Annotated in this window: 59 protein-coding genes and 3 pseudogenes (2 of these 62 cut by a window edge); 15 read left to right on the forward strand and 47 right to left on the reverse strand. The window is 47.2% G+C overall.

What is annotated here, in order from left to right; genetic code table 11:
- On the forward strand, positions 1-173 hold the 3' end of the coding sequence (locus H595_RS0100525; protein WP_027669426.1) for a hypothetical protein. It extends 313 nt beyond the left edge of the window; 173 of the gene's 486 nt are visible here — the last part of the coding sequence; the start codon falls outside the window, past its left edge; its stop codon occupies positions 171-173.
- Positions 174-340: 167 nt separating this feature from the next.
- Here H595_RS0100525 and H595_RS21390 read toward each other — a convergent pair whose 3' ends face one another.
- Positions 341-550 (reverse strand): phosphoketolase family protein, encoded by a 210-nt coding sequence (locus H595_RS21390; RefSeq protein ID WP_051219680.1) that lies wholly within the window; start codon positions 548-550, stop codon positions 341-343.
- Positions 551-761: 211 nt separating this feature from the next.
- Between H595_RS21390 and H595_RS0100535 the strand changes: the two genes are divergently transcribed.
- Positions 762-1229: a DUF2059 domain-containing protein gene (locus tag H595_RS0100535; RefSeq protein ID WP_027669427.1), complete on the forward strand. Its 468-nt coding sequence runs from the start codon at positions 762-764 to the stop codon at positions 1227-1229.
- Between the two features lie 126 nt (positions 1230-1355).
- On the opposite strand, the gene H595_RS0100540 is transcribed toward H595_RS0100535, so the two are convergent.
- Entirely contained in the window at positions 1356-1886 is a 531-nt protein-coding gene (locus H595_RS0100540) for a hypothetical protein (protein ID WP_027669428.1), read from the reverse strand.
- Positions 1887-2254: 368 nt separating this feature from the next.
- Between H595_RS0100540 and H595_RS0100545 the strand changes: the two genes are divergently transcribed.
- Together H595_RS0100545 and H595_RS0100550 are read left to right on the forward strand one after the other, a co-directional pair.
- Positions 2255-3121, forward strand: coding sequence for an ADP-polyphosphate phosphotransferase (locus tag H595_RS0100545; RefSeq protein WP_027669429.1), 867 nt, complete (start codon positions 2255-2257; stop codon positions 3119-3121).
- 181 nt (positions 3122-3302) lie between these two features.
- Positions 3303-5696, forward strand: coding sequence for a heavy metal translocating P-type ATPase (locus H595_RS0100550; RefSeq protein ID WP_027669430.1), 2394 nt, complete (start codon positions 3303-3305; stop codon positions 5694-5696).
- A 79-nt stretch (positions 5697-5775) separates the two neighbouring features.
- Here H595_RS0100550 and H595_RS0100555 read toward each other — a convergent pair whose 3' ends face one another.
- From H595_RS0100555 to H595_RS0100685, 26 genes are all read right to left on the reverse strand, one after another.
- Positions 5776-5979 (reverse strand): YgaP family membrane protein, encoded by a 204-nt coding sequence (locus H595_RS0100555; protein WP_027669431.1) that lies wholly within the window; start codon positions 5977-5979, stop codon positions 5776-5778.
- A gap of 177 nt (positions 5980-6156) precedes the next feature.
- Positions 6157-6420, reverse strand: a complete 264-nt coding sequence (locus tag H595_RS0100560) for a hypothetical protein (protein ID WP_027669432.1) — start codon at positions 6418-6420, stop codon at positions 6157-6159.
- A 605-nt stretch (positions 6421-7025) separates the two neighbouring features.
- Positions 7026-7760, reverse strand: a complete 735-nt coding sequence (locus H595_RS0100570; RefSeq protein WP_027669434.1) for a hypothetical protein — start codon at positions 7758-7760, stop codon at positions 7026-7028.
- 35 nt (positions 7761-7795) lie between these two features.
- Complete coding sequence (locus tag H595_RS0100575; RefSeq protein WP_027669435.1) at positions 7796-8722, reverse strand: ketoacyl-ACP synthase III family protein; 927 nt, start codon at positions 8720-8722, stop codon at positions 7796-7798.
- Positions 8723-8778: 56 nt separating this feature from the next.
- Positions 8779-10266, reverse strand: coding sequence for a class I adenylate-forming enzyme family protein (locus H595_RS0100580; protein WP_027669436.1), 1488 nt, complete (start codon positions 10264-10266; stop codon positions 8779-8781).
- Positions 10267-10275: 9 nt separating this feature from the next.
- Positions 10276-11022 (reverse strand): ABC transporter permease, encoded by a 747-nt coding sequence (locus H595_RS0100585; protein WP_027669437.1) that lies wholly within the window; start codon positions 11020-11022, stop codon positions 10276-10278.
- On the reverse strand, positions 11019-11921 hold the full coding sequence (locus H595_RS0100590; protein WP_027669438.1) for an ABC transporter ATP-binding protein: 903 nt from the start codon (positions 11919-11921) through the stop codon (positions 11019-11021). Before H595_RS0100590 ends, H595_RS0100585 begins: the two co-directional genes overlap by 4 nt.
- 33 nt (positions 11922-11954) lie before the next feature.
- Positions 11955-12227 (reverse strand): acyl carrier protein, encoded by a 273-nt coding sequence (locus H595_RS0100595; RefSeq protein ID WP_084153414.1) that lies wholly within the window; start codon positions 12225-12227, stop codon positions 11955-11957.
- Positions 12228-12250: 23 nt separating this feature from the next.
- Positions 12251-13513, reverse strand: coding sequence for a hypothetical protein (locus H595_RS0100600; protein WP_027669440.1), 1263 nt, complete (start codon positions 13511-13513; stop codon positions 12251-12253).
- 12 nt (positions 13514-13525) lie between these two features.
- Entirely contained in the window at positions 13526-15400 is a 1875-nt protein-coding gene (locus tag H595_RS21395) for an acyl-CoA dehydrogenase family protein (protein ID WP_051219681.1), read from the reverse strand.
- A 22-nt stretch (positions 15401-15422) separates the two neighbouring features.
- Positions 15423-16238: a hypothetical protein gene (locus tag H595_RS0100610; protein WP_027669441.1), complete on the reverse strand. Its 816-nt coding sequence runs from the start codon at positions 16236-16238 to the stop codon at positions 15423-15425.
- A gap of 22 nt (positions 16239-16260) precedes the next feature.
- Positions 16261-16662, reverse strand: coding sequence for an acyl-CoA thioesterase (locus tag H595_RS0100615; protein ID WP_027669442.1), 402 nt, complete (start codon positions 16660-16662; stop codon positions 16261-16263).
- A 3-nt stretch (positions 16663-16665) separates the two neighbouring features.
- On the reverse strand, positions 16666-19053 hold the full coding sequence (locus tag H595_RS0100620) for a beta-ketoacyl-[acyl-carrier-protein] synthase family protein (RefSeq protein WP_027669443.1): 2388 nt from the start codon (positions 19051-19053) through the stop codon (positions 16666-16668).
- A 12-nt stretch (positions 19054-19065) separates the two neighbouring features.
- Positions 19066-19818: an SDR family NAD(P)-dependent oxidoreductase gene (locus tag H595_RS0100625; RefSeq protein ID WP_027669444.1), complete on the reverse strand. Its 753-nt coding sequence runs from the start codon at positions 19816-19818 to the stop codon at positions 19066-19068.
- An 8-nt stretch (positions 19819-19826) separates the two neighbouring features.
- Positions 19827-20498 (reverse strand): Rossmann-fold NAD(P)-binding domain-containing protein, encoded by a 672-nt coding sequence (locus tag H595_RS0100630; RefSeq protein WP_027669445.1) that lies wholly within the window; start codon positions 20496-20498, stop codon positions 19827-19829.
- 20 nt (positions 20499-20518) lie between these two features.
- Positions 20519-20812, reverse strand: coding sequence for an acyl carrier protein (locus H595_RS21400; RefSeq protein WP_037053276.1), 294 nt, complete (start codon positions 20810-20812; stop codon positions 20519-20521).
- A gap of 27 nt (positions 20813-20839) precedes the next feature.
- A complete protein-coding gene (locus H595_RS21405; protein WP_051219682.1) occupies positions 20840-21280 on the reverse strand; it encodes a 3-hydroxyacyl-ACP dehydratase FabZ family protein in 441 nt (146 codons plus the stop codon).
- Between the two features lies 1 nt (position 21281).
- Positions 21282-21698, reverse strand: a complete 417-nt coding sequence (locus H595_RS0100645; RefSeq protein WP_027669446.1) for a hypothetical protein — start codon at positions 21696-21698, stop codon at positions 21282-21284.
- Positions 21699-21713: 15 nt separating this feature from the next.
- Positions 21714-22496, reverse strand: coding sequence for an outer membrane lipoprotein-sorting protein (locus H595_RS0100650; RefSeq protein WP_027669447.1), 783 nt, complete (start codon positions 22494-22496; stop codon positions 21714-21716).
- Between the two features lie 10 nt (positions 22497-22506).
- Positions 22507-23730, reverse strand: coding sequence for an ABC transporter permease (locus H595_RS0100655; protein ID WP_027669448.1), 1224 nt, complete (start codon positions 23728-23730; stop codon positions 22507-22509).
- A 109-nt stretch (positions 23731-23839) separates the two neighbouring features.
- Entirely contained in the window at positions 23840-24442 is a 603-nt protein-coding gene (locus H595_RS0100660; RefSeq protein ID WP_027669449.1) for a hypothetical protein, read from the reverse strand.
- Positions 24435-25118, reverse strand: coding sequence for an ABC transporter ATP-binding protein (locus H595_RS0100665; RefSeq protein WP_037053288.1), 684 nt, complete (start codon positions 25116-25118; stop codon positions 24435-24437). Before H595_RS0100665 ends, H595_RS0100660 begins: the two co-directional genes overlap by 8 nt.
- Before the next feature lie 7 nt (positions 25119-25125).
- Complete coding sequence (locus tag H595_RS0100670; RefSeq protein WP_027669451.1) at positions 25126-25656, reverse strand: hypothetical protein; 531 nt, start codon at positions 25654-25656, stop codon at positions 25126-25128.
- Positions 25653-26492, reverse strand: coding sequence for a hypothetical protein (locus H595_RS0100675; RefSeq protein ID WP_027669452.1), 840 nt, complete (start codon positions 26490-26492; stop codon positions 25653-25655). Before H595_RS0100675 ends, H595_RS0100670 begins: the two co-directional genes overlap by 4 nt.
- A gap of 1 nt (position 26493) precedes the next feature.
- Positions 26494-27420, reverse strand: a complete 927-nt coding sequence (locus H595_RS23345; protein WP_156885891.1) for a hypothetical protein — start codon at positions 27418-27420, stop codon at positions 26494-26496.
- Between the two features lie 151 nt (positions 27421-27571).
- Positions 27572-28711, reverse strand: a complete 1140-nt coding sequence (locus H595_RS0100685; RefSeq protein ID WP_037053291.1) for a type III PLP-dependent enzyme domain-containing protein — start codon at positions 28709-28711, stop codon at positions 27572-27574.
- 392 nt (positions 28712-29103) lie between these two features.
- Here H595_RS0100685 and asnB point away from each other — a divergent pair, with 392 nt between their 5' ends.
- Both asnB and H595_RS0100695 read left to right on the forward strand, forming a co-directional pair.
- Positions 29104-31131: an asparagine synthase (glutamine-hydrolyzing) gene (asnB, locus tag H595_RS0100690; RefSeq protein ID WP_027669454.1), complete on the forward strand. Its 2028-nt coding sequence runs from the start codon at positions 29104-29106 to the stop codon at positions 31129-31131.
- Between the two features lie 109 nt (positions 31132-31240).
- Positions 31241-32044 carry a 4'-phosphopantetheinyl transferase family protein gene (locus H595_RS0100695; RefSeq protein WP_027669455.1) on the forward strand — a complete coding sequence of 268 codons (804 nt, stop codon included), beginning with the start codon at positions 31241-31243 and terminating at the stop codon, positions 32042-32044.
- 55 nt (positions 32045-32099) lie between these two features.
- Here the strand turns inward: H595_RS0100695 and H595_RS0100700 are convergent, their stop codons facing one another.
- Positions 32100-32687, reverse strand: a complete 588-nt coding sequence (locus H595_RS0100700; RefSeq protein ID WP_027669456.1) for an acyl-homoserine-lactone synthase — start codon at positions 32685-32687, stop codon at positions 32100-32102.
- Positions 32688-33487: 800 nt separating this feature from the next.
- Between H595_RS0100700 and H595_RS0100715 the strand changes: the two genes are divergently transcribed.
- Positions 33488-34444, forward strand: a complete 957-nt coding sequence (locus H595_RS0100715) for a hypothetical protein (protein ID WP_027669457.1) — start codon at positions 33488-33490, stop codon at positions 34442-34444.
- Positions 34445-34478: 34 nt separating this feature from the next.
- Here the strand turns inward: H595_RS0100715 and H595_RS0100720 are convergent, their stop codons facing one another.
- Entirely contained in the window at positions 34479-35216 is a 738-nt protein-coding gene (locus H595_RS0100720) for a helix-turn-helix transcriptional regulator (RefSeq protein ID WP_027669458.1), read from the reverse strand.
- A gap of 188 nt (positions 35217-35404) precedes the next feature.
- Between H595_RS0100720 and H595_RS23745 the strand changes: the two are divergent.
- Positions 35405-35780: pseudogene (locus tag H595_RS23745) on the forward strand (transposase); the annotation flags it as partial.
- A 284-nt stretch (positions 35781-36064) separates the two neighbouring features.
- On the opposite strand, the gene ssb reads toward H595_RS23745, so the two are convergent.
- Positions 36065-36685 (reverse strand): single-stranded DNA-binding protein, encoded by a 621-nt coding sequence (gene ssb, locus H595_RS0100730; RefSeq protein ID WP_027669459.1) that lies wholly within the window; start codon positions 36683-36685, stop codon positions 36065-36067.
- A 20-nt stretch (positions 36686-36705) separates the two neighbouring features.
- Positions 36706-38067 (reverse strand): MFS transporter, encoded by a 1362-nt coding sequence (locus tag H595_RS0100735; RefSeq protein ID WP_156885892.1) that lies wholly within the window; start codon positions 38065-38067, stop codon positions 36706-36708.
- A 396-nt stretch (positions 38068-38463) separates the two neighbouring features.
- Between H595_RS0100735 and H595_RS0100740 the strand changes: the two genes are divergently transcribed.
- Together H595_RS0100740 and uvrA are read left to right on the forward strand one after the other, a co-directional pair.
- Positions 38464-39180 (forward strand): PEP-CTERM sorting domain-containing protein, encoded by a 717-nt coding sequence (locus H595_RS0100740; protein WP_027669461.1) that lies wholly within the window; start codon positions 38464-38466, stop codon positions 39178-39180.
- A 127-nt stretch (positions 39181-39307) separates the two neighbouring features.
- Entirely contained in the window at positions 39308-42130 is a 2823-nt protein-coding gene (gene uvrA, locus H595_RS0100745) for an excinuclease ABC subunit UvrA (RefSeq protein WP_027669462.1), read from the forward strand.
- A 22-nt stretch (positions 42131-42152) separates the two neighbouring features.
- Here uvrA and H595_RS0100750 read toward each other — a convergent pair whose 3' ends face one another.
- The 6 genes and pseudogenes from H595_RS0100750 to H595_RS0100770 form a co-directional block, all read right to left on the reverse strand.
- Positions 42153-42614 (reverse strand): methyltransferase family protein, encoded by a 462-nt coding sequence (locus H595_RS0100750; RefSeq protein ID WP_027669463.1) that lies wholly within the window; start codon positions 42612-42614, stop codon positions 42153-42155.
- Positions 42615-42757: 143 nt separating this feature from the next.
- Positions 42758-43510, reverse strand: a complete 753-nt coding sequence (locus H595_RS0100755; RefSeq protein WP_027669464.1) for an HNH endonuclease — start codon at positions 43508-43510, stop codon at positions 42758-42760.
- A gap of 75 nt (positions 43511-43585) precedes the next feature.
- Entirely contained in the window at positions 43586-44332 is a 747-nt protein-coding gene (locus tag H595_RS0100760) for an RES family NAD+ phosphorylase (RefSeq protein ID WP_027669465.1), read from the reverse strand.
- Positions 44329-44472: pseudogene (locus tag H595_RS24745) on the reverse strand (MbcA/ParS/Xre antitoxin family protein); the annotation flags it as partial. The gene H595_RS0100760 and the pseudogene H595_RS24745, both read right to left, overlap by 4 nt.
- Positions 44473-44556: 84 nt before the next feature.
- Positions 44557-44700 (reverse strand): annotated as a pseudogene (locus tag H595_RS24750) (antitoxin Xre-like helix-turn-helix domain-containing protein); the annotation flags it as partial.
- Positions 44701-44857: 157 nt separating this feature from the next.
- On the reverse strand, positions 44858-45649 hold the full coding sequence (locus H595_RS0100770; protein ID WP_027669467.1) for a putative porin: 792 nt from the start codon (positions 45647-45649) through the stop codon (positions 44858-44860).
- Between the two features lie 291 nt (positions 45650-45940).
- Between H595_RS0100770 and H595_RS0100785 the strand changes: the two genes are divergently transcribed.
- Positions 45941-46327 (forward strand): DUF4920 domain-containing protein, encoded by a 387-nt coding sequence (locus H595_RS0100785; protein WP_205623141.1) that lies wholly within the window; start codon positions 45941-45943, stop codon positions 46325-46327.
- Here the strand turns inward: H595_RS0100785 and H595_RS24515 are convergent.
- Positions 46324-46626, reverse strand: a complete 303-nt coding sequence (locus H595_RS24515; protein WP_240474801.1) for a hypothetical protein — start codon at positions 46624-46626, stop codon at positions 46324-46326. The two genes, H595_RS0100785 and H595_RS24515, sit on opposite strands and share 4 nt — an antisense overlap.
- A gap of 160 nt (positions 46627-46786) precedes the next feature.
- Positions 46787-47326 carry a DUF6942 family protein gene (locus tag H595_RS0100795; protein WP_027669469.1) on the reverse strand — a complete coding sequence of 180 codons (540 nt, stop codon included), beginning with the start codon at positions 47324-47326 and terminating at the stop codon, positions 46787-46789.
- Between the two features lie 98 nt (positions 47327-47424).
- On the opposite strand from H595_RS0100795, the gene H595_RS0100800 reads away from it, so the two are divergent.
- Positions 47425-48288 (forward strand): DUF817 domain-containing protein, encoded by an 864-nt coding sequence (locus H595_RS0100800; RefSeq protein ID WP_027669470.1) that lies wholly within the window; start codon positions 47425-47427, stop codon positions 48286-48288.
- Positions 48289-48353: 65 nt separating this feature from the next.
- On the opposite strand, the gene H595_RS0100805 is transcribed toward H595_RS0100800, so the two are convergent.
- The 3 genes from H595_RS0100805 to ccoG form a co-directional block, all read right to left on the reverse strand.
- Entirely contained in the window at positions 48354-49004 is a 651-nt protein-coding gene (locus tag H595_RS0100805) for a thiol:disulfide interchange protein DsbA/DsbL (RefSeq protein ID WP_027669471.1), read from the reverse strand.
- A 152-nt stretch (positions 49005-49156) separates the two neighbouring features.
- Positions 49157-50152, reverse strand: coding sequence for a serine/threonine protein kinase (locus H595_RS0100810; protein ID WP_027669472.1), 996 nt, complete (start codon positions 50150-50152; stop codon positions 49157-49159).
- Complete coding sequence (ccoG, locus tag H595_RS0100815) at positions 50152-51579, reverse strand: cytochrome c oxidase accessory protein CcoG (RefSeq protein ID WP_027669473.1); 1428 nt, start codon at positions 51577-51579, stop codon at positions 50152-50154. The genes H595_RS0100810 and ccoG overlap by 1 nt, the downstream gene beginning before the upstream one ends.
- 269 nt (positions 51580-51848) lie before the next feature.
- On the opposite strand from ccoG, the gene H595_RS0100825 reads away from it, so the two are divergent.
- Together H595_RS0100825 and H595_RS0100830 are read left to right on the forward strand one after the other, a co-directional pair.
- The gene (locus H595_RS0100825) at positions 51849-52211 is read left to right on the forward strand and encodes a hypothetical protein (protein WP_027669474.1); all 363 of its coding nucleotides are present in this window, start codon (positions 51849-51851) and stop codon (positions 52209-52211) included.
- 14 nt (positions 52212-52225) lie between these two features.
- A complete protein-coding gene (locus tag H595_RS0100830) occupies positions 52226-52648 on the forward strand; it encodes a DUF3010 family protein (RefSeq protein ID WP_027669475.1) in 423 nt (140 codons plus the stop codon).
- Positions 52649-52662: 14 nt separating this feature from the next.
- On the opposite strand, the gene H595_RS0100835 is transcribed toward H595_RS0100830, so the two are convergent.
- The 4 genes from H595_RS0100835 to H595_RS0100850 form a co-directional block, all read right to left on the reverse strand.
- Positions 52663-52983, reverse strand: coding sequence for a hypothetical protein (locus H595_RS0100835; protein WP_027669476.1), 321 nt, complete (start codon positions 52981-52983; stop codon positions 52663-52665).
- Positions 52940-53638 carry a nucleotide-binding protein gene (locus H595_RS0100840; protein WP_027669477.1) on the reverse strand — a complete coding sequence of 233 codons (699 nt, stop codon included), beginning with the start codon at positions 53636-53638 and terminating at the stop codon, positions 52940-52942. The genes H595_RS0100835 and H595_RS0100840 overlap by 44 nt, the downstream gene beginning before the upstream one ends.
- A 192-nt stretch (positions 53639-53830) precedes the next feature.
- Positions 53831-54589: a peptidylprolyl isomerase gene (locus tag H595_RS0100845; RefSeq protein WP_027669478.1), complete on the reverse strand. Its 759-nt coding sequence runs from the start codon at positions 54587-54589 to the stop codon at positions 53831-53833.
- Between the two features lie 69 nt (positions 54590-54658).
- Entirely contained in the window at positions 54659-56644 is a 1986-nt protein-coding gene (locus H595_RS0100850; RefSeq protein ID WP_027669479.1) for a DNA topoisomerase III, read from the reverse strand.
- A gap of 166 nt (positions 56645-56810) precedes the next feature.
- On the opposite strand from H595_RS0100850, the gene H595_RS0100855 reads away from it, so the two are divergent.
- Positions 56811-57272 carry the beginning of a coiled-coil domain-containing protein gene (locus tag H595_RS0100855; RefSeq protein WP_027669480.1) on the forward strand. 1323 nt of this gene lie beyond the right edge of the window, so the window shows 462 of its 1785 coding nt (coding positions 1-462); it begins with the start codon at positions 56811-56813; its stop codon lies off the right edge, out of view.

A 57272-nucleotide genomic window follows, 5' to 3' on the forward strand; every position in this document is an offset into this window, starting at 1 on the left:
GGAAGGCAAAGAAAATCACCGAGAAACGCAGTGCAGGCGCTGAACTTAGTCAGCGCGAACAGGCGATGATTAGTTTCTACCACAAAGGCTTTACCAACCTGGCACTGATAACCTTGCCTGTTACCGTGTTAGTAATTATGTGGCTGGCCGTATCCAAGCAAACCTTATGGTAAAACCCAACACATACTCAGCAGGTTATACTGCTACTTAGCCCCAGCTAAAGCCTGCAACAGTGCTTTATTTATTATCAACACGACAAACTGGGTCCGTTAGGTCAAAAACGATGGTAACAATATCTTCCCTTGCTCCAGGCCAAGGGCAATCGCTACTGAAGTTACCGTCAGTGCGGTTGCCAGCGCCAGTTACGAATTTCCGGCATATCCTGGCTGTGTTGGTTAATGTAACTTTTGTGCTCAAGCAATTTATCGCTGAGTTGGTGCTTTAGCGCCTGGCCTGTTTCGCCGGTCTGCGGCAGGCGATCAATGATGTCCATCACCAGATGGAAGCGGTCAAGATCTCGAATAAAGTTGCAGCGTTTTTTACTCTGCATTTAATGGTATTGTCGAGGTTTTGTGTAAGCATCTAAGATAGACGCGCAACGCTGGAGCTATATTCTCTACATTAAATTTACAACGCTACGTATTGCTAGTGTAAAATAACGCACGTTGCCGCTGCTAGCTGCCTCAAGGTAGGGGCGATGTAATAAATTACACGCAAACGACTACAGTGCAACGGACCTTTAACTCACTCCCGGAAAAGAAATGAAATTAATCAAAATTAGCCTCATATTACTTTGTTTTAGCGTTTCGACTATGTCTATAGCGGACCCAGCAGCTGAAAAAGAGGCCGAAAAATTATTAAACATCATGGGTATGGAAAATGCTTTGCAGCAATCCATGTCGCAAATGATCGATATTCAGTTGCAACAAAATCAGGCATTAGCACCGTATAAAGATGTGATGATGGCCTTTTTTGCTAAGCATATGAGCTATGAAAGCTTAAAGCCGGATATGTTGAGAATTTATGCCGACGCTTTTACCGCTGCGGAACTACGTGAACTCAATAACTTTTATGCTACAGACGTAGGCAAAAAAACCATTCAACAAATGCCTACACTAATGGCTCAAGGGGCGCAAATTGGCGCTGCACGTGTACAGCAAAATATTGGTGAGCTGCAGGCGATGATAAAAGCCGAAGCCGAACGTATTAAGGCACTACAGCAACAATAAACCAAAGCGGAAAGGGCTGCCGTATCTAAAAGCACGGCAGCCAAGTTACGCAGTGGGAAAACGTCTATTAGACACAGCGCAATAATATGACTTGTGCGCCTAGCCAGTACAAATTGATGCTGATTCTCAGAAAACCAGCGACAACTGGGCGCCCACTGTAGTGCGACTAAAACGCTGGTTATCACCATTGTCTTGATAGTCAAATGGGTTTGATTGCTGCTGATAGCTGCGGTATTGCAAATTGTACCAATTGCCGTATATGTCTAACCGAATGTTGTCATGCACTTTAAGCTCAAGCCCGGTTCTAACCATGGCATGACAACAAATGTCATTACTACTGTCTACCCACTCTATCAAACTACCATTTAAATCAAATCCAGCTTGAAAATATGGGCTCAGCCGCCAGTCCATGCCCAGCCGACCGTATAAAAACAGCGGTCTTATGCGGCCATCATTATAGTCAGCCGGTTGCTGCTTTAACGTTATTCGCTGATAACTTAAGCCTAACTGCATGTAAAAGTCTGTGCGATCAACATTACGCAGACCAAGCGAAAAACCGCTGGTTTTTGCTTTATCACCAACTTCACTAAATACTGAAATAACTTTCTGGCTATCGCCAAACTCTGCCTGCGCTGCAGGTACAAACAGGGCACCCATCAAAGCCAACCCTGCTACAACTAATCTGCACATGTACATACTCTTAGTTAACAAAAAATACAAAATGGCGCGGATTCTAACCGAAAGGTATGTTTGATGAAAGAGAAAAACCAGCCTACGTTTGATAGCGCACAGAGCCTGATTTTAACCTGTACTAACATCATCAGGAAAGCCATTGCTCAAAGCCATAGTTCAAAACCATAGTTCAAAACCATAGTTCAAAAACCAGAGTTACCCCCATCAAAGTACATCCGCATGTGCTTAAGGTATGCAAAAGAGCAGGGTGAAAAACACATCTGCTCTATACTCTTTACAGTGTTACCCCCGTTACCTGAGGCTGGAGTTCACCAGCACACCAAGGAGAAATAATGAAAATAACTCCAGATGACTACCGCGTACCACCCAACGAACCCGTTGACCTTTCGCAACGCCCCACCCTTGTTGAGCCAGCTTATGACTCGAAAAAAGCCTACAAAAAAATGCTACAGGCGCAAGTTGACGAACTAAGTGAGTTGCAACGGCTGCACTATGCGTCTAACAAGCACGCTTTACTATTAATTTTTCAGGGCATGGACACGGCAGGGAAAGACGGGGCAATTCGCCATGTGATGTCAGGTGTAAATCCACAGGGCTGCCAGGTATTTAGCTTTAAACAACCCAGCACCGAAGAGCTGGAACACGATTTTCTCTGGCGCACCACCAAGCGCCTGCCAGAGCGCGGACGCATCGGCATATTTAATCGCTCTTACTATGAGGAAGTATTGGTAGTTCGGGTTCACCCACCGTTGTTGAAGGCGCAGGGGTTTTCCGCCGATGCCATCGCCGGGCATCCTATCTGGGAAGAACGCTTCAAGTCGATCACAGATCTGGAAGCGCATCTGCACACTAATGGCACGCGGGTGATTAAGTTTTTCCTGCACCTGTCTAAGGAAGAACAGCGCCAACGGTTTCTTGCACGCATCGATGAGCCGGAGAAAAATTGGAAGTTCAGCACGGCTGATATCAAAGAACGCGCGCACTGGGACGACTATATGCGTGCATATCAGGCCTGCCTTAGTGCCACCAGCACTGAACAGTCACCCTGGTTTGTTATTCCGGCCGATGATAAAAAAAATGCCCGGTTGATTATCTCGCAGATTATCGTCGACTCGCTAAACAATCTGAACATGAGCTACCCCAAAGTTAGCGCGGCTCGGCGTAAGGAATTGCTAAAACTGCGCGAGCAACTCGAATAAACCGGAGCAGCATTAGACCACTTATTTTCTATCGCACAACTCAGTCTGGCTTTCAAAGCAGTACTGTGTGCGTCGCTAAGCAAAGTGCTTTGTAATAAAGCTGCACCGCAGTAGTTGACCTTACCATCGTGGTAAGCTTTAACCTTGTGCTACGTTACTGAAGAGAAATGAGGGTTGAACAATGAGTGATTCCGTACAACTGCACATTAAAGGCATGAGCTGCGCGTCCTGCGTTGGCCGTATTGAAAAAGCACTAAAGCAGGTTGACGGTGTCAGCAGCGCCAGCGTTAATTTAGCCAATGAAACCGCCACTGTTATCGGTACCGCCACTGTTTCCGCACTGGCCAATGCCATCACCAACGCCGGATATCAGTTAAAGCAGCGCCAGCAGCAGTATGGCGTTACCGGCATGACCTGCGCTTCTTGCGCCGGCAGGGTGGAAAAAGCGCTGCTCAAGGTGCAGGGCGTAGTAAACGCACAGGTGAACCTGGCAACAGAGCAAGTAAGCTTAACACTGCTTGATGCCGTGAACATGGAGCAATTACAACAAGCACTGGCAGGGTCTGGCTATACGTTGGTTGAAAAAGATCAGACAGATAATTCAGCAAAAGCAGACACTCTGCCATTTTATCGCCAACCATGGTTTCCGGTATTGGGCCCTGCCGTGCTGACACTTCCGCTGATCCTGCCAATGCTGGGTATGCTATTTGGCGTGGACTGGATGTTACCCGCTCTGTGGCAATGGATGCTGGCTACGCCGGTGCAGTTTTACTTTGGTGCACGTTTTTACAAAGGCGGCTGGAGCGCGCTAAAAGCCGGCACCGGCAACATGGACTTGCTGGTTGCGCTGGGCACCAGCGCAGCCTACGGCTTATCACTTTATTTGTGGTTAACGTTCGATGGCCAGCATGGCGCGGCGCATCTGTATTTTGAAAGCAGTGCTGCAGTACTGACACTGGTTATACTGGGTAAATGGCTTGAACACCGCGCCAAGCGGCGCACCACCGATGCACTGCGGGCGCTGGAAAACCTTAAACCGACTGAAGCCAGAGTAAAGCGTGACGACACATGGCAAATGGTTGCCGCAGCATCGATACAAAGTGGCGAAATCGTGCAGGTGAAACCGGGCGAGCGCATTGCTGTCGATGGCGAAGTGCTTAGCGGCGATAGCAGTGTTGACGAAGCGCAGATCAGTGGCGAGAGCTTACCACTGCACAAAAGCAGCGGCGACAAAGTGGTTGGCGGTGCCATAAACCTCGATGGCGTGTTGGAACTGCGCGCCACCAGCGTGGGTGCGGAATCAACACTGGCGAAAATTATTAACCTGGTAGAGCAGGCGCAAGGTGCCAAAGCACCGGTGCAGGCACTGGTTGATAAAATTAGCGCCATTTTTGTGCCGGTGGTACTGCTGGTCGCGCTGGTAACGTTATTAGGCTGGGGCTTTAGCACCGGTAACTGGGCACAGGGCATTTTAAACGCCGTTGCGGTGTTGGTTATTGCCTGCCCATGCGCTTTAGGCCTGGCAACACCGGCAGCAATTATGGCTGGCACTGGCACCGCCGCCCGCCACGGCATACTGGTAAAAGATGCTATCGCACTGGAGCAAGCCACCCAAATAGACTATGTGGTATTTGACAAAACCGGCACCTTAACCGAAGGCAAGCCTGAACTGGTGCAGTTTACTGCAATAACTGGCAGCGAAACCGAACTACTCACTCTGGCCGTATCGTTACAACAACATAGCGAGCATCCACTGGCCAAAGCCGTGCTGGTCAAGGCTGAGCAGGATAATGTTTCTGCTGTCGATACCCGCGACTTTTCAGTGGTCGCCGGTAAAGGCGTTAAAGCAAAAGTGGATGGTACCCAGTTTATGCTAGGTAGTAGCCATTGGATGCGCGAGCTGGGGCTTGAGCTGCCGGTTGACCTTATCAACGCCAAAGGGGCCTCTGTGTCGTGGCTGGCAAAAACACCGGCCGATAATCCCGAACTAAAACCAGAGCAAAAACCAGAGCTGCTCGGCTTGCTGTGCTTTAACGACACCTTAAAACCGCATGCCAAAAAAGCGGTGGCGCAACTGCAGAAGCAAGGCATTAAAGTAGCGATGCTGACCGGCGATAACAAAGCCAATGCCGAAGGGGTTGCCGCTGAACTGAAGCTGGATAATTATCAGGCTGAAGTATTACCGGCCGACAAAGCCAGCTTTATTAAGCAGTGCCAAAAAGACGGCCATCAGGTTGCCATGGTGGGCGATGGCATTAACGATGCTCCGGCACTGGCACAGGCCGATTTAGGCATAGCGATGGCAACAGGTACTGAAGTGGCGGTTAGTGCGGCGGCCATCACCTTAATGCGCGGTGAACCCGCACTGGTGGGCGCCGCGCTGACGATTGCCGGTAAAACCTACCGCAAAATTCAGCAAAACTTGTTTTGGGCGTTTATTTTTAACACCGTGGGCATTCCACTGGCCGCGCTGGGTTATTTAAACCCGATTATTGCCGGCGCAGCGATGGCCAGCAGCAGTTTAATTGTGGTCAGTAACGCCTTGTTATTACAACGCTGGAAAATGCAGGAGTAACGGTATGGCCAACTTATTAACCATCGGCGATGCTGCGGCAAATGCGGCTGACAAATGACATCAGGTGCTAAGGACTGATTTACTCAAATGCCGGTTTAGCTTGCCCGCCCATTTTTTTCAACAGCATGGCCATGGGGCAAAAGCCGGTAAATGACGACTGCAGCAAGTTAAGCCCAACAAACGCCGTTACCCACAACCAATACACACTGTGCAGTTGAGACAGCAATAAACTGGCTACGACTACTGCACCCGCAAAACGAATAACCCAACGATCAATATTCATAATAAGCACCTGTTTAATAAAAAACAGACTGACAATGTCATGCCCCTGCTACTAACGATGGCTTGCTAATAACCCGCGCATGGATCCCTTCAGCATGCAGTTGTTCATAGGCCGCAACACACAGCGTCACCTCAAGGCTGCCGCATTATCGCAAAACAAGATAGTTCGTAAGGTAGGTTACTTTGCTATGCGCCCGGCGCGTGTTAACGTGCGTGTTAGTGCCTTACTTACCTTACGTAAAATACCACCAGCAGGCGGCGTGGCATGGGTAACAATGGGGTCCGCGTCAATCTGGTTTTTAATCAGTAGGTTATTTTTTATCACCGGCACCACCAGGGCGCTAGGCCAATAAGGATTAATGGCTAAATCAGTGGCTGTGTTAGCCGTGCCATGACCATCGCTGTTGTTATCATCACGACGGTTATCATCACTGCTATTCATATTGGTTACTCAGAATGGATGCAAGACACGTAAATGTGCTGGCATGAACAACCAAGCTAACAGATCCCCTCTGGCGAATATGTGCGATAACGCACTTACCCCGGATATTACCCCTGTATCGCAAGCAAGTGAATGCTTCAAACACAGCAAAAGCTGTGACTTTGTAAGGCATCGATATTTCCACAGCAGCGATTAAAACGGCCGCCAAAAAAAGCACCTGAAACAGCAACTTGCAGTGGCTAGTAACTATCATTTGCCGTTTGCTGCTCAAAGTTTTACAGCGTTATGATGAACTTGTGAACTTACGCACATTCACAAAGCAGCGAGCTGGTAAGAGTCTGCCAGGCAAATACCTGGTTGCGCACCGTCATTCTTGCTCCACAGCATTTAATTGAATTAAAAAACAAAAATTTACCAAGACGCACGTTTGCACAGTGCATAAATAGCAAAAGAAGCGGGCTTTAGCCTCCAGCAACGACAGCAGTTAAGCTGGCGCTGGCAGCCGGAGACAATTACACAGCTGGAGCAATTGTTGCAAATGATCACGCTCGGATATCACCTGACCTCAGAGGTACGGCAACAACTCATGGCAGGACTACCTACAATCACCCTGGATTTTTATCAAAAACAGCACTGATATCCAGCACCAACTGGTTATATTCGTGTTGGTGCCTATAGTTCCAGTTTTCACCTGGCGGCAACTGCTGTAACTGGGTCAGCGACTGACAAATATCCAGCCAGCTTTGACTGCGATCAACCGGTTGTGCCTGATGGGTAGCAGCAGGTGCGCGGCACACCGATATTTTCGGCGACAAACCATCCCCGGCCGACGCCAGGAGCCGAAACCATAAACCCCGTCCCGGTTCTGACCAGAAGATCCGCTCTTCCCTGTCCGAACCGCCCTGGAATTGATTTAACGAAAATACCCAGACTTCCTGGTATTGGCAGGCGCGCATGGCTTTTTCAGCATACTCCAGGGCACTGAACACCACGCCGGGACCATTTTCACTGACCGCCATGGTCTCAGTGGCAGCAGCATCAAACATGGCACAAATGGTGGTTACCAGCGCATTGCCAACCCTGGTGTCTAAATCCGGCATCCAGTAAGACAAGATAATCAAATCCGGTCGCCCATGCGGAGCTAATGCCGCCACCATCTCAGTATGAGAGGGTACGTAGCTGGCATTGATAATTGCCTGCTCCTGCTCAGTGGCGTGTGTTAATTCAACCGTACCAAGCGCCGATAATTGCTCCAGATAATGGCGGGTGCCTTCATAGTTCATCCGGACACTGCCTTGGCCAACCGGAAATAACTGACTGCGCAGCTCTTTTAAATACATCGGAAAATCCTTCTGATCAATGGTGCAAAATCCGCTTAGTGACGGATTAACGCTGAGGTATAAAAGAAGCCGGTACCGGTGGACAATAACAGGCACAAATCGCCTTTTTTGATTTTCCCTTCGTCACGGGCCGTACAATAATTGATAAAATTATCAGCGGTAAAACAATGGCCAATTTTCGGCACGTTATCGACATAGATCATCGACTTGTTGATCCCTAAATGATTTGCCACCGTTTTCCAGGATGATTTGTTGGTGATCGGCGGCAAAATCAGCGTCAGATCAGCCAGTTCATAACCGGACTTACCAATACTATCAACGACAAACTGCTTCAGTAAATCCAGGCTGTCTTTTCTGAATTCTTCCAACACCTTCGGGTCGCCAAACCCCATATGAAAACGACTGTCGATTTTCATATGTGTGTTCAGCACTTTCGATTTCGTGCCATTGCGGGTAATTAAAGCGGCAGAAGCAGCATCACCGGTAATGGCTGTACCCGGCTGTTTGCGCCAGTTACCAAAACTTCGATCGCCCGAAAGAATAATGATCGCTTCATCATCGTTGGCCTCATGCAACAGGTTTTCAGCGTACTTTAATGCCATAATTCCGGCCGCACAGCTGCCCTGCGTAATGGCCATCGCATTACATTCAGACAGACCATACTGTTGCACCAGCTCGTTTAATAACGGTTGCAACGGCGCCTGATTACAGCCAACTGTGTGCGTGTATAGCAGATGGGTAATTTTGTAACCGGTATATGCCGGGCTTACCACAAGCTGATCCAAAGCCCCTTGTAATAACTTGATCAATGGCAATTGTGGATCGTATGCCACTTTGCTCTGGCCCAGAAAAGTGGTGTGTACAAAAATATCTTCATCACTGAGCTGCAATTCACTTTTGAGATCCGCAATAGCAACACGGCGTTCGGGCACAAAACAGACTAGTTCTTCAATACCTATCATGATGTTACTCTCTGATTAACCACAATGACCGCACCGGACATACCGATGAGGTTGCTCTATGCTGCTTTGGTCAGTTGTGAAACATCGACCTTGCCATTATTCGACAGCGGCATCTGCTGCAAGAACTGAATTTCGGCAAACATATAATCAGCATCGACATGCTGCTGCAGCCAGGTTTTAAATTCATCCTGCGCTTGTTTCGTCTGCTCGACCAACACCACAAACAGCTTGGCAATTTCGTTGTCGTAACTGTCTTTCACACCAGCCACCAGACAAATTTCCACAGCCGGATTCTTATAGACAATCGTTTCCATATCGCGGGGATATATACAGAAACCTCGCTGTTTAATCAGATCTTTGACCCGGCCCTTGAAGTACAGAAAACCATCTGCGTCCTGCATAAACAAATCACCAGTGGCCAACCAGTTATCATCGCGATAACGACCGGCTACAACTTTGGCCCCGGCATCATTTTGCAGGTTAAAATATCGCTGGAACACCGAGGTACCCCGAACAAACAATTGTCCAACCTCACCGCTTGGCAACTCCTCCAGCACCACCCTGTTATGTTCGGTTGCCACTTCACGGAAAATTTTGGCATCAAGACCAGGCATTGGGATCCCAACCGAATCGCTCTTTTCACCGAGATATCCCGCAGGTAAATACGACACCCGTTTTGATTCGGTCAAACCATACATTTTCACCACCTCAGCACCGATGAACTGTTGTTTTAAACCAAGTGCGGTGTGCGACGGAAACACCCCGCCGGTGCTCGTAATTAAACGCACACCGTTGATTTTCTTATTAAAGCGTTCCAGATATTTGTGCAAGCTGCTGGCCAGTGCCGGAATTAACGGTAATACCGTAATGCCGCGTTTTTCGACAATATTCAGCAGGCTGATTGGATTAATGGTTTTGCGACACATCACCAGCTGACAGCCGGTCGCAAGACAGAAGAACAACTGATACAGGCCATAATCAAACGACAGCGGCGAAATCAGCATAATGCGATCACTTTGCCGAATTTGTAGGTAGCCTAGAATTGAACGCAGCGCCGAAATCACATTGGCATGTGTCAACATGATGCCTTTAGGCTTACCGGTACTGCCGGACGTATAAATAATCAAAGCCAGGTCAACCCCCGTCAGCCGGGGCTGGGTCAAATAATGAAAGGCAGGTGGCACCACGGCATGCAATTGTTGCGTGGTGACAGGTTTTAAGCTGCGCGCTTCCGGGTCAAGTACAAAATCTGCACCACAGTCATCTATAATATTTTGCAGGGCCGCTTCAGACATCTCCCTTTTGGCTGGCACAACCACACCACCAAGCTGCCACACCGACAACAAAGCCGCGACCGTTTCCAGCGTGTTGGAAACCATCACTACAACTTTCTGCTGATGCTGGAGCGGATGGCAATACTTTGCGGCCAGTTCCAGCTCTGCTGTAAAAGAACAGCCATCATCGGCTTCAGTGCTGATACAACCGCTGAAGTTGCCATTAAGAACCGGAGTAATTAAGTCTTTTAAAGTAAAAATGTTGTCCATGATCAAGTCCTATTCCCACTTAAATGTTTTAACTGAAATGCCGAATGCAATCAGGCACATCGCCGACAAAACTAAAAAATCCTGTGAGTTTTCGAGCAGGCTTTCACCATAAAAAAGCTGTGACTCGATTAAATCAAACAGATAACTCGCCGGTAAGGTCTGAGAAATAACCGCTAGCCAATCCGGGAAAAATGTTTTTGGAAAAGTTGAACCGCTCAGAAAAATCATGATTAGAAATATCGCATTGGCGATGGCTATCGCCGTTTGAGGACGACTGCACAAATTAGCAATAATAATTCCCACTGAACTAAACAAGACGCTGCCGATAAAAATCAATAACAATACCGAAAAGAAATTGCCATTTGGGTAGACCGAAAAAAGCACAGCTGCGCCGGCAGTAACCAACATAATCCCAAGCACAATAATAATAAGCTGTCGCAACATTAAACCGATGGTTACATGAAACCGGTTTAAATCAGTCACTTTAAGTCTTTTATATACACCCGATTGAAAATCTGCAGCAAGGACTGTGGTCAGTGCAAAAATGCCGCCTGACATAATGGTAATGACAAACACTCCGGTCACTGTCATCAGTCTTGGATCATCACCGGTCACACCAGCACCTTTCGCATCACCGAAGACTGATAACATTAAAACCAGCATCGCCAACGGATATAAAAATGACCAAAAAAGAGCAGTTTTACTTCTGTATGCAATAATACATTGCATAATAAAAAAATTAGCTAATTGTCTCATGATGCTGCCTTTTCGCCTGTGAGTCGGACAAATACATCTTCCAGCGATGATTTCCCGATGGTTATCTTCGAAATAGAAAGTTTTTCAGACATGTCTTTGACAATTTGCATCAAACGGCCATTAATTGAATCGACACTAAATGAATACACACCGTCAAAGAAGCTCATACCGACAACACCAAATTGTTCAAACGATTCCACATCAACCGGTTGTTCAAGCGTAAACTCTACTTTGAAACTGTCGTTATAAAGTTTAATGATGTTTTCTGGATTATCTGTCACCAGAATCTCACCTTTACTGAGAATAGAAACGCGATCAGCCAGCGCTTCTGCCTCTTCAATATAATGGGTGGTAAATATGATTGTCTTACCTTCACTTTTTAAAGTTCGGATAATATCCCATATCTTTAATCTTATTTGCGGATCCAGTGCATTAGATGGTTCATCAAAAAATAGAATATCCGGGTCATTGACGAGTGACAGCAAAATCGATAACTGCTGTTTCTGACCACCAGACAAATCTTTGTATTGGCAGTCCAGTTTGTCCAGCAAATTCACCAGGTCAAAATATTTATCTACATGGTTTGATGGCGTATCGTAAAACTGCGAGTAGTACTTAATTAACTCGCGTACCGTCAGATTGTCGTAATACACCGGGGTCTGAAAAACCGGTCCAATTTTCAGACCAACCTTCTGTTGACCAGCCGCATCGAAGTATCTAATTTCCCCTTCATTAAATGAGCGCAACCCCATAAGTATTTCCAGCGTCGTCGTTTTACCGGAACCATTTGGCCCCAGCAATGCGAATATTTCGCCATGCCGGACATCGAAGGAAATTCCCTTTAATGCCGGTATTTTGCCGTAACGTTTTACCAGACCACTGATGCTAATAATGCTCATTGTCGTTGTTCCTTTAAAAAAGGGGGCCGCCCGTTAAGCGGCCATCTCGAATGAAATCATCTGGTTATGCATATCAGCCAACGATGTCATGTCATCAAACTCCAGTTCGGAAGGATCAATCTGAAAGTCGCTATAAATTTCTTCACAGGCGATAATCACTTCGACAATGTTCAGTGAATCGATACCGATTTCCGCCAATGGCACATGTGGATCCACGGTATCTGTTTTTAACGCTTCGGCTGTCACTGTGATCAGCTTTTGCAGTAATTCTGGATGTACAACGCTTTTATTCTCAAAACTAGACATAACTGTCTCCTTATAATGATTAACTAAAAAATATGCAGTAAATATGAAACACCAAAACTTATGCCTGGAGAAATAGAACCAAAGTCTGATTCTTTTCCACCATGGTAATAATTCGCTTTTATAAGAAGCTCTGAATTACCACCAAACTCTTTCTTAACTGACAATGATCCGATATAGCTACCATCATCCATGTTTACTAAAACACTTGGCTTCACCTGAGCTTCATATCCAGAGTGAAAACCGGTATAGGCGGCATAAAGATAATTACGCCCCAAGTACTGCTCTTCAAATATTTTTGAATCAATAAATAAACTACCACCACCACTTTTCATATAATGACTAACCGACTGGTCTATCATTTGTTCTTGCATGCCGTGACGAAAGCCGCGGCCATTATGAAAATATTCGACACTGAACCGCTGCTTATCATCGATATATCGGGTTAACCCGAGAAAAATATCCTGATAGCTGCCAATTCCACTTAAACTTTCTAGCGTTCTTCCAAAGTAAAATGGATCCGTCAGATTACTTTTATCAATCTCGACTTGCACTGCTTCCAGTACAAACGTCGTTGCCCAGGGTAAATTTCCATCCAGTGCCAGACCAAATTTTTCTGAGTAATCGCCAACTTTTGCATAAAACAACGAACCGTCGATAAAACGTTTAAAACTTATTTTTGACGCAATTTGTTTTCCACGATAAAAACTTTCATCATGCGTTGACAATAATAATGAATAATCTACAACACTACCTGTCATTTCATATTGAATTTGATCTATCCCTGAATAACGGGCTGGATCCATAGAATCGAAATTTTTCGTAGTAAATCCATTATCGATTAAATCTGCTGGTCGCCATTGAAACCCAGCACTCCAGCCTAAATTCTTCCGGCCGACAGACACATAATGACCAGCTTTAGAAAGACGATGTTCGTAATAATACTCAAGCGCTTTAATATCACTTTCATCACTACTATTTCCGCCTAGCTGTTTATAGTTATAACTAACCATGCCTCTTGTTTTAATTTTTGCATCATCGCTAATAGTCCATTTTATCTGACTATCAACAATGGCATTATTCTCAAACAATTCGTTACTTTGAATGTGTCTTAGCTCTGGAATGTATGTTCCTTGATAAATGAAATCTAAACTAGCTGTAAGATTTGACATGTTGCCAGCTACCAAGTCATCATTTTCTGACGTTGCAAATGGGTCCACACCTTCGGCATAAACCGAAGAACTGGTCGCTATCAACACACTAATACGGATTGCTTTAGAGATATTCATTGGCTGCCACTACTAAAATTGAGGAAAATGATCGGCGTTTAACTCTTTGAAAGTTTCATCGATGTCGGCAATTGCCCGCAGTTTTGAACCAAGATGCGCCAGCGTATTGCGATAGAAATATTTAACTGCGTAAATTTTCCCCTGATAAAACGACAGGTCAAAAGCTCGCTTACTGTCAGCAATGGCCTTTTGCGCGGCAACTGCGTTTTCCAACAACAACCAGCCAACGGTCAAATCACCAAAAGCGTTCATAAAACGGGTCGACATCAGATAGATTTGTTCCATTTCTCCGCCAGATAACCAGTCACCGAAGGTTGCAAGAGCAGTGCTAAGCGCTGTGGTTGCAGCCTCCAACTGTTCAAATTGATCGGCCAGCTGCGGAAACTGCTGTTTTTGCTCACAAAAATTGATGATTTCTTCTTTAAAGTAACCAAAAGCTCTGGACGGCTTGCCGAGGGATAATTTCGATCGGACTAAATCTGCCGCCTGCATATAGTTGGTGCCTTCCCAGATACTCATGATTTTCACGTCGCGGCACTGTTGCTCGACCGGGAAGTCGCTGATGTAACCATAACCACCATGCACCTGGATTGCGGTTTCACACACGGTCCACGCCTGATCTGAACAATAGGCTTTCACCACCGGGGTCAGTAGATCGGCTAAGGTTTCATATTTTTTTTTCAGGGCTTTGGCATCACCTTCGGCATCATGAAGGGTGATGGCTAACGATGAATAGTTGGCGGCTTTGAGCACCAAAGCACGCATGCCATCTACTTTTGCTCTCATATCCAGCAACATACGTTTGACGTCAAGGTGAGCAATAATCGGCAACCGCTCTGCTTTTGGCGATGACATCGCCCGGATGCTGGTGCCTTGGATACGTTGCTGAGCGTAGTCAGCCGCGCTGTAATAGGCTGACGTGGCCAGCCCCAGTGCATAAGTGCCCGTGGCAACCCGCGCCAGATTCATCAACAACAACAGTTGCGATAAACCCATGTTTTCTTTTTCGCCCAGCAAGGTGCCGTAACAAGACCCTGTCTGACCAAATGACAATTGCACAGTGGCATTGCCTTTGAGGCCCATTTTCTTTTCCACCCCATCACAGCTAACGTGGTTGTATTCGCCCGGGCTACCATCGGCATTAAGCGCATATTTGGTCACAATAAAGCAGCTCAGGCCCTGGGTGCCAAGCGGTGCATCGTCCAATCGTGCCAACACAAAATAAACAATGTTATTGGTCAGATTGTGCATACCAGATGAGATAAAAATCTTCGAGCCTTCAAGGCGGTAACGGCCATCAGGCTCACGCAGCGCTTTGGTCCGGATCAAGCCTACATCTGAGCCCGCATCTGACTCCGTCATCACCATGGCGGCGGTCATGGTGGGTGTCGTCAGGGCCTGGCTGTACAGTTGGCGTTGCTGCTCGGTACCAAATTTTTGCAGTAAATAAACGGCGCCAATATTAAAACCCGGATAAATGCAGAAGGCCGGATCCGCTCCATACAACACACTGTAAATCGCCTGATTGATAACATAAGGCGTACCACAACCACCGTATTCCATCGGGGCGGAAATGCCACAAAGTCCCAGCTCCTGAAATTTGGCAAATACATGCTGATAAACCTCAGGTACTGTAACTTCGGTTGGCGACAGCATGTTGCAGCCGGCTTTGTCGGCGAGCTGGTAGCTGCGTCCTAAATATTCACGTGCAAATTTAATTGCTAAATCAATAACCTGAATGCATGTCTCTTTATTAAGATGACTGAACGCCGGGGTATTGATAATCTGCTGTTCGACGTTCAGCACGTTGAACAACTGGAAATGCAGGTCCCGTTGATCCAAGCGGAACGACGAGTTTTGATTTAAAAATTGTTTGATATCATTCATCACTATTGCTCATCTTAAGTTGTTAAAAGTGCCGGGTGTGGACGTTCACAGCCACGCTGACATCGGCGAAGCAGTAATAGCCCCGCAGCGCCAGCGACCCAAACACAATGTTCTGATCAGCAAAATCCTGTTGCTGGTGATCGTTAATAAATGCAATCCAGGGATCACTACCAAAGGCATGGCCATAGTGAGCGTGACCATCGGACAACAAAGCGACGTCTTTGAGCGAACGCCGCACCGGAAAAGACATGCTCTCGGGGAAAAATGGCAACGACAATGTGCTGGCCTGGCACTTGCGGGCGACCTGCTTGGCGAAACTGGCAAAACTGATAATATTGTTGCCGCCACTGGCGACGCCGGTGTGCAGTAAGTCAGCGGCGTCACCCTCTTGTTGAATTTCAAAGAACAAAGTGGTGATACCAAAACCTGATTTGCCCCACTGCTCATTTTCCGACCAGTACTTCATTTCCATTGAGTTAATGTCGAGAATTGAAATAGCCAGTAACGGCTGATGGGGTTTATGCTCGAAGTGGTACCGCAGGCAATATCCCCAGCAGGCACATTCGTAAGCATGGGTAAAACTCTGACTAACCAGCGCATCGCTTTCCAGCAAATTGCCAGATGCAATAGCCCCGGCTGAAAACACCGAATCCATCATGGTGCTGCACAAATAATGATGGCCGGCATCGCTGTACGAATAATCACGATCAGCGCCAATACTTTGAGTGTGCTGCCTGATGACAGCACGGATCTGTTCGGCACTCTGCTCAATGCTTTTGTCAGCAAACTCTTCGCTGAACGGTGAATAAAAAGCATCCTTTAAAATAATCTTTGGCATAGGTCACTCCTGATGTTGCCAGTTAGTCGCTTTCTACTTCAGCGGTTAGTTTTGCTATCAGATAGTCCGGTATCGCCATAATGGTTTTTTCAGCGGCTTGCACACAGACCATTCTGGTAGTCACAGCACAACACAGCGTGTTACGGCTAGTGATCCGGGTTTGCCATACCACGCCGCTACGATCGATGCTGCGTAGCACTGTTTTCACTTCAAGCTCATCCTCCAGGAAGATGGCCGCCTGATATTTGGCAGCGATGGCATGCACCACCAGGGATACCCCGTGCTCCTTATTCAACCTTGAAAACGACAGTTCCCTGCGTTTTAGCCACCAATGCCGCCCCGTTTCAGCAAGTTCGAGATATTTGGCGTGATGGAGCACTCCACCCGCATCAGTGTCGGCATAAGAGACTAAATAGGTATTCATGCTTTACTCCACTTTTCCAAGCACTAAAGCACAATGTTCAAAGGTGACCGAGGTGAACAGAACCAAGATATGTCGTGGCTGCTGATCACGCTGCAGCAGTGCCGGCTGCCAGATCGCACCTTGTTGATCGGCGCTCCAGTAAGGTGCACCATTTAAAATGGCCGCGCCCAGGTTAACCATTTGTGGCAATACTGCCGTGGGTGAATAGCCTAAATGCATTGCTGCAGATGTCAGCTGGGGTGGCGTATCGCCAAACAGGCTCTGTAAAGCGAGGTGTTCATTATTCATAAATGCAGCACTGCCCTGACCGACGCCAATCACCAAATCAATATCGGCGATCGTCAGACCTGATGCGGTTAAGGCTTGCTTTGCCACATGCGCCAGTTGGCTGCCGTTACCTTCTAAATCATGACCAATACCATCCTGATTTACGTTAAACGCCAGCACTTCAGCCAGTTTTTGTCCACCTCGCTGCTCGATAGCGGCACCCGACTCCAGCACCGTTACACTGGCGCCTTCGGTCAGATAAAAGCCTTCACCAGGCACGTCGCCGTCAAACTTGCCAAGCACCTGAAAGTGCTCACATAAGCTAGCAATCAGCGGTGTCATTTCATCGGTTGATAAGTCAAAGATCCGCTCCTGATGGCCAATTTTGATTGCATCAAAACCAAATTTCATTGATCCAACCGGGCCGCATAAAGTGGTATTAAACCCTTTGATCCCGAATTTAATTGACACCTCACCTGCTGCCGCATTAAGGGTTGTCAGCGGAAACTGGGTGGAACTTGCGTAAGCCAGGCCATCGTCAAACACCGACAACATGTACTTCTCCAGCGACTTCTGAGCACCATGTAATAACCCCGAAACCAGACCGGTTTCATATCGTTTTTCGGCCATGACTTCGGTCAGGCCAAAGTTCGCTATAGCATGCTCAGTAGCTTTCACCGCAAACTGGATACTGGGAGAACTGCGGCGGGCACTGTTTTTCGCACCGGTTGGTAACGCTACTTTGCCGATAAAAGTCTGGTATTGATCGTCGTTCTGGCTAAAGCTACGTCCCTGTTCTAGCTGGGTCAGCCAGTCCTGACCTTCTGCTGCATCCGCAACACAATGGCCATAACCACTGATATAAACCTTGCGTTGTTGCGGTGCTTTTTTACCAAACACGCCTGCAGCTCGCGACACCACCAATGACGAGTTATTCCCGCCAAAACCGTAGTTGTTACAAAGGATGGTATTGATACTGGCAGGTTCCTGCGGGCCATGGACATAATCCAGCGCCGCACAGCCATTCCGAGGTTCAGTGAAATGATTATTTGGTGCGAAATAGCCTTTTTCGGCACAGATCAAACTGATAATCAGCTCTACCACACCGCTGGCGCCTAGGGTATGACCAACACTGGATTTAACACTGGAAATCTTCACATTACTGCCAAAGACCCGCGCCACTGCTTGCGATTCAGGGACATCGTTACTATCGGTGCCAGTTCCATGTGCCGAAATGTAGTCAATATCCCCAAGGCCAACACCGGCGTTATCAAGGGCACAACGGATAGCGGTTTCGATGCCTTCACCGTTGTCATCAACTGAAGTCTGATGAAAGGCATCGGAAGAAAGCGCATAGCCAAGCACTTCGCCCCGGTGCTGATTGCCGCGTTGTTTTGAACTGGCCAGATTTTCCAGAATCAACACACCGGCACCTTCCCCAAGGCTGATACCAGACGGGCTCGAAAAGGGGGCCGCTGGCGATTTACTCAGAACTTTAAGGCTGTTAAAGCCAGCAGCGATACTCTCAGACAAGGTATCAGTGCCAATCACTATCACCCGATCGGTTTGGCCCGACAGCAACAAATCCCGGCCATAACCTATAGCGGTGTTACTGGAAGAACAAGCCGATGAAATGGTTACTTTGATACTCTTCAGCGCCAGATATTCACAAACCGTTGTGGACACGTGATCGGTCAATGCCGCGTAAAAATCGTGCGGATTTAGGGTGGCATTGTCGCCAAACAACGCCGCTTTCATAATTTTTTCCACGTGTTGAATGCCGCTGTGTGAAGTACCCACCACCACTGCAGTACGCTCACTGTCAAAATCGGCTTTGCGAAGGCCAGCTGAAGTCATGGCTTCTTCCAGTGCTTTAAGCGTGAACCAGACCCCACGGTCGGTTTTTTCAGTGAGTGCCCGGTCTAAGCCAAAGGTGTCATGGTTCGAAAACTCTGACGTCAGATTGCTGAGCAACTGATCAGCAGCAATATTCTCTGAAGGGACAATCGAACACTGCCCCGCCAGAATGGCGTCGGCCAGTGTAGTGGCATCCCGCCCAAGCGGGGTGAACACGCCTAAACCGGCAATCACAACAATGTCTTGATCCTGGATTAAATGTTTCATCAGTAACTGTCCTTAACGAAGGTGGCCGCCATCAACTTTGATGGTGGTGGCCTGAATGTAGCCGGGGGTCAATAAGCTGTGGACAACGTTCGCCACATCCGCAGGGGTGCCCATACTGCCAATCGAAGCATTGTTGAGCGTGTGTTCAAACATGGCTGGATCCAGCGCTGTCACCATATCAGTGGCAATAAAACCCGGCGCAACAGCGTTGATATACATCCGCTGCCGGCCATATCGCCGCGCGAGCAACTGTGAATACCCAATAATGCCGCCTTTGGTGGTGGCATAAGGCACCTGGCCTTCTTTGCCGTAAACTCCAGCCGCCGATGCCATAAAAATCACCGACGAACAACCGGCTTGCTGCAGCAACGGCACCATTTGTTCAGTCAGCGCAATAGTGCCGTTAAGATTGGTGTGAATAAGGCTGGCAACGTCGGCGTCTGCCATCGCCAGAAAAGAGCCATCATTGGTCATGCCGGCATTGTTAATCAGGGCATCAGCTTTGCCGTAAGTCTGCGTAACATGCTGGACAAAAGCCGTCACAGACGACAAATCCGCCAGATCCATTTGCTGAATATCAGCGTCGATCCCAAGATCTTTTAACTCGGCAGCCAGGGCGTCGGCTTGCGCCACACCACTGCGGTAAGTCACCACCAGCCGGGTTTGCGCCACAGCCGGAACGTTTTGTTTAAATTTGGCAACCAGCATGTCGACAATGGCTCTGCCGATGCCACGCGTGCCGCCTGTAACAATGATTGTTTTCATCGGTTTTCCTAGATATTACCTGCGGCGATGCCACTGCCCACCGGGATGATGCCGCCGGTGGTGGTTAGATTTTTTAGACCGGCATACATCTGCAGCAGCTCAGCAATGTGTTGTACCGGTTGCGGCTTGTACTTCATGCCATAGACTTTCAGGCTCTGTTTCGCCTGCTTCCAGCTGTCGTTGGTGACACTTTCTTTGGGCGGATGGATCAGGAAGACATTCACTGACACGTCAAAACGTGCGACTTCCTTGGCGATACTTTGTACCGCCGCAATCACCGCATTGTTGGTGATGGGGTTTGACGGCGAAGCGACGCTGTAATTGACGCTGTGGTCATAACACAGCACCCAGATGCGTCCGCCGTCAGCTCTGGCCAGATGTTGCGACCCGTACTTCAACGCTTTGAGGACCTCGGTTAACCGCAGTTCCAATCGCTGCATAGCGGTCACTGCATCCGCTGTAAATTCAGCTAACTCATTGAAACCACCAGTTAAATCAAGATAGATATTGTGGTAATACCGACCTTCATTGCTCAGTTGTTCAAAATGCTGCCGCACTATGGCGGCACCATCAGTGTGTTCTGGCAATTCAAGGACATGACACTCACGGCCAGCAGCCTGCAGTCGCTCGAGCAGAGACTGTGGGATGATGCCGTTGCTGTTGATGAAAAGGTCTGACATGGTTGCTCCCCGTTGCAGCGTTACGCCGCGATCTTCATGCGTGATTGCACCATATCGATGACACTGCCAATCGATGCACAAACTTCATCAATAAAGGTGCTGTCGATTTCGATTGGCTTAAACTGATACTTTTTCTCAATGCCAACCAATAAATCCAGAACGTCTACGGAATCCAGACCCAGACCCTGTTCGCTGAGGATCAACGTCTCTTCGGAGAAGTCTTCAGCGCTGTAACCGTCATCCGCCAGCTCCAGACGGTCGAGGAAAATTGAATTTACGACAAAATCTAAAATTTCATTTCTTGAAAAGTTCATAGGTATTACTCCGTTAGTTAAGGTTAGTTACTTGTTTTGATAGAGCGTAAAGCTCGCTTTGGCGACGTTTTCGTCACCGCATTTCGACACACAGGAAAAACGACAAAATCTTGAAGTCGCAGTCCCGAGGTCGGATAAATCATTCAGTGGTTTAGACTCAATGATCACGACATCCCCTGGCCTGACCGGCTTGATAAACTTGGCCCGGTCAATCGAGGCGATAAATCCTTCGGCTTTTTCACCGAGTTTGTTATTCAGCCAGGCCCGGCATGACTGGGCCATGCTCTCCACCAGGATGACGCCCGGCACTACCGGATCCCCCGGGAAATGGCCAACGAAAAAATCTTCATCGCCCATATAAAGCCGCACTGATTTGATGAGGTTTTCCTCTTCACAAAAGCTGACCTCGTCAACGAATCTGAAAGGCGCCGTTTGTCGCAAAAATGAGTCAAGATCTATACCCTGCATATCAGCCTCGAATAAAAATACTAATCGTTCCCTGAACCATCAGTTCTTTGCCGGCAAACACCCCAAACTCGAAGCTGTATACCGGCCTTCTTTCTTCTACCAGCCGTGATTCCAGCCTGATTGGAAAGTGCACCTGGCAAAGAGATTTCCGTTCCACCTGCTGAAACGATGCAATAACGCCACGCTGCCCCCGTTTTTTGTCCCTTAAAATTAACCCCGACGACTGCGCGGCATACTCGAGCATCACATAAGTATCCACTTGCGCCGCATCGGCGAATTTGTACGGATTGTCACTGCCGTATAATTCGGTCACGACTTGGGTTTCATCGAGATACAGCACCTTATCGACAAACCGGAATGGCGCGGTCTGGGCCAGACCTTCGATATACCTTGCTGATAATTCATTACTCAGTTTCACAGGGAGCTCACTTCGTTAATTTTTCCGTAATCCCGACTTGCTGAACGTCGTCTCCGGGTAACTGGAGGTCTGGTAATCACTCATCCTGATCCACACCGCAGAGTTCTTCCGCAAGCTGTCGTAGATAGCAATTTTCTCTAATTTTGCTTTGCCCTGATGGTCGATAAAACTCTTGTACTGGATGGTTTTTAGTAACCGTCCCGACACGGTGAAATGCCTGGTTTCAATGGGCCGGTCGTGCTCTAGATCGTATTTGAGCTCAATTTTGGCAAACGTCGCCTTGGCATTGTTGCTGACCAGACTGACATCCAGCTGCTTACCGTCGGACGTTTGTTCGCTGGTAACAACCGTATAACCATTCAGATAAGAGGTGTTCAGCACATCTGCGATGGACGCGGAACCAAATACCCGTTGCAGCGGTGCGATACGCACCACATTGGAACTGCCAGGTAAATACAGCCATAAATCTTTGTCGCGAATTAAGGTGCGGCGACCTTGTTCAGTTTTTGGCGATAACACTTCTATCAGTGCATATCCCTGCTCACTAATCTTCACGTCAAGCTTATGTTTTCCAACAACTTTTTCGTTCTCCAACGTAATCACTTCGGAATCGAAGGAAAAATCAGTGCCTTTAAAGCCGCGCAGGTATTCCATATTTTCCAGCACGGCCAGCACGGTACTGCCAGGCGCGGCAACAGTGGCAAGGTCGGTCGGCACTGAAGCAGCGGCTGCCTGCAGGTGTGTACTGAGTGCCAGTAAACTAATTACGGTTGCGATCTGTTTGATGGGTAGTTTCATTCTTTAGCTCCTAGCGTTGCATAGCTTCATTGATGGGCAATCTGCCTGCCCGCCAGGCCGGGAAAAATCCTCCGACCAGGGTGGCGATCAGCGTCAGGAATGCCGGTACCATCAGCACCTGCAAATCCAGCAAAATACGCAGTGGATAGGCAAAGGTAGACCCTGGCGGTGTTGGCATGTTGATGTTGGCGTAGTTGATCACCTGGGCCAGTAATGCACCGCTGCCAATACCGACCAGCACCGCAAACACACCGACAATCAGTCCTTCAATCAGCACCATCAACAACACTTCAGTACGTGAGGATCCAAGCGCTCGTATCGTCGACAATTCCGACACCCGCTCCATCACGCCCATTGTCATGGTGTTGAAGATGGCGGCGAAGATGATGATGATGACCAGCGCAGTGACGAAGCCGAAAATGTTGTTAAACATCGCGACAATCTGATGATATTGATCCGACATTTCCGACCATGATTTGATGCTCAGGCCAGGTCCGTCATTGGCAATCACCGCCCGGATCAGACGATCACTTTCGTCCGTTAGCTTTGATTCGTCGAGCAGCACGACCAGATTCGTGACTGCGTCAGAATGCTGTACTTCCTGCATTAGCGACAGATTCATTTTGATGAACCGCTTATTGAGTTCCTTGGCGCCGGTATCCATCACCCCGATCACTTCCATGTCAACGGCATTGATAGCTCCTCCATCAGTCGTGGTTAAGAAGGTCAGAATGTCGCCGACTTTTGCCCCCAGTTCTGCCAGCAATTCGCGGCCAACTAATGCGCCTGCTGGCTTGTGGGAAAAGAGTCCGGACCCTTCGACAATTGATACCGCTTCGCTGATTTGTGCATCGGCATCAGCGTCGACACCGTAGGCCAGAATGCCAACCGATTTATCCCCAAATGAAATCAAACCCTGGGCTTCCACACGATGGCTGACCAGCTTGACTTCATCCAGTGCCGCCAGCTTGTCCGCGACCAGCACCGCCCGCTCTTTGGCGATCAGGCTTTTGGTATAGGCTTCCTCGCCGACGACTGTCGCATGAACCTGATAATGTCCTAACTGCGAATAGATGCTTCCCAGTCGGATCCCTTCATACATTTGTGCAACATAACCACCAAACAGCACCAGGCTGATGGTGCCGATCAGGATGGCCATACAGGCAATCAAATTTTTGCGCCAGTCGCGCAAGACATTCAGCACGATAAGTTTGCCAAGAAATAACAGATACATAACTAACCTTCACTTTGAAGTTGATGACGCTTATAGCAATAACGCTTTGGTTAAAGACGCTGGGTTCGAAGCCTTACTGTTCGCGGGAATGGCAACGGCAAGCACGCTGCTACACATCCGTTGCCAATCGCGAGGTGACCTCTGCCAACATCTCTTTAACGCTCTGCTGCAGGCCTGGATTGAACTTGGTGAATTCGCTGCTTTGCAGCACAAACTCCAGGTCAGAACGGGCAGTCGCCGCTTTATTCATAAATTCCGGCACTCTGACTGACACGATGCCGCGGTTTAGCCGGGCGGTGACATTATCCGGGTACTTGCTGACGGCTTTGTCGAGGTAACGAAAGCCCCTGGCACTGAACGATCCGGCTTGCTGCGCGTTGTTTACATAAAACAACGCTTTACGGGCGTACAAGGAGCCGAGGCTCGACATCAGCTCCGCTTCCTGCAACAACGCTTTGTCCAGCGTCAGCTGATCCGCTAACGTCAGTAATTGTTCCAGCTGGGAAATCTGCGTATTCAGTTGTGTTTCCGTCAGGGCCGAATCAGCCATCAGCTGGTTAGTCGCAGCGATCTGGGCCACAGCGGCTTTAAGGTAAGACTTCTGATCCAGCTCGCCTTCAATTAAAGATTCGGCATGGCTGGAGGTGCTAACCGGTTGTTCACAGCCGGCCAGACTGAGGACGACTAACGCGATTCCGAATTTCTTAAACATGGTTATTTCCTTTGAGTTGTTGAATTAATTGGCCATCGTGCATATCGAGAGTCCTAACTGCACTACTGGAAAAATTTTTATCGTGAGTTGCAATCACTACAGTGACGCCTTTGTCCTGATTCAGTTTTTGCAGCAGCTGGTACACAACAGCGGTATTTTCGCTGTCGAGGTTTGCGGTGGGTTCGTCGGCAATAATCAGCTCCGGCTTTTTAGCAAAAGCTCTGGCTATCGACACGCGTTGCATTTGTCCACCGGACATCTGTTTCGGTTTTCGGTCAGAAAATTCCTCCATACCCACGTCAGCCAGTGCGGCAAGTGCTTTTGCTTTGGCCTGCCGATCTTTCAGTAAATAAAGTGGGTACATCACATTTTCGAGCGCGGTTAACGCCGGATGTAAGTTAAACTGCTGGAAAATGATCCCGATGTGCTGCCGGCGAATGTTTGCCAGTTCGCTATCACTGAGCTTTGAAATCTGCTGATCATTTAACAAAATTTCGCCGGAACTTGGGGTGTTAATCAACCCCAGCATCCCGAGCAAAGTGCTTTTGCCACTGCCGCTTTTACCGGTCAGGCAAACCAGTTCGCCACGGCCAATCTCCAGACTGACGTTGTTTACTGCAACGGACTGCACCTGGCCGTTCCGATATTCTTTGCTGACTTGATTAAGTTTTAACATGTGGATATCACTCTTCAGGTTGCTGCGAACTGACGCAGTTAAAGTTGGCCGGCAAAGTGGCAATCACATCCTGCATCTGCTGCAGCGCAGCACTATCGAGACGATGCCCGCGAGGACTGACAAAACGAATGGCAAAACTGTTATCACCAGCCGACCAGGAATACAGTTTGAAGTTGGCGTCAATGCAGAGGTGGTCGAGGCCACGTGCGGTTAACTCGGCACTTTCAACGTCAAGATCGTGAAAGATAGCGACCCTGGCATCGAGCAAGATGCACGGTAACGGGATGGTGGACGGCATTTTGATCCGCACCAGAATGCGAGGCGCTAGTTCATGCGTCAGTACAGTGCTGACAAAACGGTCCAAAAACCGGTAGTACTCATAAAACGACACCACAATGGGTAACCGTTCATCAAACTGCAGTTGCATGGCAATGTGCAGCTCGTCTTCTGCCAGTAAGGCATTGCCCAGTAACGCTGGCAGGACTTCAGGCTTACGCCGCTGAATGTCTAAACTTCCAATAAATCCTTGAGTATTCATAGCACTTGGCACTCTTCAATATGGATGTGGGATTGCGCATTGAGGCTGGCATTCAAAAAGCAGAAATAACCTTCCGATGCGATTGACGACAATAGGTAGTGTTTGGACTCACCTTGCTGACGCTGCGGGTCTCTGGCGATGGAGATCCATGGATCTGAACCGCATACATGGCCATATTCATCATATAAATCAGGCAAGTAGGGAAATTCGGCTAAAGTTCTTTTCAGCCCTTTACGCATCTTTCCTTCAAAAAAGCACAACGCAATGGTGCGTTCGGGGTGACGTAAAGCGGCCTTCTGAATTTCTCCGGCATATTCGTACAGCATCACGGTCGGATTGCATTTACCAATACGAATCGCTTCAACATCGGTTAACAGAGCGGCAGGTTGATCCGGTAACTCCAGATGCACCTGGGTGATGCGGTGACTGGTTTTACCCCAAGACACATTGTCTTCCCAGAAGCGCATTTGCAGTGGATTGGCATCCACAATGGTGAGCAGGATATGTTTGACATCTGGTTTGTGCAGCAGGTGCTGACGAACCAGAAAGCCCCAGGTTGCACACTGCATCGCATTGGAATAGGTGCAGCTGATACCGGTGCCAGTGGCGACAACCTGACTTAATTCGGCGGGCTCAAACCAGGCGCCTGAACAGACAATGTCGAGCGTCGAACTGCAGATATAGTGCGAAAACGCAGTCTGCGGGCGGGTTGATGTAACAGCCTCTGTTAACGCGATAAGCTTGCTGCTAAGTGCCGCAACAAAGTCCGCCGCTGGCAATCCATTCAGGAAACCACTTTGGACAATATTGATGCTGTTAATCCGGAGGCTATTCATGTTAGCGCACTTTCGTTTTGCTGTAGATTTCGAACAGGCAACGATAAGAACTGCCTTCCATACGGGTGAATGCCATCAAATCCCGCTGGATCATGGGTTGTTTAACAGCACCGGAAATCACTAGATCCAACAGGATCCGATTGGAAACAAACTTAATTGCCAGCGCCACCGGCAAACTTGGTTTACGTTCCACCAGGCTGTGGCAATAACGTTTCGCAATTGCTTCAAGTTGCTTCACAGCTGAGAGCTGCTCCACCGACAACTCAATCCGTTCGTTGTTCTGCAGCCATTGCACATGACCCATTAACGCGCGCACAAAACGTGGCCGGACCTTTGACAAAAAAACCGAAGTTGACGCCAGCCCCCCACTGGTTAGCAGATTGGTCTTTGCCACCCGGACTTTGCCGCTGACATTACCAAGCTGCAGCGTTCCATCCAGAAATGGCATGCCAACGGCAGTTTTGGTTAGTTTTTTGAATTCATCCGGCGGCACCAGCACCGAACTGGGATAGAGTTTTTGCGTTGAAGCCGCTGAAATTGACCCGTAATCCAGGCGATGACCTTCAATGATCCACACTTTGTCAACATCCAGCTCCAGCATGTCTCCGTCTTTGGTAAAAATGGTATTCCACTGCTGAATAGAAGGCCCACCGCCATCAGCCATCAGAAAACCGCCAAACTGGGCTGTCCCCTGCTGATGCCAGGAATCAACTTCGGCAATTTGCGCATCGCTGGCAATAAACGAAAACAACAATTTGCCAAAGTTGGTGACTAGTGCATGAAAGTTGTTATTCACTAAACCTTTAGCTGCAAACCCTTCCAGCAGATTCTCAATATTTTGTTCAATCTCATTAAAAGGTGCTTGTTGCTCCGACGGAATCACCTTGCCTTGTTCAATCGCATGGAAATCATCATGGTCAATAATCATCTGTGTATCGACAGTTGAAATCACACCATTCCGAATAATACGTTTTAAGTAAGGCCCAACCTCGCCATACTCAGACAACCCTTCGCATATACTATTTTCAAGCTTCACGATAAATTACCACCTTTATTATAATTAAAGTTTCATCACAATTTTAAATTACATATTCTTTGTATTCTTTCAGTGCCAGAAACTTTGATACGGTATACATTGAGTTATAGGCGCCACAATTTTCAAATAAAACCTTGTCACCTATTTTAACTTTATATTCAAACTTCTTCACTTCACCAATCACATCATCCCGATTACATGAAGCCCCTACAAAAATGTAGTTTTTTGGATCGTCTGGTGTATCACTAAAGATAAAGGGGGTGTCATACTTGCGAATAACATGTTCGGTCTTGGCAAGGAGAAAGTTCTGCGCCATACCGCCATCACAGACAATGATATTTTTTTCATTAATTGATTTAGTACTGACAACTTCAGTCAAAAAATAACCCGCTGTTCCAAATATTGCGCGACCTGATTCATGAATGATGGTGGTTTTTTGTTGAAGGCCGAATAAAGCGTCGCGATATGATTTGAAATCAATATTCTTTTCGCGCCAATTTGCAGGAATACCGCCGCCAAGATTAATCACGGCCAGCGGGTAGCCGAGCATTTCGCTGACCAGATCATAAAGTCCCTCCACTGCAGCAACGCAGGCCTGCGACTTTTTCAGAAAATTATTGGACCCGGCAAAGATATGCAATCCGGAAACTTTGATTCCTATATCAATAACTTTGGCAATTGCGGCGCGCAATGCAGGCAAATCCATGCCAAAATGATCGTCAGGATATGCTGTGGCACCTTTGACAACGGCATCAAAATTTAATCGCAACAACACGTCATTATTAAAAGCACGCTCTTGCTTTACTTCAGCAATCACATCTAACTGAGCCAGGTGGTCAACAATAAATGTTGCATTGTATCGAGAAGCAACCTCTACCATTTTTTTGGAGTAAGCAGGTGTGTTTATATACACTTTTTGTTTAGTACCTGAGCGCAGCCGAAGTTCACCTAATGAAGCAACTTCGTAGCCATCTTCAAAGTGATATGCAGCCCTGGACAATAACTCAGGACAATGATTTGATTTTATTGAAACAACGAGTGGCGTACCTAAAGCTTCTTTCAATTCTTTATAATTCAAGCCAACCTGCTCAACAGAATAAATGTATGCAGGTGTAACCAATTCATCTTGTGTAGCCCGAAGCAACTCAATGACACTATTTTTCACGTTATCCACTGTACTCATACAATTAATTCTCTAAGTTATCTGCTGGACCACTTCCTTACTGGGAACATTCCAGCAAGGTATGCATACACAATAATTTAATTTTTTCCGGCTGCCTGCTGTCAGATGTGACAGATAACGACATTAAAAACGGACCAGTAATAATGAGGGAAAACATTTACACCAGGCATTCCAACACTAAAGGGAATAATTTTTCCGTCGAAAAAAAAGAATATTTCCACACAACAGCTAAATCATAATTTCCAGCAGCATTTATTACTGCTGTCAGATGTGACAGCTGTCGGCAGGGTTGGATCTTGTAAGCTAGAGGCTGGTCATAAAACGGCTTACCTGGGTGCTGGCAAAAAACACGCAGCACGTAACGGTAATGTCATGATGGATAAGGGCACTCAATGTGTGGTTTAAGCGTAATTTACAAATTTCAGCAGGCAGCCGTCGATCCGGCAGATTTAGCCACCATGTCAGCAACCATCGCCCACCGTGGGCCTGACGAAGCGGGTTACGCCATCGTGGAGCAAGGTAAAGTGGGACTGGCGCATGTCCGGTTAAGTATTGTCGATTTAGCTCATGGTCAGCAGCCGATGTTTAGCCGTGACGAGCGGATTGGCATCAGCTACAACGGCGAAATTTATGATGCCGAGTTACACCGGCAACGCCTGCGGGCACTAGGTCATCAATTCCGGACCACATCAGATACCGAAGTGTTGTTGTGTTTGTACCAGGAATATGGCGTGGATTTTGTTAGTCAGCTCAATGGCGAATTCGCTTTTGTACTGTGGGATGGTCATCGAAACAAACTTCTGGTCGCACGGGATCGAACCGGTGTTAAACCCTTATATTACCTCCAGAATACCCATGAAGTGATCCTGTGCTCTGAAGCAAAAGGGATCCTGTCCTTGGATCGGATCGATCGTGCTTTGAACCCGGCATATTTTTTAAGTACGCCCTTTGCCTTCCAGGTGCAGGGAATTTCTGCATTCAGTCAGATCCTGTCGCTGAAACCAGCCCATCTACTGCTGATTGATCAACAAGGCATCACCGAACACTGCTATTGGCAACCCAACTACAATGCCGATCGCGATATCTCATTTGCGACGGCACAGGAGCAGGTAGAGCAGTTGCTTGACCAGGCGGTGGCACGTCGGTTAGTTGCAGACGTCCCCGTGGGTACCTATCTAAGTGGCGGCATCGATTCAACCCTAACCTGCGCGATGATGGCGAGACATCATTCTAAATTCAAAGCCTTCAACCTCAGTTACGTCAACAGCGACTACGATGAATCGTCACTGGCGGCACAAATTGCCGCCCACTATGGTGTTGAACTGCACACACTGCCCTGTACCAAAGACGACTTGGCGGAGCATTTGGAAGACGCAATTTTTCACAGTGAAATGTTGATTGCAAATCCAGGCCATGTCGGTAAAAAACTGTTATCAAAGTTCGCCCGGCAAAATGGTGTGAAAGTGTGCCTGACCGGGGAAGGTTCGGACGAGTTTTTTGCCGGTTACGCTTATTTTAAGCAAGAGGCCTTATGGCGCATGCTCGCTGCAGGCGGTGAGCAGGAAGTCTTTGGCCGGCAATTAACTCAGCAATTTGAAAAAAATGAATACCGCTCTCAGGAGCTGAGCTGGACTAAAAGTAATAACTGGCGCAGCGATCAGCATATTTTTGGCTTTCCAAGTTTTAAACAAACCGTAGTAACACAGCTAAGTAAAATGGTGGCGCCTAACTTATATCATCCGGATTTCATTGACTACTCCCAGCAACCAACGCCGTTTCAGTTGTTAAAGTCCAGTTATCCGCTGGCGCAAATGCAGCAATTAGATCCAGTGAATGCATCACGGCTGTTATCTCTGAGTACCTTGTCCGACTACATTATTCCGGTGCTTGGAGATCGCGCTGAGATGGCGAATTCACTGGAATGCCGGACACCATTTCTGGACAACCATCTACTTGATTTTGCTACCCGGTTGCCGCAATCCTATTTATTAAAAATGGATACATTGCGAGAGAAATACTTGCTGCACGAAGCCTTTAAAAAAGATTTGCCGCCCTTTATGTATCAACAACACAAACATCCATTTTCGGCTGATGACTGGTATGCATTGTCGCAGCAAAGCAAACGCGGACAAGCGCTGTTTCAGCATTATTTGTCGCCACAGCAAATTGCGGCAGCAGGTATTTTTAATCCTAAGTATGTCGCAACGATGCAACAACTTTGGCAAAACCTGCCCTCCGCTTCACCGATGTTGAAAAAGATCCAATCAACGATGGGGGTCATTCTGGGATCACAAATTATGCACGAGCGGTTTATTGCCAATCGCATCAGGCCGAAACAACCGATCTTGCTGATTGACCGCAGCCCGCGGCAGCAAGGGCTGCTTCAGGCACAGCAACAGACCGGGTATTGCCTGTCATGAACCGTTGTGATGCATCACTGTGGCAAAGCGATAGCATTTGCAATAAGCAACATCAATCTCAAACAGGATCACCTGTCGGTCAGTGGCAGGAATCTCAATGGAGTGCCCAATGAAGCCGCACATTCAGGTTTATTTTTGTGAACATCGGCATTTTTTACATGATGAGTGGAAAGCAGAGGCGTTTGCTTGCCTGAATGCTAGTGAGCTGAGCCGTTATCACCGGTTTACCCGATCACTGCCACAGCGCACGTTTTTACTTACCAGATTATTACTAAAAACTGCGCTCGCCAGCAGGCTGGGTCGAGCCGCAAGCAACATTCACCTGGCTGCCAGTAAAAACGGTAAGCCATATATTGAGGACGAAACCGGATTACAACTGAACATTTCCCATTCTGGTAAAGCGCTGGCGGTGGCCATTGCCGACTGTAATCTTGGGATCGATGTTGAGGATCATCTTAAGTTGCAAAAAGTGCTGCCGCTGGCAGGCCAGTATATTAATGACCAAGCAGCCTCAGATATTGCTTGCGCTTCAAATGCCGCGCTGGCGCTGGATCGGCTTACGCTGTACTGGACGACGCTGGAAAGTCTGGTGAAATTTCAGGACAGTTCAATATTTAAGGTAAGGCGTGCATTTGTGTTACCGCCTGCAGTATGCAAAGACAGCTGCAGTTTTAACTTTGCCGGGCAACAGTTTTTTTCCCTGGCGGTGGCGAACGATTTTAGGATCACCTTATGTAGCCCCTTGTCAGAGCAGCGTTGTGATTTTCAGCAGATAACCCCAGACACGCTAAACCTATTACACCAAGGGTCGACGTCCGGGGCGAATAAGGCGTTACAATGTTCAAAGAGGGCGTATATGCAATGGACTGTGACTAAAGGTGAAACAAACGACAGCAGTGCAGTGACAGTATGAGTGGTTCGGGACTTATAGGCAGCAAGATCGCCGGCTACAGCGGCCGGCAAGACAATTAATGCTTAACAATACACAGGTTTTCGTTGACTTCAATTTGCAGAGCGACTGAACGTTCAACACCAATTTGTAGTGCTTTACCATCACCCATCCGGCGCATCGTCACGCCCAACTGGCGTAAAATACGCTCGCAGGCCACAGTGGTGACGGTGACATAACTGGTGATGCCATGCTGTTTGGCAAAATCGTAAAACGAGCGGATTAGCTCAATTGTGGTATCGGCGAAGTAACCATCATCGGTATTGCGTTTGTCTTTGTTGACGGCAAAGCGGCTGATTTCCCAGATATTCTCTTCTACCGGCGCTTTTTCGCCTTGTAACAGTTGTGGGAAAACATCTTTGAGCATGTAGTCGCCTTGTGAAGGCAAAGCGCGCCAGCAGCCGAGGACTTGTTGGTCATCCGCGCTGTTCACCGCGATGTGGTATGGCTGCAGGTCATCAAACTGATCCCGTTCACGCCCTTGATTTGAAGTAATTTCCCAGCCAAGACGTTTGATAAACGTATCGTGCCGCAATTGAAACACTTGATCTAAAATTTGTGGGTTGTGGTTTACAGCATTTTCCTGGAAGAAGATTACATTTTTCATTTTGAGCACGCCTTGGTTGAGTTGACGTGTTCAAAACTATTTTCTTACCGGTTACTGTCATAGCTGATACATCTGACGGGGCCAGGTATTATCTTTTATTTTCAGATAGTTAATATGTATTTTGCTGCAGGTGTAACATCTGACAGGTAGCGGAATATACAGTTGGCTGCTTGTCTAAAAAAAGTACATTCTAAAGGCCTGCAGCGCAGTTACGGTTGGGTGGTGGCTATCTGGGGACAACAAAAACCAGCAGCTGCAATTCCACACTTATATCGTATTATCTGACTTAGGCTCATGGCTTCGCCCAGGCTTTTTGAACCGCTACGAACTCGTATTTACATCGCTCCGATATAGCCTCCCGTTTGCTGCTAAAACGTTATTTACCCAAAATCAAAGGCTTCATCCTTCCTGCTACCATCGTGATCCCTCAAGGTTATTTATTTGCCCATATCACTCGCACCAACTGCGGGTAAGCTGATGGTGACAGTGGTTATGCTTGTTCCTGTTGCTGCAAAAGTATCAAGGTGAGTGACGCTATTGGGTACCTGTCACTAGTTACAGGTGTCGGCCTTGCCCCACTCTGCTAAATTGCTAACCATAGTTAAAGCACAACAGTAGCGTGGGTCAAAACCGGTTGATATTGCAGCTGTCTGCCAATGGCAGTGACTCGATGTTGAATAGCATATCTGTGCGGCTCGCAGCTGCAGCCGGATTTGTATCGCCATCAGCCCTGTCCTGACGAACCGTCACCAGCATAGATGGATCAACAAGTAGTTGCCTAGAACAAGCCGGAGTGAAGTTTGAACATTACCAACACCGAACGTGCGGTCAAAGAAGCGATGAATTTCGCGCTGACCGCAGCATTGAAGAAGTCACCCCGATCTGGATTTGGTTGGGTTCTGCTTGACGGACAAGGTCGATATCTTGATTCGAACAGTATGATTATTGGCGCAGACTTACTAAAACTGTCGATGTCAGTTGAAAAATTTGCATTAACTTTCAGGCATTTAGTGCTTACCTCTGATCCTGTAACCGCCATGATTGATCAGGAAAGACTCATTCAGGCATTGGCGTCCAGCGAATGTAAGACCATCACTATTGGTTTTTGTTCTGATGTGCAACGTGACACGCCCTGGCAACAATGGCTGTCAACCTGGAAAGGTAAGGTCTATAACTTGCCACATACCCAGCTCACTGAAATGCTCAGTGCCGGGCCGAATAAAGTGCTGTTAAACGGTTTGCCATGGTTGACCAGTATTTCTACTGCCAACCTGCACGGCGCACCATTAAAGCTGATTGAATTTAAAAATGAATTTGGTTTTAGCGCCTACATCAGAGAACTCGCTAACCAATCCAGCGTCATTCTGTACACCGCCAGCCAAAAAGACATTCTGGAGTGTCTCGACAAAAAGAATTTCTCAGAAGCCGACCAGCTGATTTGTGAAGTTGACTCTTTGCCTCGACTGGAATCCATACTGCGGTATTGCGCTATGGAAAAACGCACCAGTGCGGTGATCTTGTGCGATATTGAGTTCCTGCAGCAACTGGTTTGTGCCGGAAAATGTGATGAAATCGTGCATCACCTGGGACTGATATCGGCCGAGCCAGCCGATGTGCTGCTGCAGCAGTGGACTATTCCATTTGATCTATGGTCGATTATTACCAGCGATGCCATCGGCAAATGTCTGCGGCTGGTATTGCGCCGTAACAAAACCGACCCCATCACAGCCCCAGAATACCGGGTAAATAATAGCTGAAGCTATGCTGGTCAAAAACTGGCAAAACAGCGATTTAATTCGGACGGGCTTTGATCAAACCATGAATAATTGCTTTAGCTACGGCATGTTGCCGATTCACTGCCCCTAACTTTTCCGTCACACTGGATAGGTGAAAATTTGCAGTACGTTCAGTTACACCCATGATCTGTGCTATTTCCCAGGCTGTTTTCCCTTCACACGCCCAAAACAAGCTTTCTTGCTCTTTTGGCGTCAAAGCTTTCATTGGGTGACTTTCAATATTCAGCCGCAAACAAGCTTCAAAAGCTGAAAGACCAAAGTACTGGGCATAGGGTAAGGCATCTAACAACCTTTTCCGCAAATTCTCAGGCCGGCTGGAAGATAAACTGAAGATGCAAATTTCACCGCTCGGTGCTTTAACCGGTACCGACAAACCATCGGATAGTCCGAACGCTTTGGCTGCGTTCATTAATTCCAACCCTTGCGGGCCGCAATACTTCTCATTATCCATCAGGGTACTCCACATAATCGGTGCGGAGTTTTCAAAACAATAACGCACGACCGGATCATGCTTTTTCATATCTTTTTCAAAATAAACTTTGTACCACTCGGTCGGATAATTAGACAGGACAAATATTTTTGGAGCACTGAGGGACACGGCGCTGACAGTGGCAAACAGGTAGTGTTCCAGATCGCACAATTCACATAACTGTAAAAACTTTGCATCTAAATCGTTCACATTTTCAGCCTTTTCAATCGAACCGACCAAACACTGCAGTATTTCCATGTCCATAACTAATTAACACCCATCAGTTGAGAGTTGTCATATTTTGTTCTAAAATCAAACAAAGCAAATAAATTGCAAGCAAACATAAACCATAAAAATAACATTGTACACAAGTACACAAGTACACAATACTTTCCTTACATGGAAACATTTGCACTGAATATTATGGCCAAGCGCTTTATAGCAAAAGAAATGCCGCAGCCAGAGAATTAAAGTTGCATGAATCACAGTTATATAACTGGCGTTCTGCAGCCGAAATCCCTCGCCTTAAACACCAATTGGCTGAGCAGGCTGAGGATTTAGCCATCTTAAAAAGGCGGCCACCTACTTCGCAGATAACCAAAAATAGCCCGGTTTGAGTTTATCCTGGAGCATCAACACCTGTTCTCGTGAATAAGAATGGTGGCGGTGCTTCAGGTATCGCATAGTGGGTGTTATGCCTGACGTAAAACTGGCCTGACGCCAAGCCCAAGGGCTGTGAAGCGTGATGAGCTGATAAAGAAAGCGTTTGACAATTCCAAAGCGCGTAATGGCTCCAGACACATTCAGGTAGACCTTGCTGAGCATGGCGTTGTTCAGCCGTGCCTTCCCTAAAAAAGAGGTCGTTCATAGTGAGCAAAATGCGTAACCCAGAAGTCAGGTACGCCGTGCTCGTTAAGTAAAAATACAAAACTTTCTCCGCCCTCAAACCTTCTTACCGAAATAAGGCTTATTCGCTCACTATTCAGCATTTTTAACTGTTATGCAGTTAAGCAGCCAGAATGAATTTCATCAATTTTTTATTGAAAATAGAAAAGGCCACAAAAATTGCGGCCTTTAGAGAAGAAAGTATACAAATTAAAAATTATTCCAGATCAGAACGGAATATCGTCATCAAAGTCGATGGGCGGTTCCATTGGCGCGCGCTGTTGTGGCTGGGCAGGTTGTTGATAACCACCTTGCTGAGGCTGTGCGGCCGGACGCTGCTGATAGCCACCCTGCTGCGGTGCTGCTTGCTGGTAACCGCCTTGTTGCGGTTGCTGCTGATAGGCAGGCGCAGCTTGCTGTGCTGGCTGTTGGTAACCGCCTTGCTGCGCTGCAGGTTTTTGATATCCACCCTGCTGGCCGCCCCCCATACCGCCGCCTTGCTGGTTTTCGTTACGACCGTCCAGCATTTGCAATTCATTGGCAATAATTTCAGTGGTGTAACGCTCTACACCGTCTTTATCTTGCCATTTGCGGGTTTTTAATTTGCCTTCAAGATAAACTTTGCTGCCTTTACGCAGGTATTCACCAGCAATTTCGGCTAAACGTTGGTAAATTACCACGCGGTGCCATTCGGTTTGTTCTTTTTTCTCGTTGGTCGCTTTATCGGTCCAGCTCTCTGACGTTGCAACCGTTAAATTGGCTACAGCACCGCCCTGCGGCATGTAACGTACCTCTGGATCGGTACCTAAATTACCAATCAGGATGACTTTGTTAACTCCACGCGCCATGCGAATTCTCCTAAAAAATGTTAAGCCCCGGCTGCGGCAATTACAGCCTGCGCCTGCGCTGTGTCAAAATGTGCTGAACTGACTTTCAGATAACAGCGCTGCTCTGCCAGAAGCAATGTTACTTCCTGCACCCCGGCTAACGCCGTTAATTGTTTAGCTAACTGATTAGCCTGTAGTTCAGTGTGTACCGATACCGCCAAAGATAAGCGCTGCGCGCGCGGCGGAATAGTAAGGGTATTTGCAACTAGCAACCATATTAAACCAATAACTGCCAGCACAGCAAACAATGCTTGGTAGCCAAAATGTTGCACTATCGCGCCGCCCACCACGCCGCCTAAAAAGGCACCAAAAAATTGGCTACTGGAATAAATGCCCATAGCGCTGCCACGCTGTCCGGCTGGAGCAATACGCGACACCAGTGCCGGCAAGCTGGCTTCTAAAAAATTAAAGCCAATAAAAAACAGCAGTAAGGCGCAACTTAATGCAACAAAACCAGATAGCATTAATAGCAGCATTGCACTTATTAAAAGCGCCACGGCCAACATAAAAAAGCCTTTTTCCTGTGCTTTTCGCATGGCGACGATCATCATGGGTATCATCAGCACAAAAGACCCCAGCAACACAGGCAAATAAAACTGCCAATGTTTCAGTGGTGCCAGCCCATAGCCCTGCAACAAAGTTGGCAAGGCAACAAACATTGCGGTTAGCATTAAATGCAGCAACATAACACCGATATCCAATTGCAATAACTGCCGGTGTTTGAGCATGGCTCCCAGGCTTTGTGGTAATGCCAGCGTGTCGGCCATCGGAGCCTTGCTAACGGTTCGAGGTACAATAAAGGCTACGATAAGCATAGCGCTGCACGCCAACACGGCGGTTGCCCAAAACACACCGCTTAACCCGGCAAATTTAGCCAACAAGGGCCCAAGCACCATCGCAACAGCGAAGCTTAACCCTATACTGGCACCAATAATTGCCATGACTTTGGGCCGCTGCTCTTCGCGGGTTAAATCTGCGGCCAATGCCAATATGGCACCCGCAACCGCGCCGGCGCCCTGCAACACCCGCCCCAGGGTAACCATGTAGACAGAATCAGCCAATGCAGCCACAACCGAACCCAACGCAAATACCGCAAGCCCGCCTAGCATCACCTTATGCCGGCCAATGCGGTCTGACAGCCAGCCAAGTGGAATTTGTAAGATAGCCTGGGTTAAGCCATAGGCACCAATAGCCAGGCCTATCCACATAGGTGAAAAGCCAGCCAGGTCGCTGCCATACAAGGCAAAAACCGGCAGCAGCATAAACAGCCCCAGCATTCGGCTGGAAAACACCAATGCTAACGCTATTGCGGCACGTTTTTCTATAGAATTCAGTTGATGCATCAGGTAAGAGTTAACCGCTGAAATAAGCGCGCAAGTGTAGCACATTACGCGCGCGCTTTAAGCTGACTTACGTTGTTTTCGCCGCTCAAGTTTCACTTTGTAACAAACAGACGCTTTGCCTTGGCGATACCGCTAGCCAGGCGTACTAAAAATAGTCAGTTTTTTTTACATGTTCAGCATCAGCATAAAACATGGCACAAGTAAAACACTGTTAAACAACAATAATTAATTTAGGCATGCTTTTTGCTAAAGATACGAAAATTGAGCACGTTGTTTTGCTTATTTTAGCAGTAGCCATTAACAGTGTATTTCTTGATCTGTGTCTGGCTTACATCACACCCAGAATTATGAGCAACAGGATTGTAGCTTAGTCATCATGAGTTATAAGGATTTTAAATGAAAAACGCTTTTATTTTTGCAGCAGCATTATTCGTTGTTGGCTTTTTTACCACAACAGCCGAGGCGACGCCGATAACCATTGATGTGCATTACAACGGCATGGAAAATGGTTCAGAAAACATCTCAGCCTCTTTGCTGGGTAGATCTAACACTGTTATGGCCGGAATGATCTCATTTAGTCACAGTAATCCAAGCGCACCGTTACCGTTTAACTTCGACGGCGATTTACTGGCGTTTTGTATTGAATTTTCACAAATGCTGAACACAAGCCAAACCATGCAATACACTATTACAGCAGCCCACCAGTGGTTTAGTGCACTGCAAGCCGATGCCATTACCCGGTTATATACCGGCTTTGGCAGCCAAACGGGCACCGCGCGCAATGATGCCGCCTTCCAATTAGCATTGTGGGAATTGGTGTACGACTTCAACGGCACTGACTTTACCGGTTTGTCGCTGGCATCAGGTAACTTTAAAGCTAACCGTCAAAGCACTAGTGTGACACTGGCAAACAGCTGGTTAAATCAGTTAGCCAATGTTACCAGCCAACACACTATGTTTGTTATGACGAACGCGTATTCGCAAAACCAGTTAATTTTTACTGGCAACAATGGTACGCCGTTTAATGAACCACTGCCGGTATCAGCGCCAGCTACATTTGGCATTTTTAGCTTAGGTTTATTTGGCTTGGCGTTGCGTCGTCGCCTACGCTAACCTGAATGTAGCGCCTGGCGACAGGTGTATTTATTTACAGTATTTTTTGGCTTCCCCTTAAATTTTACTGATAGATCTGCAATACTGCAGCGCTCGTATCAAGGCGATATTTTTGGGGAACCTACTTGTGGATAAAATTGATATTCGGGGTGCCCGCACCCACAACCTTAAAAACATTTCGCTAACCATTCCGCGCGACAAACTCATTGTGGTCACCGGCTTGTCTGGCTCGGGTAAGTCGTCTTTGGCATTTGATACGTTATACGCCGAAGGCCAGCGTCGCTTCGTTGAGTCGCTTTCCGCCTATGCGCGGCAGTTTTTAAGTTTGATGGAAAAGCCCGATGTCGACCATATCGAAGGCTTGTCGCCGGCCATTTCAATTGAACAAAAATCCACCTCGCATAACCCGCGCTCAACCGTGGGCACCATTACTGAAATTTACGACTACCTGCGGCTGCTGTTTGCCCGCGTGGGCGAGCCTCGCTGCCCCACCCATGATTTACCGCTAGCGGCACAAACCATTAGTGAAATGGTTGATAAAGTCACCACCTTCCCGGAAGGCACCAAGCTGATGGTACTGGCACCGGTGGTGCAGGAACGCAAAGGCGAGCACGTTAAAACGCTGGAGAGCTTAGCGGCCCAAGGCTATATTCGCGCCCGCATAGATGGCGAAGTATGCGATTTATCTGATCCGCCAACGCTGGACTTACACAAAAAGCACACTATAGAAGTGGTTATCGACCGTATTAAAGTACGTGACGACGTGAAAACCCGGCTGGCAGAATCGTTTGAAACAGCACTTGGCCTGTCTGGTGGCGTAGCTAAAGTAGCGCTAATGGACGATCCCAGTGCAGAAGAGCTGGTGTTTTCCGCCAACTTTGCCTGCCCTAGCTGCGGCTATTCGATGATAGAGCTGGAACCTCGCTTGTTTTCGTTTAACAACCCGGCAGGCGCCTGCCCAAGCTGTGATGGCTTAGGCGTAAAGCAGTATTTTGATCCCAGTAAAGTCATTGTTAGCGACGAGCTTAGCCTGGCCGGCGGGGCTATTCGCGGCTGGGATAAGCGTAATTTTTATTATTTTCAGATGCTAAAATCGTTAGCCGAACATTACGGCTTTGCTTTGGATGAGCCATTTAACAGCCTGACAAAGCAACAACAGGACGCTATTTTGCGTGGCAGTGGCCATACCGTTATCGATTTTAAATACCTGAACGACCGTGGCGACATTGTACAGCGCAGCCATCCGTTTGAAGGCATCTTGCCCAATATGGAACGGCGCTACCGCGAAACCGAGTCCAACAGTGTACGTGAAGAGCTAAGTAAGTATCTGGCGCATCAGTCTTGCCCCAGTTGTAACGGCACACGCTTACGCGAAGAAGCCCGCCATGTCTTTATTGGCCAAACCAACCTGCCACAAATTGTTGAGCTGTCGATTGGCGATTGTATGGTATTTTTCCAGCAATTGGCCCTTAGCGGGCAACGGGCGCAAATTGCCGAGAAGGTGTTAAAAGAAATTCAGGACCGGCTCAGCTTTTTGGTTAACGTTGGGCTTAATTATTTAAATTTATCGCGCAGCGCAGAAACACTTTCCGGTGGTGAAGCGCAGCGTATTCGCTTAGCCAGCCAAATTGGCGCGGGCTTGGTTGGCGTAATGTACGTGCTGGATGAGCCCTCTATTGGCTTACACCAACGTGATAACGACCGCCTGCTGGGTACCCTTATTCACCTGCGCGATTTAGGCAATACCGTTATTGTGGTAGAACACGATGAAGATGCCGTGCGCATTGCCGATCATATTATTGATATTGGCCCCGGTGCCGGTGTACATGGTGGCCATATCGTGGCGCAAGGCACGCTAGAGCAGGTTATGGCAACGCCAGAATCGTTAACCGGCCAGTATCTGGCGGGCACACGTAAAATTGAAGTACCACAAAAACGCCACAAGCCGGGCAAAAAATGGCTGGAAGTGATTGGCGCAACGGGTAATAACTTAAAAAATGTCGATATTGCCATTCCGTTTGGGTTAATGACCTGTATCACCGGCGTGTCGGGCTCGGGCAAATCTACCTTAATTAACGACACCTTGTTTCGGGTGGCGCATCGCGTATTAAATAAAGGCGAGGGTAGCGACCCAGCCGCACACCGCGAAATTAAAGGCTTAAATCACTTTGATAAGGTGATCGACATAGACCAGAGCCCTATTGGCCGCACACCACGCTCTAACGCCGCTACCTATACCGGTATTTTCACTGCCGTGCGTGAACTGTTTGCCGGTACGCAGGAGTCGCGCTCGCGCGGTTATCAGGTTGGCCGCTTTAGCTTTAACGTTAAAGGCGGACGCTGCGAAGCGTGTCAGGGTGATGGCCTGATTAAAGTAGAAATGCACTTTTTACCCGACGTTTACGTGCCATGCGATGTGTGTAAAAGCAAACGCTACAACCGCGAAACGCTGGAGATAAAATACAAAGGTAAGAATATTCACGAAGTGCTGGATATGACAGTAGAAGACGCACTGGCCTATTTTGAAGCGATACCGGCCATTAACCGTAAACTGCAAACGCTGATGGATGTTGGCTTAAGTTATATCAAGCTGGGACAGTCTGCCATCACGCTATCCGGCGGTGAAGCTCAAAGGGTAAAACTGGCCCGCGAGCTAAGCAAACGCGACACCGGTAAAACGCTGTATATTCTGGACGAACCCACCACCGGCCTGCACTTTTACGACATTCAGCAATTGCTAAACGTACTACACCGGCTGCGCGATCACGGCAACACTGTCGTGGTGATAGAACATAACCTGGATGTGATTAAAACCGCCGACTGGATTATCGATTTAGGCCCCGAAGGCGGCAGCGGCGGCGGTGAAATCCTGATTGCCGGTACTCCCGAGCAAGTAGCAGCCTGTGGAAAGTCCTACACCGGGCATTATTTAAAGCCGTTGTTGGCTTAGTCGGTTAAACTGTGTGCGGCGCTTATAACCAGCGCCGTACCTGCTTAATATACGCCTGATAGTCGGCGCCAAACTTCTGTAGCAAATGGTGCTCTTCAGGCGTTATCTGAAACCTATTCATATACCAAATAAACAGCGGCAGTAATGCAAGCGCCGCCATATTCATTAAGTAACAAACCCAGGCTAAAAGCAACAACAGAAAACCAACGTACATTGGGTTACGGCTATAGCGATAAATGCCACGGATCACCAGACTAGAGCTTTGCTCCGGTACGCGTGGGTCTACCGTGGTATTCGCCCGGCGAAACGCCAACACACCTGACAGTGCTACCGCTATACCGGCAATGGAAAAAATGCCGGCTAATAGCAGCCGCCAGCGCATGGGTAACGCCAAAGCTGGCACCAGCTGAGATACCAGCCACATGACTAAAGCAAACAGCGCTACCAGCACAACAGGTGGGATTTTAAGTTCCAGGGTTTGCATATAAGTCATCCAGGCTTTTTTCTTCGTTGTATCATACTACTTGCAGTGATTTAGTAACGGAAGTTTGTTTGTTACTACACTTTTATGCGCAGAAAAGTGTTGGGTTTTCACATTTTTATGCGCATAACAGTGTGGTGAGGTTGTCAGACTTGTTGAAAAACATTCTCACGATGAAAAGCCAGAAACTGAGCTGCTGGATAAAACTTTTCTGGCAGCGCAATAGGCTTACCGTGAAAGCTGGCAATGGCGGCAGTAAAGAACGGATCTTTTGCATCGGAATTTTGGCTGGAAACTACTACTCTATAATCTTCATCGACGGTAATTAATCCTAAATCAAAGGCTTTATCATGCAACGCCGACAGTGCTAAACCGTTGTGTGGATTTAGCCGATTATGTTCGTCCGCGCACCAAGGTACGATATGGCTGGCGACTAATAATTTAGGGTTAGCCAAACCGCTGATACAGCAACGCTGATTATAAGCACTCAATACGGCACTGCGAAAAAACTGCTGACCAATTCGTATTTTTACTTCCGCTAACTTTGTCGTTAGTTTCTCTGAACCGTCTTTCATTGCGGTTTCTTTTTCAGCAGAAAGCTCTTTTTCGGCTTGCGCCATAGCAATAGCAAAAGCAGCCCAGTCTTGCTGCATTTCTTGCCACATCGCTTTATCTGAACTGGAGACACCACTTAAACCTGATCGTCCTGTTGACGTAATAGCTGGGTCTAAGCTAGCAATATTGGACAGTTTCATTGCCAACGCCGAGGGTGTGCGGCCAATTAAGTTTGCGTATTGAATAATCTCTGGGTTTCTGGAATGAAAGCGGCCGAAAGATAAACGACTATACAAGCTAAACGCCACCAAACTTTGTTGTCTGGTCCAGTGTAATGCTGCCACTCGCTTCCCCTTTTGTGCGTTTTATATTGTTAGTTTGCTAACTTAGCTCGTTACAGCACTGGATTGCACCCATTCTCACGCCAGTAACGGTAGTTTACCCTCTACCCAAAACTGTTCTGCGCTAAAAGCGTGTAACTGCGTTTCGCCGTGTTGTTTAAACACCACCTGCTGTGCGCTTAGTTCGCATAACCACTGGCTGCTGTTATCTGGCTGGAGTGTGGCAAAAGCAGTTGGGGTGAACAGGCCGACACAGTGCTGGTTGGTTGCTGTACGGGCAGACTGATATTCAAAGAGTTCAACGCCGGCGGCGCGCATGGCGCTGCCCAGCTGTTGGGTTTGCTGGTAATGAGTTTTGTTGGTTAGCTCCGCCTGATACGCATTAAATGGCGGTTGATGAAAGCATATGCCCTGTTTGGTGCGATACGCTACGCTGAACAAGGTATGCGCAGAACGCAGCATAGCTTTAACCGGTGGCGCGGCGATAGATTGCCAAAAGACTAAGCGATAGTAAGCGGATTCTGCCAGTGCCGCTGTTACAGAGCCACCGCCGTAGAAAATACTGGGCTCGTTTATGCCGCCAAAACGTGAACCCCATTTTAGCGGTGGATAACGAAACGGTGTTTTAAGCAAATAATGCAGGCTTTCTGCTGCAGGTGGCAGTGCTGGCTTGGTGTCTTCCAATAATTGTTCCAGCAAAGCTTGTTCGGCCAGGTTGTCGACTAAACTGAGCGTCGCAGCGTGCTCCTGGCTTTCTACCAAACGAAACAGCCTGCCGGATAGGGCTTTGATATGCTGTGCGCCCTGGCAAGCTTGCCAGATCACAACTTACCTCTTATAGCGTCAACAAAGTGCAGTACCTGCATTAGCCCGTGTACCGTTTGTACCTGTTGTGCCGGTATGCCTCCGGTAAGTTGGTTGGGTGAATGCATAAAATGTTTTATCCAGGCGGCATCGCCCCCCGTTAGCGCATATACCGCACGGGCAATGCGAATAAGTAATAGCGCTAACTCACCTTGCTTTGATTTGGGATCAAGTGACAATGCCTGCTTGAGGCGGCTTACTGCCGTGCGGTGTATGCCTAGTACTGCGGCAAGCTCAGCCTGTTTCAAACCCAATTGATCAGCCGCATTTAACACGGCCTTGGCAAGGACTTCGTCCGGTGTACTAACCGGTTGCAATAGCGCTGTCATCGACCACCTCAAGATGCTTCATTTGCACAAAATATAGCCTAAATGTGCAAATATGACAATTTTAAATTTTAACAACGAGGTGGGTTGCTGGTTTAAACCAATAAAAAAGGGGCAACAACGGTTGCCCCAAACGCACTAGTGTAGCTACCAAGGAAACTTAGAACTGGCCGGTAACGCCTACGCTGTATGTTTTCAGTTCTGAAATATCAGTGTTGCTGGCAAAACGTGCTTCAACAGCCCAGTTTTGCGTTAAGAAATGCTTAGCAGTCAGGCTGTAGCTGTCGGCTTTATTGTAAGTTACTCCAACAGACGTCATTTTGCTGAAGTAGTAGTTGCTCGCTAAAGCCCACAATGTTTCGTCGTCACTTCTTTCTACAGTGACTTCTGCAGTAAGGTAACGCTCATCACCCAGGCTGCTAAAATATTTGCTGGTTACGCCGTAGTAGTCAAACTCGTCATCTGCGAAGGCAGTAAAACCAATATAGTCATTACCTTGCAGTTGGTGGTTGTAACGGGCAGATAATAAAAAGTCGGTGTCACCGTCTTCTGGCTTTATGGCTTCAACTTTTACCAGTAAGTCTTTCGATACCAGATAACCAATACCTACTGTCGTTGCATCAAAATCACCTGCGCTCTGGTGTTTGGCAGATAACATTAAACCGTTTTCTACAAAATATTCTCCGCCGACGCTCCAAAAATTGCTGTCAAATCTACGTGAGTAATCGGCAGTAACATTTGTTTCAGCAAGAATGAAACCAAATTGGTCTAAAGGACCCAGCGTGTTGATTTTATTAAAGTAATGCTGACCTTTGACACCCCAGTTAGTTTCGCTTTCACCACTTACTCGGTAGTGGTCAGCGCCTACAGTAACAAAAGTTTGATAGTCTTCAGCAGATACAGCAGCAGATGCGGCCAGCGCGATAACAGGTAATACGTACTTTAACGTCATTGTTTAATTTCCCTAAGTTGGTGATAGCGGCGCGCATCTTACAGAGGGGAAAAAACAATGTAAACAAAAAGTCTACAAAAAGATGCATGCATGGAGCTAATCGCTCAAATTAAATACAATTAAGTTACAATAACGCAGTGTAAGCATCGCAGCCAGACAGTGCCTGGAAAAGCGGCCGTTGCGCCAGGCGCCTTCTGCAAACATGCAGTTTGCATTACAGTTACTTTTTGTTGCCTCTTTGCTTTTTTATAGAAAAGCGCCAGAATATCGCAAACAATCGGGAGAATAAGTATGCTCAAAACACTATTTACGCTGGCTATTTCCAGCCTGATATTTACCACTCAAGCGGCGTTAGTGTTTGGAGATGCCGTAGATAAAACCATGGTAATGCCGGTAGAACAATTGCTAACACAACCTAAAAGCTTTTTAGATACAGTAGTTACCATTAGCGGCACTGTTGATTCGGTATGCTCTAAGCAAGGCTGTTGGATGAAGTTTACTGCTGATAACTCAACGATGCCGTTTAGGATTAAAGTGCGTGATGGTGAAATGGTGTTTCCGTTAAGCGCCAAAGGCAAAACCGCTTATGCCACTGGCACGGTAAATTTATGGCCACAAGGTGAAGATCAGCCGGATGCCTATCAGTTAGTGCCCACGGCGGTAGAAATAGCCGATTAACTCAGGCTGTTTAAGCGCAGTCGCACCAAATAGCGCCTTAACTGCGCCACCCGCTGAGGCCGGTCAAACAGCTGATAAAGCTGTAACCAATCTGCCGGAGGCATCCAGCAGATGTCATCTTGCCAGTGGCAGCGCTGTGACTTAAAGGTCCAACTGACTATTGCATTGTTTCGCTTTACCGCTATACCCGCCATCAACTCGATATCAGGCCAACCAGCCCGGCTGAAACGGGCAAAATGCGCAGACACATACTGCGGATGAGCAGGACTATACTGCTGCTGAAATTCGGCGGATAACACCTGGAAAATGGCCTTAAAATCCTGCTCTGTGCAGACGATATCAATATCTTTTGGTTCAGTTTATAGTCCAAGCCGCCAAAGTAGGCAGCTGCCACCAATACCAAACTGATATGGCTGCAACAAGCCGCTGATTTTTTGCAGCTGCGTCGTCAAATCCACGTTAGTCATCTAAAGCCTTTATCAGCTGTGCCAGAAAAGCCAATTTTTCATTGTTTAGTTGCCGGTAGTCAAAATAAGGACAGACTAACAGCCGGTTGTGTTGATCGACAGCAAACTCATTATTCAGCCAGCTCAGCTGTGCTGCTAGGCCGGCGTCCAGTAACGCCTTGGCGTGAGTGCGCCCGGCAATAATATGTACTGTTTTCGTTGATGCCGGCACCTCTGGCATGCTAAACAATAGCGCCGTGCTGCTGGCGCCCTGCAGTAAAAACGTATCGCGATACTGCTGCCAACTGCTGGCCTGCTGTGAAAAAGAAAACTGCGTTGGGTTCAATGCAAATAACATCTTGGCGTAGACATTAAACACCTTACGCCAGCCGTTGCCACAGGCTTGGTTTATCAGCGCGATCTCGCCACTGTGCAAAGGTTGCACCATTGCTAAGTTACCGTACTCCGCCATTGGCGGTGGTTTAGCAATATAAACGCGGATACCGGCGTTGGCATCGCCAAAACCTTTGGCTAATATGGGCATGGTTATCATAGTGTTAGTCAGCCTTAATTCAGGCAATCACTTTAACATAACGCTTCGCCTGTGCCTTAAAACGCTTAGTGTCCGTTTTCACAACACCAAGGAACCTTATGTCAGCCTTTTCTACTGCCACTGTTAACCGGCTGGATCAATGGTTAATGCAGGCAGCCCCGCCCGCGAACACTGTCGGTTTTACCCGCTTTTGCTGGGAGTTTTGGTTTTTTGGTCTGAAGCAGGCGCGGGCATGTTTATTTGTCGCACTGTTTTTTGCCTCGGTATTACTGGTGCCTCGCAGCGGTATTATGGGCATACCACGTTACGATATGCTGTTGGTTCTGGCATTGTTAATTCAATTTTGGATGGTATGGAGCAAACTGGAAACCGTAGACGAGCTAAAAGCGGTTAGTTTGTTTCATCTTGTAGGCTTTGCGCTGGAGGTTTTTAAAACCTCAGGTGCTATCCAATCATGGAGCTATCCAGACTTTGCTTACAGTAAAGTATTCGGCGTCCCCTTGTTTGCCGGTTTTATGTATGCTGCTGTCGGCAGTTATATTATTCAGATTTGGCGTTTATTGCAGCAACGGGTAGTGCACCACCCGCCGTATTGGATGGCAGTAGTGGTTGCGCTATTAATTTATACTAATTTTTTTACGCATCATTATATCGGTGATTACCGTTGGTACATTGCTGCTGCAACACTGGGCTTATATGCCCGCAGCGTGGTGTATTTTACCCCACTAGATCGCGAGCGCAGCATGCCGTTACTACTGGGTTTTGTTTTAGTGGGCTTTTTTATCTGGTTGGCAGAAAACATCAGCACCTTTATGGGGTTATGGAATTACCCTAATCAACTTGGGGCCTGGTCGGTTGTGCATCTGGGTAAGTGGAGCTCTTGGTCATTGCTGGTGATTATGACCTTTACCATAGTGGCGCAGCTGAAATATGTTAAGCGGCGAATTGATGTGCCCCGCTAAAGCACAAAATAAAACGCCTCTGTATTCGAGGCGTTTTATCTAGGCTGACCAATCAATAGCTCAGGTTAGCTTGTTTTAGCGTCTTTTTCTAACAGGTAATTAATCAAGTCGACCAGTTCCGCTTCCATGTTGGATTGGCCTAAGCTTTTGTTAATGATTTTGTATTTACCATTAACCACCAACATTGGTACTCCTGACAGAACCCGGCTTTCTGATAAAGCGTCCTGCTCTTTTTTCATTTGATTAGCTGCGCCGCGAACTGAAAAGCTTTTCATCGCGCTATCGTAGGTTTCGCCGTCGATATCATGCAATAACACTAAACTACGAATTTCCTGCTCATTGGCAAAAGGTGCACGGTAGCGGTGAATTTGATTAAAAATAGCACTGGCCACTTTATCGCCTTTACCCAGTTTTTTCGCTACCAGATATGCACGCGCCAGAGTATTTTGCAGCTCAGGCGAGGCTGCTCGAATAAAATCTACATGCGACTTTTTAAACTCAACGCCTTCTGGCAGTTTTTGCGCAACGCTTTGTGCTACGGGTTCAAATGCATTACAGCCACCACAATAAAAAGAGAAATACTCTTTTACTTCGGCTTTAGGTGTTACTTGCTCGGCAATAACCTCATAATGTTTGCCTTCTTCAAACTTGGCATCAGCGAATGCAGTCAGTGGCAACGCCGCCATTAAAAAGCAGGCTACAAAAAATTTCTTCATCAGTACTATCCCTTATGAATCTTTCGCCAGCAAAAGCCCGTTAGCTTCTACTGCACTTCTTTTAGGTTATTTAAAACATCAACTTACGCAGACCATCTACGAAATTCGCTTCCGCGCAACGTATTATAACTGCAGCTCAGCTTAACAAAAACTCAGTAGCATGGCACTAACGAAAGTGGGGCTTGCTGCAGTAAAAATAACTGCTCTTTCAATGCCAAGCATTGTTGCTCCCAGTATTTGTCTGTTGCAAACCAAGGAAAGTTCATTGGAAATGCAGGATCTTGCCAACGACGAGCCAGCCACGCCATATAATGTACCATACGCATGGCGCGTAAAGACTCAATCAGTTTAAGCTCTGCGGGGTCGAACTGACAAAACTGTTCATATTCTTCCAGCATCAGTTCTAATGTATCACGCTGCTGATGGCGATCACCGGATAACATCATCCACAAGTCTTGTATCGCCGGGCCCATACGGCAATCGTCCAGGTCAACAAAGAACGGCCCCTTATCAACGTAAAACAAGTTACCGGCATGGCAGTCACCGTGTAATCGAATAAGCTGCTTCGGCTTATATTGCTCAACGCACAGTGCAATAACATGCTCAAGGGCGGTGTCAAATGCAGGACGTAGATAAGCTGGAATTAGCGCTAAGCTTTGCAGTTCGCGCTGACTTTGCAACAAATGACTTTCGACACTGAATTGGGGGCGGTGGCTAAAGGGTTTGCTTTTGCCAACCTGATGCATACGGCCAAGAAATCGCCCCAACATGGCAAGTTGTTCATCATTGTCTATTTCAAGCGTACGGCCACCACGGCTGGGAAACACAGCAAAATGGTATCCGCCATACTGTAATAATGACTGGCCGCTAAATTGCAGTGGGGCAACAACGGGTATATCTGCGTTCGCCAGCTCATAGGCAAACTGATGCTCTTCCAGCAATTGTTCCATGGTCCAGCGCTGCGGCCGGTAAAACTTTACGACAAATTTTTCTGGCAGTGCAGCCCCGTCGCGGTAAGCACTAAACTGGTACACCCTATTTTCATAGCTGTTTAAGGCGGTTAAACCCGAACTTACATCCAAGCCTTTATCTGCCAGGGCATCAAGCAATAGGTCTGGCTGTAACGTGCTGAAATCAAAAGCCGTCATCAATGTCCCAGGAAAAACGTGGTCGATTGCTGCAATTGTACACCGGTATCGCCTTGCTGTTGTACGGTAAACGTCATTTCTAACGAATGAGCGTCAGTGCTATCCGGATCCAGTGCCAGGCTTACTGGCACGCTAGTAGTTTCACCGCCCAGTAACGTAACCTGCTCAGGACCAATCCAACGCAAGCCCGGCACGTTATTAACACTTAGATTAAACACCGCGCTGTGCTGTGATTTATTAGAAATGCTTAAGGTATAGGTGTTTTCTACTAATCCGTCATTGGTTTCCCGATACAAAGCGCCCCGATCACGGATAATGTTCATCTCCAGCGGCACCCGGCTGTATAGCGTCCAGGCAAATGCCGCACACACTGCAATAAGTATAAATAGATAGCCCACCAGTTTTGGCCGTAATATTCGCGTAGGCTTGCCATTTAAGCTGTGTTCAGTGGTATAACTAATGAGCCCGGTAGGATAGCCCATCTTGGTCATGGTATCGTCGCACGCATCTATACAGGCACCGCAGTTAATACATTCATACTGCAAACCATTGCGGATATCGATACCCGTGGGGCATACCTGTACACACAAGTTACAGTCAATGCAGTCGCCAAGCCCTTTCTCTTTGTAATCTTTATCTTTTCGGCTGCGCGGGCCCCGGTTTTCACCGCGTTTTTCATCGTAGGTTACCGTAAAGGTATCTTTATCGAACATAGCGGACTGAAAACGCGCATAAGGGCAAATATGGGTGCACATTATTTCTCGCATCCAGCCCGCATTGCCATAAGTGCACAGGGTAAAAAACAACACTGTTACGACGGCCCAGAAGCCAGATTGAAAGGTGAAAAACTCAATAAATAGCTTATCTACCGGGGTGAAATAACCAACGAAAATAAGAGCCGTTAACAACGAAAACGCCAGCCAACAAAAATGCGTCGCCGCTTTTTTTAAAAATTTACTGGCAGACCAAGGATCGGCATCCAATTTCATCCGCTGATTACGTGTACCCTGAATTTTTTCTTCAAACCAAATAAAGATAAAAGTCCAAACCGACTGTGGGCATAAATAGCCACACCACACCCGACCATAAAATGCGGTAATAAAAAATAATGCGTAAGCGGCGATGATAAAAATCCACGCCAGAATGGTGAAATCCTGTGGCCACAGCGTTAAACCAAATATGTTGAACTTTTGTTCAGTAATATTCAATAAAATAGCCTGATGCCCATCGAACGTTAACCAGGGCAGCAACATAAACAGGCCCATAAACACAAAGCCCATGTAACGACGAATGGCCTGGTGTAAGCCTTTAACTGCCCGCACGTATATACGGTCCCGTGGATTATAAGCTGCTGCTTTTGCCGATTCGGGTTTATGCACTTCCACGTGTACGGGAATATTCTTTATATCTATTTTCTGGTGTTCCACTGATAACCCCGATGCTGCCAATTGCACGTGCTGCCAAGTATAACAGCTTGCGCACGGTAATTTTTGACCTGAAACAAAGCAATATCCATGCCGCAGCACTTTACCGGTGAATTTGTTAGTTGTCCCACAGCGAAAGTGCAAACTAAGTTTACGAATTCAACTTTAACTGCAAACAAGGTTTACAATATACAGATATCATTACCGCATCGATGCAGACTGCGTTACGATTCTATACAATAGCCTTAGTAATTTTTGGAGTACCCAAAACAATGAAGAAGTTTTTATGGTTAGTGCTTATTGTAATGTTGCTTATCACCTTTTCTGATAGCAGCTTACTTAGACCTTATAAAGAGCAGCTATTGGAACTTATAGAAGATAACATTGCTGCTGCAGGTGACAGTAAAGAGGCTGTGCTACGTAAAACACGTAAGGAGCTGTTCGCTTTAGCCGAGGAGTGGGGTGATAGCCAACGTGACTATTTGGACAAGTCCAGTGAGACCATTGACAGCCTGAAAAAGTTTCGCCGTAATTTTTGTATTAACAAAGATTTTAACCCCATACTGTTTGGTGACCCACTAAAGCAAAGCTGTACAGTTATTGAAAAACATTATCAAAATTTGATTAAACCTTAAGTAAAGGACGCCTGATGCGCACCTGCGGAATAGAGATTAAGGGCAGCGAAGCTATTATCTGCCTGATGACATTAAAAGACGGATTGTTCGAATTGCCCGATTGCCGGCAAAATCGTTTCGCCCTGAGTAAAGACCAGGATCAACAACAAATGCGGCATTTTCAATTCACCTTTGCCAAGTTTATTGAAGATTACCAAATTACTCAGTTAGTTATTAAAGAGCGCCCACAAAAGGGCAAATTTGCAGGCGGTGCTGTTGGTTTTAAAATTGAAACTGCGCTACAACTTATTGCTGGCTGCGAATGCAGTATTATTAGTGCTACACAGTTGAAAGAAAAAATTAAACAATATCCCCTGCCGGTAGATTTTAGAGACACGGGCTTAAAAGTGTTTCAGGAAACGGCATTTCTTGCCGGATATGCTTTTTTAGCTAAATAGGCTTTATTGCAGCGTCACTTTTTCTTTTTAGCCAGCTGCCGCTTAACCGGTTTGCTGGCTTGTAAAATGAGCTTGCGGATTAATTTTGATTTAGCCTCACCTGTTGCCAAACTCAATTCTGTAAGGGCTTCTATCGCCTCCTGGCTTAGGGTAAACGTAGCATGACGCATGGGTAAGCATGTGGTGTCATCAACTTCTTCTGCAGTAGGTTGACGCATGCTAACAATACGTGGCATGCCCATCGCATAATTGTTAGCATCATCAATAAATTCGTCTGCCGTAAAACCGGGTTTACCGTGCGGCTGCGACTTTTTCTTCAGATCGGTCAGCGCCATCTTCTTGTATCGCCTTCATTGCCAGTAGTTCAGTCACTATATCACGGATTTCCTGCGCCGCTTTGCCATTGGGCTCTACGTCCATCACTGACAAGCCTTTTTCTTCACTATCATCATAGGCATTGCGATTATAAGTAATGGCATCAAGCACCCGAATATTGAATGACTTACAAACTTCTTTCGCTTCCAGAATGCGCCCGGCCTGATTAGGCAGCGATGGGCATTGGGTTATAACACAGCCGACAATCATATCCGGGTTTACTACATTACATGCACTAACCAAGTCTTCAAGATGTTCTAAGGTCTTTAAGTCACGACGTTTTGGCCGCAACGGCAAGACAACATGACTGGCGACCACCATTGCAGATCGAAGCGCCACACTATCCTGACCACCACAATCAACAATCACCACGTCGTAATGCATTTCCAGGCTTTTTAATTCGTAACGAATTTTGCCATACATCTGTACACAGTTAATCCAGGGCAACTCTGCGTCTGTATGCCGCTCTTGCACCCAATCAGATGAGGTGCGCTGCGGATCGCAATCCACTAGCATGACGTTAGCGTTCCGCTCACGGGAAAAGTACACTGCAATGTTTTGCGCCAGACAGCTTTTACCGCTGCCGCCTTTCTCTCCACCAACTAACAAGATCATTAGGCTGTCCCTCATCGCTACAATGGCTGAACCTGTTTCAGATTGTGCCGTGAGATAAGTGTAGATGACATCGTAAACTTGACCAGTAAAACTACAGAAAGATTTTTAGCTAACCAGATGCTTTAGAACAGAATAATACGATAACTAACAAAAACGGAGCTTATCGCTCCGTTGGGTTGGTACTCAATCTGGCTATCGCATACGCCGTTTAAACAGTAACATACTTAGGGGGAACAACCACCAACCAAAGCTACCACCGCTGCTGTCGTCAGGGTTAGTTGGCGGCGGTGCGGTATTTGGTACCAGTGTCAAACCTGCAACAGTATTAACCCGCTCATCAACGACAACCATCGTTTCTATCGTCACAAGGTTGTCCGCAACAAGAGGCTTGTTATCATCCCGGTCGGAATTAGTATAGTTACGCAGTGGCAAATCAATGATACCGCTAAAATTGTAGCGAGGCAGCGCAGCAATAGCGTCAACAACCGCCATGTCGGTACTGCTGATCTGACCAAATACGGTAAAACCACTGTTTTGTTGATCTAAATTTGCTGCATTATTAGCTAAATTAACAAACCACTGATTCGTCGCACTGTTGGGGTTATTCGGCTGCTTTGCCATCGCAATAGTGGCTCGCACATTTGACCATTTTGGCTCGTTGACAATCTGCGCGTTTGTCGCAGTGGCTTTTAATGGCAATTGCTGATCAAACTTAAATCCCCCCCCCTGGATTACAAAGCCAGGTATTGAACGATGGATCACAGTGCCATCGTACCGTCCCGATTTCACATAACTCAGGAAGTTTTGTACTGTCACCGGAGTTGACTCATCATAAAGGTTAATTTCGAACTTACCTACGTTGGTGGTAACTTCTACAACAGTAGCCTGGGCCAGGGTGCTGCAGCCTAACACGAGGCTTACCAGCAGTGCATTTACCGCTTTTATCGACATAATGATACTCTCCGCAATTTGCGCTGCAGCATAAAACAAGCTCCAAAGTAAAATCCAGCTAAGTAACAATTAATTACGTTTGCCAGCTGTTCCAGCGTCACTGCTGGTGCGACGAGAACGGGTTTTGCCATTTTTCCCAACTGCTGGTTTCTTACGTTTCCAGCGCGCGGGTTGCCCCATCGGTAATCCGCTTGGCAATACAAACGCAGCTTCAGTGACCAGCTGAGTCAATTGTGCAACCAAAGGCTGCATAAACCCTTGATAACTTTGCTGGCGCTGACAAATGGCATTTAAAGCCGCTTCCCAACGTGCTGTCATATCAGGCAGTACTGCCTGCACCGGTAACGCATTGATTAAAGCCGTGCCAGTCTGCGTAGCATGTATATTTTTCCCCTCCCGGCGTAAAAAGCCTCGTTTAAACAGTAGCTCTATAATCCCAGCACGCGTTGCTTCGGTTCCCAATCCATCAGTGTCACGTAATATTTTACGGATAGTTGCATCGGTAACATAGCGGCTAATGCCTGTCATAGCACTTAACAGACTGGCATCATTAAATGCCTGCGCTGGCTTGGTTTGCTTTTCTAACATTTGGCTGCCCACACAAACCAGTTGCTGCCCAAGCTGAAGCTTGGGTAATGCAGTTTGTTGCAAAGCTTGTTCTGCTTTATCCGTATCCTGGTGATTTTCATTCTCACGGCGATACAGCGATTTCCATCCTGCTTGAATCTGTGTTCTGGCTTTAGCTATAAAGCAACCGCCAGCCAGGGTGACATCAACTTGAGTATCGCTATAACAAAATGCAGGATAAAACTGCGCCATATACTGTCGGGCTATTAATTGGTACAGCCGCTGTGCCGCTAAACTTAGTTGAGTGACAGACTGACGCTTTTCTGTTGGAATAATGGCATGATGCGCTTCAACTCTGGCGTCATTCCACGCCTTACTTACCAAACGCATGTCTGCTGATGCCACAACGGCTGTTAACTCAGAGTCATTGTTAGCAATGGCCTGACATACCATTGGGGCTTGCTTCAACTGATCTTTAGGTAAATAGCGATTATCTGAACGCGGATAAGTAATTAATTTATGTTTTTCGTACAATTGCTGGCAGGTATCCAACACTTGCTGCGCTGTCATACCATAGCGGCGGGCAGCATCTATTTGTAATGTCGATAAGTTATACGGTAAGGGTGGAGCCTGTTTGCCATCTTTATGCTCTAGTTTACTAATTACTCCCGTTTCACCGCTGATTTTTTGTTGTACTTTTTCAGCCAGCGCTTTTGACAACACCCTGCCTGCGTCATCTTGCCAGGGCAAGCAGGCAGCACTGGGTTGCCACAATGCTGAAAATTGCTGCTTATCTTGCGTCTCGAGTTCAGCTATAACCTGAAAAAACGGCTTAGTGATAAAGTCTGCTATATCCTTATCCCGCTTTACTACCAGGCCCAATAACGGGGTTTGCACGCGCCCGACGGATAACACGCCTTGATAGCCCGCTTTTTGCCCCTGCAGAGTATAAGCACGGGTCATATTCAGCCCATACAACCAGTCAGCCCGGCTACGCGCTAATGCTGACGTTGATAACGGGACAAACTCCTTATTAGGTTTAAGCTGCGTTAACGCTCGCTTCACCGCGGGCAAATTAAGATCGTTAATTAATAAGCGTTGTGTATTGGCTAATTTTTCGCCCGTTACACCGCAAAATGCAAGAACTTCATCAACTAACAATTGACCTTCTCGATCAGGATCTCCGGCATGAACTACACTATCTGCTTGTTTTAACAGTTTTTTAATTACATTCAGTTGCTGCTGCGCTGATTTCCGAACTTTTAATTGCCATTTATCCGGCACTATAGGCAATTGCGTTGCCTGCCAGCGTTTAAAATCCGGACTATAATCATGTGGCTCAGCTTGCTCCAACAGGTGGCCAACACACCAACTAACGACGTCACCGTTGGCTAATCGGATAAAGCCATTCTCTTTAAACTGTGGCTTAGGCAATGCTGCAGCGATGGCTCTGCCTAAACTGGGTTTTTCGGCGATATAAAGTTTCATTGCGGCATCACAACTGTAATTTTAAACAGCACTTTAGTTGTTTGAACGTTAAGATGCAAAAAAAATGTAATTAAAAGTTGGTTTTAAGAAAAAAGTGCATAGAATGATTGCTTAGTATAAGCCAGTAGTTTTTAGGTTTTCACCCCCGTCAGTTGGATGTAGAGCGATGCAATATAGTGAAGTTAAGAAGATCTGTGATGAACTGCATAAAACAGGCAAGCCTGTTTCATTAGATTATTTAATTTCTCAAGTACCTGGTGCTCAAGCCAGTTTGGTAGTGCATTACCAAAAATGGCGGAATGAACAAGCCAATGTAGCGCCACCAACGACGACTGGTGAGAGCATGTTTAGTGAAGATTTTGTCGCAGCGTTTCAGCGCGAGTCCGCCCAGCATTCGAAAAAATTAACCGACCAGCTAAATCAGCAACTGCAACAAGCTATGCAAGCTGAAGTGTTGGCGGCTGAACACAACCGAGAGTTACAACAGGAAGTTGAGCAACTGCAACAGCGCAAAACGGAGTTAGAATCCAGTTTGCAGCAGCAACAGCAGCAGCTTTCAACTCAAGCCGAAAAGTACTCTAGCCTTATAGAAGAACGCGACCAGGCATTGGCTGTAGGTAAAGCGCAG

It is taken from the genome of Rheinheimera baltica DSM 14885 (genome assembly GCF_000425345.1).
In the GTDB taxonomy this organism is placed as follows: domain Bacteria; phylum Pseudomonadota; class Gammaproteobacteria; order Enterobacterales; family Alteromonadaceae; genus Alishewanella; species Alishewanella baltica.

What these genes read in the sequence shown, in the direction of transcription:
- H595_RS21390 (WP_051219680.1), bottom strand. Translation starts at nt 550, where the DNA reads ATGCAGAGTAAAAAACGCTGCAACTTTATTCGAGATCTTGACCGCTTC.
- H595_RS0100535 (WP_027669427.1), top strand. Translation starts at nt 762, where the DNA reads ATGAAATTAATCAAAATTAGCCTCATATTACTTTGTTTTAGCGTTTCG.
- H595_RS0100540 (WP_027669428.1), bottom strand. Translation starts at nt 1,886, where the DNA reads ATGGGTGCCCTGTTTGTACCTGCAGCGCAGGCAGAGTTTGGCGATAGC.
- H595_RS0100545 (WP_027669429.1), top strand. Translation starts at nt 2,255, where the DNA reads ATGAAAATAACTCCAGATGACTACCGCGTACCACCCAACGAACCCGTT.
- H595_RS0100550 (WP_027669430.1), top strand. Translation starts at nt 3,303, where the DNA reads ATGAGTGATTCCGTACAACTGCACATTAAAGGCATGAGCTGCGCGTCC.
- H595_RS0100555 (WP_027669431.1), bottom strand. Translation starts at nt 5,979, where the DNA reads ATGAATATTGATCGTTGGGTTATTCGTTTTGCGGGTGCAGTAGTCGTA.
- H595_RS0100560 (WP_027669432.1), bottom strand. Translation starts at nt 6,420, where the DNA reads ATGAATAGCAGTGATGATAACCGTCGTGATGATAACAACAGCGATGGT.
- H595_RS0100570 (WP_027669434.1), bottom strand. Translation starts at nt 7,760, where the DNA reads ATGTATTTAAAAGAGCTGCGCAGTCAGTTATTTCCGGTTGGCCAAGGC.
- H595_RS0100575 (WP_027669435.1), bottom strand. Translation starts at nt 8,722, where the DNA reads ATGATAGGTATTGAAGAACTAGTCTGTTTTGTGCCCGAACGCCGTGTT.
- H595_RS0100580 (WP_027669436.1), bottom strand. Translation starts at nt 10,266, where the DNA reads ATGGACAACATTTTTACTTTAAAAGACTTAATTACTCCGGTTCTTAAT.
- H595_RS0100585 (WP_027669437.1), bottom strand. Translation starts at nt 11,022, where the DNA reads ATGAGACAATTAGCTAATTTTTTTATTATGCAATGTATTATTGCATAC.
- H595_RS0100590 (WP_027669438.1), bottom strand. Translation starts at nt 11,921, where the DNA reads ATGAGCATTATTAGCATCAGTGGTCTGGTAAAACGTTACGGCAAAATA.
- H595_RS0100595 (WP_084153414.1), bottom strand. Translation starts at nt 12,227, where the DNA reads ATGTCTAGTTTTGAGAATAAAAGCGTTGTACATCCAGAATTACTGCAA.
- H595_RS0100600 (WP_027669440.1), bottom strand. Translation starts at nt 13,513, where the DNA reads ATGAATATCTCTAAAGCAATCCGTATTAGTGTGTTGATAGCGACCAGT.
- H595_RS21395 (WP_051219681.1), bottom strand. Translation starts at nt 15,400, where the DNA reads ATGAATGATATCAAACAATTTTTAAATCAAAACTCGTCGTTCCGCTTG.
- H595_RS0100610 (WP_027669441.1), bottom strand. Translation starts at nt 16,238, where the DNA reads ATGCCAAAGATTATTTTAAAGGATGCTTTTTATTCACCGTTCAGCGAA.
- H595_RS0100615 (WP_027669442.1), bottom strand. Translation starts at nt 16,662, where the DNA reads ATGAATACCTATTTAGTCTCTTATGCCGACACTGATGCGGGTGGAGTG.
- H595_RS0100620 (WP_027669443.1), bottom strand. Translation starts at nt 19,053, where the DNA reads ATGAAACATTTAATCCAGGATCAAGACATTGTTGTGATTGCCGGTTTA.
- H595_RS0100625 (WP_027669444.1), bottom strand. Translation starts at nt 19,818, where the DNA reads ATGAAAACAATCATTGTTACAGGCGGCACGCGTGGCATCGGCAGAGCC.
- H595_RS0100630 (WP_027669445.1), bottom strand. Translation starts at nt 20,498, where the DNA reads ATGTCAGACCTTTTCATCAACAGCAACGGCATCATCCCACAGTCTCTG.
- H595_RS21400 (WP_037053276.1), bottom strand. Translation starts at nt 20,812, where the DNA reads ATGAACTTTTCAAGAAATGAAATTTTAGATTTTGTCGTAAATTCAATT.
- H595_RS21405 (WP_051219682.1), bottom strand. Translation starts at nt 21,280, where the DNA reads ATGCAGGGTATAGATCTTGACTCATTTTTGCGACAAACGGCGCCTTTC.
- H595_RS0100650 (WP_027669447.1), bottom strand. Translation starts at nt 22,496, where the DNA reads ATGAAACTACCCATCAAACAGATCGCAACCGTAATTAGTTTACTGGCA.
- H595_RS0100655 (WP_027669448.1), bottom strand. Translation starts at nt 23,730, where the DNA reads ATGTATCTGTTATTTCTTGGCAAACTTATCGTGCTGAATGTCTTGCGC.
- H595_RS0100660 (WP_027669449.1), bottom strand. Translation starts at nt 24,442, where the DNA reads ATGTTTAAGAAATTCGGAATCGCGTTAGTCGTCCTCAGTCTGGCCGGC.
- H595_RS0100665 (WP_037053288.1), bottom strand. Translation starts at nt 25,118, where the DNA reads ATGTTAAAACTTAATCAAGTCAGCAAAGAATATCGGAACGGCCAGGTG.
- H595_RS0100670 (WP_027669451.1), bottom strand. Translation starts at nt 25,656, where the DNA reads ATGAATACTCAAGGATTTATTGGAAGTTTAGACATTCAGCGGCGTAAG.
- H595_RS0100675 (WP_027669452.1), bottom strand. Translation starts at nt 26,492, where the DNA reads ATGAATAGCCTCCGGATTAACAGCATCAATATTGTCCAAAGTGGTTTC.
- H595_RS23345 (WP_156885891.1), bottom strand. Translation starts at nt 27,420, where the DNA reads ATGATTATTGACCATGATGATTTCCATGCGATTGAACAAGGCAAGGTG.
- H595_RS0100685 (WP_037053291.1), bottom strand. Translation starts at nt 28,711, where the DNA reads ATGAGTACAGTGGATAACGTGAAAAATAGTGTCATTGAGTTGCTTCGG.
- asnB (WP_027669454.1), top strand. Translation starts at nt 29,104, where the DNA reads ATGTGTGGTTTAAGCGTAATTTACAAATTTCAGCAGGCAGCCGTCGAT.
- H595_RS0100695 (WP_027669455.1), top strand. Translation starts at nt 31,241, where the DNA reads ATGAAGCCGCACATTCAGGTTTATTTTTGTGAACATCGGCATTTTTTA.
- H595_RS0100700 (WP_027669456.1), bottom strand. Translation starts at nt 32,687, where the DNA reads ATGAAAAATGTAATCTTCTTCCAGGAAAATGCTGTAAACCACAACCCA.
- H595_RS0100720 (WP_027669458.1), bottom strand. Translation starts at nt 35,216, where the DNA reads ATGGACATGGAAATACTGCAGTGTTTGGTCGGTTCGATTGAAAAGGCT.
- ssb (WP_027669459.1), bottom strand. Translation starts at nt 36,685, where the DNA reads ATGGCGCGTGGAGTTAACAAAGTCATCCTGATTGGTAATTTAGGTACC.
- H595_RS0100735 (WP_156885892.1), bottom strand. Translation starts at nt 38,067, where the DNA reads ATGCATCAACTGAATTCTATAGAAAAACGTGCCGCAATAGCGTTAGCA.
- H595_RS0100740 (WP_027669461.1), top strand. Translation starts at nt 38,464, where the DNA reads ATGAAAAACGCTTTTATTTTTGCAGCAGCATTATTCGTTGTTGGCTTT.
- H595_RS0100750 (WP_027669463.1), bottom strand. Translation starts at nt 42,614, where the DNA reads ATGCAAACCCTGGAACTTAAAATCCCACCTGTTGTGCTGGTAGCGCTG.
- H595_RS0100770 (WP_027669467.1), bottom strand. Translation starts at nt 45,649, where the DNA reads ATGACGTTAAAGTACGTATTACCTGTTATCGCGCTGGCCGCATCTGCT.
- H595_RS0100785 (WP_205623141.1), top strand. Translation starts at nt 45,941, where the DNA reads ATGCTCAAAACACTATTTACGCTGGCTATTTCCAGCCTGATATTTACC.
- H595_RS0100795 (WP_027669469.1), bottom strand. Translation starts at nt 47,326, where the DNA reads ATGATAACCATGCCCATATTAGCCAAAGGTTTTGGCGATGCCAACGCC.
- H595_RS0100800 (WP_027669470.1), top strand. Translation starts at nt 47,425, where the DNA reads ATGTCAGCCTTTTCTACTGCCACTGTTAACCGGCTGGATCAATGGTTA.
- H595_RS0100805 (WP_027669471.1), bottom strand. Translation starts at nt 49,004, where the DNA reads ATGAAGAAATTTTTTGTAGCCTGCTTTTTAATGGCGGCGTTGCCACTG.
- H595_RS0100810 (WP_027669472.1), bottom strand. Translation starts at nt 50,152, where the DNA reads ATGACGGCTTTTGATTTCAGCACGTTACAGCCAGACCTATTGCTTGAT.
- H595_RS0100825 (WP_027669474.1), top strand. Translation starts at nt 51,849, where the DNA reads ATGAAGAAGTTTTTATGGTTAGTGCTTATTGTAATGTTGCTTATCACC.
- H595_RS0100830 (WP_027669475.1), top strand. Translation starts at nt 52,226, where the DNA reads ATGCGCACCTGCGGAATAGAGATTAAGGGCAGCGAAGCTATTATCTGC.
- H595_RS0100835 (WP_027669476.1), bottom strand. Translation starts at nt 52,983, where the DNA reads ATGGCGCTGACCGATCTGAAGAAAAAGTCGCAGCCGCACGGTAAACCC.
- H595_RS0100840 (WP_027669477.1), bottom strand. Translation starts at nt 53,638, where the DNA reads ATGATCTTGTTAGTTGGTGGAGAGAAAGGCGGCAGCGGTAAAAGCTGT.
- H595_RS0100845 (WP_027669478.1), bottom strand. Translation starts at nt 54,589, where the DNA reads ATGTCGATAAAAGCGGTAAATGCACTGCTGGTAAGCCTCGTGTTAGGC.
- H595_RS0100850 (WP_027669479.1), bottom strand. Translation starts at nt 56,644, where the DNA reads ATGAAACTTTATATCGCCGAAAAACCCAGTTTAGGCAGAGCCATCGCT.